At 66.5% G+C, this 54,909-nt stretch carries 53 protein-coding genes, 1 pseudogene and 2 riboswitches (1 of these 56 only partly in view); of the genes and pseudogenes, 21 read left to right on the forward strand and 33 right to left on the reverse strand.

Going from position 1 to position 54,909, the window contains the following annotated elements; translation table 11 throughout:
* Window positions 1-167: 167 nt before the first annotated feature.
* Genes U9J39_RS19810 through U9J39_RS19820 form a run of 3 tightly spaced genes read right to left on the reverse strand, consistent with a single transcriptional unit; the run spans window position 168 to window position 1,652 of the window.
* Complete coding sequence (locus U9J39_RS19810) at window positions 168-359, reverse strand: DUF1427 family protein (RefSeq protein ID WP_012355164.1); 192 nt, start codon at window positions 357-359, stop codon at window positions 168-170.
* Window positions 360-390: 31 nt separating this feature from the next.
* Complete coding sequence (locus U9J39_RS19815; RefSeq protein ID WP_115682324.1) at window positions 391-600, reverse strand: XapX domain-containing protein; 210 nt, start codon at window positions 598-600, stop codon at window positions 391-393.
* 26 nt (window positions 601-626) lie between these two features.
* Window positions 627-1,652 (reverse strand): acetamidase/formamidase family protein, encoded by a 1,026-nt coding sequence (locus U9J39_RS19820; protein ID WP_115712194.1) that lies wholly within the window; start codon window positions 1,650-1,652, stop codon window positions 627-629.
* A 411-nt stretch (window positions 1,653-2,063) separates the two neighbouring features.
* On the opposite strand from U9J39_RS19820, the gene U9J39_RS19825 reads away from it, so the two are divergent.
* Entirely contained in the window at window positions 2,064-3,278 is a 1,215-nt protein-coding gene (locus tag U9J39_RS19825) for a CaiB/BaiF CoA transferase family protein (RefSeq protein WP_115682326.1), read from the forward strand.
* A 39-nt stretch (window positions 3,279-3,317) separates the two neighbouring features.
* Here U9J39_RS19825 and U9J39_RS19830 read toward each other — a convergent pair whose 3' ends face one another.
* The 5 genes from U9J39_RS19830 to U9J39_RS19850 all read right to left on the reverse strand — a co-directional run bounded on the left by U9J39_RS19830 (window position 3,318) and on the right by U9J39_RS19850 (window position 9,649).
* Window positions 3,318-4,655 carry a sensor histidine kinase gene (locus U9J39_RS19830; protein ID WP_115682327.1) on the reverse strand — a complete coding sequence of 446 codons (1,338 nt, stop codon included), beginning with the start codon at window positions 4,653-4,655 and terminating at the stop codon, window positions 3,318-3,320.
* Window positions 4,656-4,706: 51 nt separating this feature from the next.
* Entirely contained in the window at window positions 4,707-5,957 is a 1,251-nt protein-coding gene (gene cqsA, locus U9J39_RS19835; protein ID WP_115712199.1) for an alpha-hydroxyketone-type quorum-sensing autoinducer synthase, read from the reverse strand.
* Window positions 5,958-6,431: 474 nt separating this feature from the next.
* Window positions 6,432-7,610 carry an acyl-CoA dehydrogenase family protein gene (locus tag U9J39_RS19840; protein WP_116380754.1) on the reverse strand — a complete coding sequence of 393 codons (1,179 nt, stop codon included), beginning with the start codon at window positions 7,608-7,610 and terminating at the stop codon, window positions 6,432-6,434.
* A 41-nt stretch (window positions 7,611-7,651) separates the two neighbouring features.
* Complete coding sequence (locus U9J39_RS19845; protein WP_326347838.1) at window positions 7,652-8,662, reverse strand: tripartite tricarboxylate transporter substrate binding protein; 1,011 nt, start codon at window positions 8,660-8,662, stop codon at window positions 7,652-7,654.
* A gap of 141 nt (window positions 8,663-8,803) precedes the next feature.
* The gene (locus U9J39_RS19850) at window positions 8,804-9,649 is read right to left on the reverse strand and encodes an IclR family transcriptional regulator (protein ID WP_373429547.1); all 846 of its coding nucleotides are present in this window, start codon (window positions 9,647-9,649) and stop codon (window positions 8,804-8,806) included.
* A gap of 124 nt (window positions 9,650-9,773) precedes the next feature.
* Here U9J39_RS19850 and U9J39_RS19855 point away from each other — a divergent pair, with 124 nt between their 5' ends.
* Complete coding sequence (locus U9J39_RS19855; protein WP_326347839.1) at window positions 9,774-11,009, forward strand: CaiB/BaiF CoA transferase family protein; 1,236 nt, start codon at window positions 9,774-9,776, stop codon at window positions 11,007-11,009.
* 439 nt (window positions 11,010-11,448) lie between these two features.
* Here the strand turns inward: U9J39_RS19855 and U9J39_RS19860 are convergent, their stop codons facing one another.
* A complete protein-coding gene (locus tag U9J39_RS19860; RefSeq protein WP_115712209.1) occupies window positions 11,449-12,954 on the reverse strand; it encodes a DASS family sodium-coupled anion symporter in 1,506 nt (501 codons plus the stop codon).
* A gap of 349 nt (window positions 12,955-13,303) precedes the next feature.
* Between U9J39_RS19860 and U9J39_RS19865 the strand changes: the two genes are divergently transcribed.
* From U9J39_RS19865 to U9J39_RS19875, 3 genes and pseudogenes are all read left to right on the forward strand, one after another.
* Entirely contained in the window at window positions 13,304-13,942 is a 639-nt protein-coding gene (locus U9J39_RS19865) for a 2Fe-2S iron-sulfur cluster-binding protein (protein WP_115700988.1), read from the forward strand.
* A 14-nt stretch (window positions 13,943-13,956) separates the two neighbouring features.
* Window positions 13,957-15,605, forward strand: a pseudogene (locus U9J39_RS19870) (FAD-binding protein).
* A 19-nt stretch (window positions 15,606-15,624) separates the two neighbouring features.
* A complete protein-coding gene (locus tag U9J39_RS19875) occupies window positions 15,625-16,869 on the forward strand; it encodes a complex I 51 kDa subunit family protein (RefSeq protein WP_326347840.1) in 1,245 nt (414 codons plus the stop codon).
* A gap of 149 nt (window positions 16,870-17,018) precedes the next feature.
* Here the strand turns inward: U9J39_RS19875 and U9J39_RS19880 are convergent, their stop codons facing one another.
* Complete coding sequence (locus U9J39_RS19880) at window positions 17,019-18,194, reverse strand: hypothetical protein (RefSeq protein WP_115712217.1); 1,176 nt, start codon at window positions 18,192-18,194, stop codon at window positions 17,019-17,021.
* On the opposite strand from U9J39_RS19880, the gene U9J39_RS19885 reads away from it, so the two are divergent.
* On the forward strand, window positions 18,193-18,321 hold the full coding sequence (locus U9J39_RS19885) for a hypothetical protein (RefSeq protein WP_256461645.1): 129 nt from the start codon (window positions 18,193-18,195) through the stop codon (window positions 18,319-18,321). The genes U9J39_RS19880 and U9J39_RS19885 overlap by 2 nt on opposite strands.
* 111 nt (window positions 18,322-18,432) lie before the next feature.
* On the opposite strand, the gene U9J39_RS19890 is transcribed toward U9J39_RS19885, so the two are convergent.
* The 3 genes from U9J39_RS19890 to U9J39_RS19900 are packed head-to-tail and all read right to left on the reverse strand — an operon-like array spanning window position 18,433 to window position 21,257.
* Window positions 18,433-19,164 carry an ABC transporter substrate-binding protein gene (locus tag U9J39_RS19890; RefSeq protein ID WP_326347841.1) on the reverse strand — a complete coding sequence of 244 codons (732 nt, stop codon included), beginning with the start codon at window positions 19,162-19,164 and terminating at the stop codon, window positions 18,433-18,435.
* Window positions 19,165-19,185: 21 nt separating this feature from the next.
* Window positions 19,186-20,229 (reverse strand): Ldh family oxidoreductase, encoded by a 1,044-nt coding sequence (locus U9J39_RS19895; protein WP_116313439.1) that lies wholly within the window; start codon window positions 20,227-20,229, stop codon window positions 19,186-19,188.
* 20 nt (window positions 20,230-20,249) lie between these two features.
* Window positions 20,250-21,257 (reverse strand): Bug family tripartite tricarboxylate transporter substrate binding protein, encoded by a 1,008-nt coding sequence (locus U9J39_RS19900; protein ID WP_116313440.1) that lies wholly within the window; start codon window positions 21,255-21,257, stop codon window positions 20,250-20,252.
* Window positions 21,258-21,370: 113 nt separating this feature from the next.
* Here U9J39_RS19900 and U9J39_RS19905 point away from each other — a divergent pair, with 113 nt between their 5' ends.
* The 3 genes from U9J39_RS19905 to U9J39_RS19915 are packed head-to-tail and all read left to right on the forward strand — an operon-like array spanning window position 21,371 to window position 23,041.
* Entirely contained in the window at window positions 21,371-22,267 is an 897-nt protein-coding gene (locus U9J39_RS19905) for a LysR family transcriptional regulator (RefSeq protein WP_326347842.1), read from the forward strand.
* Between the two features lie 37 nt (window positions 22,268-22,304).
* The gene (locus tag U9J39_RS19910; protein WP_240987729.1) at window positions 22,305-22,877 is read left to right on the forward strand and encodes an SDR family oxidoreductase; all 573 of its coding nucleotides are present in this window, start codon (window positions 22,305-22,307) and stop codon (window positions 22,875-22,877) included.
* Window positions 22,874-23,041 carry a hypothetical protein gene (locus U9J39_RS19915; protein ID WP_326347919.1) on the forward strand — a complete coding sequence of 56 codons (168 nt, stop codon included), beginning with the start codon at window positions 22,874-22,876 and terminating at the stop codon, window positions 23,039-23,041. The genes U9J39_RS19910 and U9J39_RS19915 overlap by 4 nt, the downstream gene beginning before the upstream one ends.
* Window positions 23,042-23,174: 133 nt before the next feature.
* Here the strand turns inward: U9J39_RS19915 and U9J39_RS19920 are convergent, their stop codons facing one another.
* The 4 genes from U9J39_RS19920 to U9J39_RS19935 all read right to left on the reverse strand — a co-directional run bounded on the left by U9J39_RS19920 (window position 23,175) and on the right by U9J39_RS19935 (window position 27,369).
* Window positions 23,175-24,554 (reverse strand): MFS transporter, encoded by a 1,380-nt coding sequence (locus tag U9J39_RS19920; protein ID WP_326347843.1) that lies wholly within the window; start codon window positions 24,552-24,554, stop codon window positions 23,175-23,177.
* A gap of 76 nt (window positions 24,555-24,630) precedes the next feature.
* Window positions 24,631-25,371: a carboxymuconolactone decarboxylase family protein gene (locus U9J39_RS19925; protein ID WP_326347844.1), complete on the reverse strand. Its 741-nt coding sequence runs from the start codon at window positions 25,369-25,371 to the stop codon at window positions 24,631-24,633.
* A gap of 10 nt (window positions 25,372-25,381) precedes the next feature.
* Complete coding sequence (locus tag U9J39_RS19930; RefSeq protein WP_326347845.1) at window positions 25,382-26,218, reverse strand: SDR family NAD(P)-dependent oxidoreductase; 837 nt, start codon at window positions 26,216-26,218, stop codon at window positions 25,382-25,384.
* A gap of 95 nt (window positions 26,219-26,313) precedes the next feature.
* Window positions 26,314-27,369, reverse strand: coding sequence for a 3-keto-5-aminohexanoate cleavage protein (locus tag U9J39_RS19935; protein ID WP_326347846.1), 1,056 nt, complete (start codon window positions 27,367-27,369; stop codon window positions 26,314-26,316).
* Window positions 27,370-27,499: 130 nt separating this feature from the next.
* Between U9J39_RS19935 and U9J39_RS19940 the strand changes: the two genes are divergently transcribed.
* Together U9J39_RS19940 and U9J39_RS19945 are read left to right on the forward strand one after the other, a co-directional pair.
* Window positions 27,500-28,534 carry an AraC family transcriptional regulator gene (locus U9J39_RS19940; RefSeq protein WP_198036059.1) on the forward strand — a complete coding sequence of 345 codons (1,035 nt, stop codon included), beginning with the start codon at window positions 27,500-27,502 and terminating at the stop codon, window positions 28,532-28,534.
* 175 nt (window positions 28,535-28,709) lie between these two features.
* Window positions 28,710-29,708, forward strand: coding sequence for a Bug family tripartite tricarboxylate transporter substrate binding protein (locus U9J39_RS19945; RefSeq protein WP_172581812.1), 999 nt, complete (start codon window positions 28,710-28,712; stop codon window positions 29,706-29,708).
* A gap of 53 nt (window positions 29,709-29,761) precedes the next feature.
* Here the strand turns inward: U9J39_RS19945 and U9J39_RS19950 are convergent, their stop codons facing one another.
* Complete coding sequence (locus U9J39_RS19950) at window positions 29,762-30,688, reverse strand: LysR substrate-binding domain-containing protein (RefSeq protein ID WP_198036060.1); 927 nt, start codon at window positions 30,686-30,688, stop codon at window positions 29,762-29,764.
* Window positions 30,689-30,870: 182 nt separating this feature from the next.
* Here U9J39_RS19950 and U9J39_RS19955 point away from each other — a divergent pair, with 182 nt between their 5' ends.
* The 3 genes from U9J39_RS19955 (at window position 30,871) to U9J39_RS19965 (ending at window position 33,863) form a co-directional block, all read left to right on the forward strand.
* A complete protein-coding gene (locus U9J39_RS19955) occupies window positions 30,871-31,944 on the forward strand; it encodes a TauD/TfdA family dioxygenase (RefSeq protein ID WP_326347847.1) in 1,074 nt (357 codons plus the stop codon).
* A gap of 44 nt (window positions 31,945-31,988) precedes the next feature.
* Window positions 31,989-32,762 (forward strand): SDR family oxidoreductase, encoded by a 774-nt coding sequence (locus tag U9J39_RS19960; RefSeq protein WP_115712242.1) that lies wholly within the window; start codon window positions 31,989-31,991, stop codon window positions 32,760-32,762.
* Between the two features lie 108 nt (window positions 32,763-32,870).
* Window positions 32,871-33,863, forward strand: coding sequence for a Bug family tripartite tricarboxylate transporter substrate binding protein (locus U9J39_RS19965; RefSeq protein ID WP_326347848.1), 993 nt, complete (start codon window positions 32,871-32,873; stop codon window positions 33,861-33,863).
* 19 nt (window positions 33,864-33,882) lie between these two features.
* Here the strand turns inward: U9J39_RS19965 and U9J39_RS19970 are convergent, their stop codons facing one another.
* The 10 genes from U9J39_RS19970 to U9J39_RS20015 all read right to left on the reverse strand — a co-directional run bounded on the left by U9J39_RS19970 (window position 33,883) and on the right by U9J39_RS20015 (window position 41,582).
* On the reverse strand, window positions 33,883-34,149 hold the full coding sequence (locus U9J39_RS19970) for a hypothetical protein (protein ID WP_442784910.1): 267 nt from the start codon (window positions 34,147-34,149) through the stop codon (window positions 33,883-33,885).
* 415 nt (window positions 34,150-34,564) lie between these two features.
* Window positions 34,565-35,740 carry an MFS transporter gene (locus tag U9J39_RS19975; RefSeq protein ID WP_326347849.1) on the reverse strand — a complete coding sequence of 392 codons (1,176 nt, stop codon included), beginning with the start codon at window positions 35,738-35,740 and terminating at the stop codon, window positions 34,565-34,567.
* Between the two features lie 18 nt (window positions 35,741-35,758).
* Window positions 35,759-36,523, reverse strand: coding sequence for an arsenical resistance protein ArsH (arsH, locus tag U9J39_RS19980; protein WP_116313449.1), 765 nt, complete (start codon window positions 36,521-36,523; stop codon window positions 35,759-35,761).
* Window positions 36,520-36,942 carry an arsenate reductase (glutaredoxin) gene (gene arsC, locus U9J39_RS19985; protein WP_116313450.1) on the reverse strand — a complete coding sequence of 141 codons (423 nt, stop codon included), beginning with the start codon at window positions 36,940-36,942 and terminating at the stop codon, window positions 36,520-36,522. Before arsC ends, arsH begins: the two co-directional genes overlap by 4 nt.
* 9 nt (window positions 36,943-36,951) lie before the next feature.
* Window positions 36,952-38,028, reverse strand: a complete 1,077-nt coding sequence (arsB, locus tag U9J39_RS19990; protein ID WP_115712251.1) for an ACR3 family arsenite efflux transporter — start codon at window positions 38,026-38,028, stop codon at window positions 36,952-36,954.
* A gap of 4 nt (window positions 38,029-38,032) precedes the next feature.
* Window positions 38,033-38,527 (reverse strand): arsenate reductase ArsC, encoded by a 495-nt coding sequence (locus U9J39_RS19995; protein WP_116313451.1) that lies wholly within the window; start codon window positions 38,525-38,527, stop codon window positions 38,033-38,035.
* Between the two features lie 54 nt (window positions 38,528-38,581).
* Window positions 38,582-39,064, reverse strand: a complete 483-nt coding sequence (locus U9J39_RS20000) for an ArsI/CadI family heavy metal resistance metalloenzyme (RefSeq protein ID WP_115712255.1) — start codon at window positions 39,062-39,064, stop codon at window positions 38,582-38,584.
* A complete protein-coding gene (locus U9J39_RS20005) occupies window positions 39,061-39,396 on the reverse strand; it encodes an ArsR/SmtB family transcription factor (RefSeq protein ID WP_115699652.1) in 336 nt (111 codons plus the stop codon). Before U9J39_RS20005 ends, U9J39_RS20000 begins: the two co-directional genes overlap by 4 nt.
* A 303-nt stretch (window positions 39,397-39,699) precedes the next feature.
* Entirely contained in the window at window positions 39,700-39,885 is a 186-nt protein-coding gene (locus U9J39_RS20010) for a DUF1484 family protein (RefSeq protein ID WP_116313453.1), read from the reverse strand.
* Window positions 39,886-40,271: 386 nt separating this feature from the next.
* Window positions 40,272-41,582, reverse strand: coding sequence for a D-amino acid dehydrogenase (locus U9J39_RS20015; RefSeq protein WP_326347850.1), 1,311 nt, complete (start codon window positions 41,580-41,582; stop codon window positions 40,272-40,274).
* A gap of 15 nt (window positions 41,583-41,597) precedes the next feature.
* Window positions 41,598-41,716, reverse strand: a riboswitch (glycine riboswitch).
* A riboswitch (glycine riboswitch) is annotated at window positions 41,717-41,815 on the reverse strand. It abuts the riboswitch before it with no gap.
* 226 nt (window positions 41,816-42,041) lie between these two features.
* Here U9J39_RS20015 and U9J39_RS20020 point away from each other — a divergent pair.
* Genes U9J39_RS20020 through U9J39_RS20030 form a run of 3 tightly spaced genes read left to right on the forward strand, consistent with a single transcriptional unit; the run spans window position 42,042 to window position 46,088 of the window.
* Entirely contained in the window at window positions 42,042-44,330 is a 2,289-nt protein-coding gene (locus U9J39_RS20020; RefSeq protein WP_414248364.1) for a TonB-dependent receptor, read from the forward strand.
* Between the two features lie 25 nt (window positions 44,331-44,355).
* Window positions 44,356-45,582: an exo-alpha-sialidase gene (locus U9J39_RS20025; protein WP_442784913.1), complete on the forward strand. Its 1,227-nt coding sequence runs from the start codon at window positions 44,356-44,358 to the stop codon at window positions 45,580-45,582.
* Entirely contained in the window at window positions 45,579-46,088 is a 510-nt protein-coding gene (locus U9J39_RS20030; protein WP_326347853.1) for a hypothetical protein, read from the forward strand. Before U9J39_RS20025 ends, U9J39_RS20030 begins: the two co-directional genes overlap by 4 nt.
* Before the next feature lie 43 nt (window positions 46,089-46,131).
* On the opposite strand, the gene U9J39_RS20035 is transcribed toward U9J39_RS20030, so the two are convergent.
* On the reverse strand, window positions 46,132-46,608 hold the full coding sequence (locus U9J39_RS20035) for a DUF3597 domain-containing protein (protein ID WP_115681846.1): 477 nt from the start codon (window positions 46,606-46,608) through the stop codon (window positions 46,132-46,134).
* A gap of 314 nt (window positions 46,609-46,922) precedes the next feature.
* Here U9J39_RS20035 and U9J39_RS20040 point away from each other — a divergent pair, with 314 nt between their 5' ends.
* Window positions 46,923-48,011 (forward strand): porin, encoded by a 1,089-nt coding sequence (locus U9J39_RS20040; RefSeq protein ID WP_326347854.1) that lies wholly within the window; start codon window positions 46,923-46,925, stop codon window positions 48,009-48,011.
* Window positions 48,012-48,043: 32 nt separating this feature from the next.
* Entirely contained in the window at window positions 48,044-49,090 is a 1,047-nt protein-coding gene (locus U9J39_RS20045) for an MBL fold metallo-hydrolase (protein WP_326347855.1), read from the forward strand.
* 24 nt (window positions 49,091-49,114) lie between these two features.
* On the opposite strand, the gene U9J39_RS20050 is transcribed toward U9J39_RS20045, so the two are convergent.
* Genes U9J39_RS20050 through U9J39_RS20060 form a run of 3 tightly spaced genes read right to left on the reverse strand, consistent with a single transcriptional unit; the run spans window position 49,115 to window position 51,928 of the window.
* A complete protein-coding gene (locus tag U9J39_RS20050; RefSeq protein ID WP_115681843.1) occupies window positions 49,115-50,104 on the reverse strand; it encodes a Bug family tripartite tricarboxylate transporter substrate binding protein in 990 nt (329 codons plus the stop codon).
* 58 nt (window positions 50,105-50,162) lie between these two features.
* The gene (locus U9J39_RS20055; protein ID WP_326347856.1) at window positions 50,163-51,143 is read right to left on the reverse strand and encodes a tripartite tricarboxylate transporter substrate binding protein; all 981 of its coding nucleotides are present in this window, start codon (window positions 51,141-51,143) and stop codon (window positions 50,163-50,165) included.
* 35 nt (window positions 51,144-51,178) lie between these two features.
* Window positions 51,179-51,928 carry a GntR family transcriptional regulator gene (locus tag U9J39_RS20060; protein ID WP_326347857.1) on the reverse strand — a complete coding sequence of 250 codons (750 nt, stop codon included), beginning with the start codon at window positions 51,926-51,928 and terminating at the stop codon, window positions 51,179-51,181.
* A 106-nt stretch (window positions 51,929-52,034) separates the two neighbouring features.
* Between U9J39_RS20060 and U9J39_RS20065 the strand changes: the two genes are divergently transcribed.
* Window positions 52,035-52,883, forward strand: a complete 849-nt coding sequence (locus tag U9J39_RS20065) for an amidohydrolase family protein (RefSeq protein ID WP_326347858.1) — start codon at window positions 52,035-52,037, stop codon at window positions 52,881-52,883.
* Between the two features lie 28 nt (window positions 52,884-52,911).
* Here U9J39_RS20065 and U9J39_RS20070 read toward each other — a convergent pair whose 3' ends face one another.
* Entirely contained in the window at window positions 52,912-53,832 is a 921-nt protein-coding gene (locus U9J39_RS20070; RefSeq protein WP_116313461.1) for a LysR family transcriptional regulator, read from the reverse strand.
* A gap of 93 nt (window positions 53,833-53,925) precedes the next feature.
* Between U9J39_RS20070 and U9J39_RS20075 the strand changes: the two genes are divergently transcribed.
* Window positions 53,926-54,909 carry the 5' portion of a zinc-dependent alcohol dehydrogenase family protein gene (locus tag U9J39_RS20075; protein WP_326347859.1) on the forward strand. Its footprint extends 30 nt past the window's final position, so the window shows 984 of its 1,014 coding nt (coding positions 1-984); it begins with the start codon at window positions 53,926-53,928; its stop codon lies beyond the right edge, outside the window.

The raw sequence follows: 54,909 nt of genomic DNA on the forward strand, positions 1-54,909 counted from the left end.
CCCCCCCCCCCCCCCCCCCCCCCCCCCCCCCCCCCCCCCCCCCCCCCCCCCCCCCCCACACACCCCCCCCCCCCCCCCCCCCCCCCCCCCCCCCCCCCCCCCCCCCCCCCCCCCCCCCCCCCCCCCCCCCCCCGCCGCAACGTTGCTGGCGAAGGCCTGGCGATGCCTTAGCCGATCAGCAGCTGCCCCCGCATCGCGGCTACCAGGACAAAGCCGGCGAAGGTGCCGAAGATGGCGAAGATGCCGCCCAGCACGTTCGGGGCCGGTATCGGCGCCCGTACCGCAGTGTAAAGAAGACCCGTCACGAGGCCAACGGCCGCGGCCTGCAGTTCGGTACTGCCCAATGCGATTTCCACCATGTCATTCCCCCAACGCATGAGTTGCGATGATTCAGTGGCTGGCCGGCGGCCGCCCGAAGGCGATGGTCCGGCGCCACGCGTGCACGATCAGGTAGCCGATGTAGGTGAACAGGATCGCGCAGATCCCGCCGGTGACATTCGGCGCGGGAATCGGCAGGTCGAGCCAGGAATACAGCGTGCCGGTCACCAGCCCGACCACCAGCGCCACCAGTTCGTTGCGGCCTATGTAGACGTATTGCATGCGCGTTCTCCGTCGATGGTGTCGGCTCAGCCCTTGCCCTTGGGCGGGAAGATGGTGCGCGGCATGGTGCAGTGGATGCCCTGGGTGCCATCGACCACCTGGGTCACGCCGAAGTCCGCCGACACGCTCATCAGCGAGTAGGCATCGTCGCGCGACAGCCCCTGTTGCTCGGTCAGCAGGTGGATCATGTCGCGCGCCGCGTTCTTGCCGGCTTCATCGAGGTCCTCGTGGAAGCCGTGCACCACCCAGCAGTCCGGTGTTTCCAGCAGCGGCGAGGGGAAATGGAAGTCCTTGCGCAGCACGATCTGGAACAGCACGTTCAGCGAGGCCTCGATCGCGGTGCCGCTGACTTCGCCGTCGCCCTGCGAGATATGCGGGTCGCCGATGGAGAACAGGGCACCGTCGACCTGCACCGGGTAGTACATGGTCGCGCCCGCGCCGATGCGCCAGTTGTCGATATTGCCGCCGTGCAGCCCGGGCTCGACGGTGGTGACGCGGCCGCGCGCGTCGGGCGCGACGCCGGCGGTGCCAAGGTGCGGCCGCACGGGAACGCGCACGCCGGCCAGAGCGGGCTGGCGGCAGCATTCGCGCTCGTCGACCACCTTGCCGGGGATGGTCAGCTTGCCGGGATAGTCATAGGCGTAGAGCGCATGCGCGGTGTTGGAGGCCTGGTCCAGCTCGTAGATGGTGACCCGTTCCTTCTCGAACTCCTTATACAGCTGTCCCCAGTTGGCAGCGACATTGGCGCCGAAGCGGAAGCGCGGAATCATCTGCAGGTAGCGCACCTCCAGCACATCGCCTGGCCTGGCGTCTTCGACATAGATCGGCCCGGTCATGATATGCACGCCCGGGTGGCGGTCGTCGTGCGGAATCTTGCGGTAGATCTCGCGGATGGCGTCGTCCATCATCAGGTCGGGGGCGTCGCCGGCATGGTGGGTCACCGCTTCGGCGCGGATCAGGTCGCCGCTCTTCACGGTCAGCGCGGGCGCCTGGGTGGCATCGAAGTAGCCCCAGTGGATGGTCTCGGGGCGGGCGGGCAGGTCGTGCAGCATGGTTGTCTCCTTGGTTCTTTTTTCCGCCGTATCCGCGACCGCATCCGCAGCCGTTCAGCGGGTGAGCGGCTGGCTTCGACGAGGTGGTCAGGGATGCTGGCGATGCGTGGCAGGCAGGTCTGGCCTGTTCCCGCTGGCGAGGCTTGCGTCGCCGCGGTGAGTCAATACTAGGGATGGGGCGGGCACGGGCAGTAGGGCGATTCCCCCCAAACTCTTGTGTTGCCGCGCACTAAGGTAAACCCGCTGTACACCGCCGCCATCTGGCTGGCGGCGGCGGAGTGTTAATTTTTGGTTGACACCGTGTCAATGATCCATGGAATTGTCGACCACGCCTTGACAGTGCAAAATCCGGGCGAAGCCCGGGCCGATCCATCGCAAGCCCGGGAGAGACACACACAAGGAGATCGCCGCATGGCTGACACCAATCAATCCCCGCGCCTGCCGCTGGCTGGCGTGCGCGTGCTGGACCTGTCCCGCGTGCTGGCCGGACCGATGTGCACGCAGGCGCTGGGCGACCTGGGCGCGGAGGTCATCAAGGTCGAACACCCTGGCCGCGGCGACGATACGCGCGACTGGGGCCTGCGCGTGGGCACGCGCAACACCGCCTACTTCAACAGCGCCAACCGCAACAAGCAGTCCATCGGCATCGACCTGCAGCAGCCCGAAGGCCAGCGCATCGTGCGCGAACTGGCGGCGAAGTGCGACGTGCTGGTGCAGAACTTCAAGTTCGGCGGCATCGACAAGATGGGGCTGGGCTACGAGGCGCTGAAGGCGATCAACCCGGGGCTGGTCTATTGCTCGATCACCGGCTACCGCAGCAACGGCCCGGAGGCGACCCGCCCCGGCTACGACCTGGTGGTGCAGGGCGAGGCCGGCCTGATGGCACTGAATGGCGAGGAAGGGCAGGGACCGCTGAAGTTTGGCACCGCGGTGGTCGACATGTTCACCGGCATGTATTCGGCGCAGGCCGTGCTGGCCGCGCTGTACGACCGCCAGCGCACCGGCCAGGGGCGCCACGTGGAAATGGCGCTGTACGACTGCGGCCTGATGATCACCGCCTACTACGGCCTGGAGGCGCTGCTGATGGGCGAGGACCCGCCCAAGTACGGCAATGCCCATCCGTCGATCGTGCCCTACGGCGTGTTCGACGCGGCCGATGGCCCGCTGGTGATCACGGTCGGCAACAACGCGCAGTTCCAGCGCTTCTGCACCGAGGTGATCGAGCGCCCGGACCTGGCCGCCGACGAGCGCTTCGCCACCAACACCGGCCGCTCGGCCAACCGCCAGGCGCTGCTGCCGGAACTGCGCGCCGAACTGGCACGCCGCCCGCGCGAGCTGCTGCTGGCACGCCTGAGCGCCGCCGGCATTCCGTGCGGCGAGGTGCTGGGGCTGCTCGAGGCGCTGCGCTCGCGGCGCTCGGCCGAAGCCGGCCTGCTGGCCGAACTGCCCAATCCGGAAACCGGCCGTGTGGAAGTGCTGGCGCCGCCGTACCGGCTCGACGGCGAACGCGTGCCGGTGCGCGCCGCGCCGCCGCTGCTGTCGCAGGACACGGAGCGCGTGCTGGGCGATTTGCTCGGCATGGATGCGGGGCAGGTGGCCGCGCTCAAGGCGGCCGGCGTGGTGTAAGGGCCGGCGCAAGCCGCGCCGGTGGCTGGCCGGCGCGGGCTACGACGCGTCAGGCTGCTGCGGCTCCGGCCACTTGCCCTTGCGCGGGAAGCGCATGTCGAACTCGGTAAACACGTGTTCCTCGGAGCGGCAGCTGATGCCGGCGCCCCAGCTGCCCAGCACCTTCTGGCAGAACGCGAGGCCGATGCCGGTGCCGCGGTGCGCGGGATAGGAGAAGAAGGGCTGGAACATCCGCGCCAGCACCTGCGGCGGCACACCGGTGGCGGTGTCGCGGAACACCACGTGGACCGCGTCGGGCTCGACCTCGCAGCGGATATGGATGGTGCCCTTGCCGGCGCGCCGGATTGCTTCCAGCGCGTTCTTCAGCAGGTTGGTCGTGACCAGGCCGAACAGCTGGGCGTTGCCCATCACGTAGGCGCGGCCGGGCAGGTCCACCGTGACCCGTTCCATGTCGCCCGGTTCGAACGGAAAGCGGCCGACGGCGTCGCGGATCACCTCGCCCACTTCGAACAGTGCCTGCGTGGCGTTTTCCGGGTTCTTGGAGTTGGCCACCAGCAGTTCGATGCTGTTGCTGATATGGGCCAGGTCTGACTCCATCCGGGCCACCGCCTGCATCAGGCCGTCGCGCTGCGGCGTGTCCTGGTCCAGCGCCGCCGGCAGCCGGGCCTTGAGGCCCCTGGCGGTCATGGCCAGGCTGGTCAGCGGCGTGCGCAGCTCGTGCGCGACGGTCGCCAGCGCGGCGGCCATGCCGCGCCGCTTCTGCTCGGCCAGCAGCTGGCGGTCCATCTTGATCACCACCAGCACCGCGATCACGAAGCCGATCACCGGCAACTGCAGCAGCACCGGCTCCCACGGGATGCCGCCCATGGAGTTGCCGGCCAGCACGAACAGCGCTATCGCGGCCGCCGCACCCGAGAACAGGGCAATGGTGGCGAAGGCGGTGTTGAAGTGATACAGGATCACCACGGCGATGATCACCGATTCGGCCCACACCATCGAGCCGCCGTTCTCCAGGTAGAAAAAGATAAAGGCGAACGGCAGGCCTATCGTGATGGCAAAGAGCGCATAGGGCGGCAGCCAGCGCCGGCCCGAGAACGCCGAGGCGAACAGCAGCGGCACGAACAGCGCGGTGCAGGCCAGCCGCAGCCACAGGTTTTCATAGGGCTGCGGGAACACATAGGACCAGATCACGTAGTAAAGCGGGTGCCCCACCACGCCCAGCGCGCCCACCATCTGGATCCGCCGCAGGCGGATGACGCTTTCCTCGTCCAGCAGCGTGGCCCGCGCGGCGGTCTCGAACACGGCCTGCCATGCCTGGCGCGCCAGCCCGGCAAGGTTGGGGCGGCCGTCCTCCGCTTGCGCTACCTTTGCATCCATCTCCAGGACTACTCCTCGCGGATGCCTGCGATCGGCCCGCTTGTGGGATTTTCAGGACTTGCGCCGTGCCCGGCGCGTCGAGGACCACTCTTCCAGCCGGACTTCGTCGCGGATGCTGGCGAGCACACCGACCAGGCGGTCGATTTCGGTGGCGCCAAGTTTCGCATGCAGCGTAAGTCGCATCAATGCCCGGTTCTTCGGGGTGGCCGGCGCACAGAATACCGCGCCGAAGATGCCGCGCCGCTGCAGCGCGTCGCGCAGCACCTTCACCTGCGGCTCGGTGCCCGCCTCGAGCCCGATGATCTGCTCGGAGCCCTCGCTGATGTTGTAGCCCAGTGCGGAGATCGCGGCACGGGTATCGCGGGTGAGGGCATGCAGCCGCTCCCGGCGCTCGTCCGCGGCGGCAATGAAGTCCGCCACCGCGTCGAACCACGCGATCTCGTGGCGCAGCAGCCCGGAGCTGAAGATCGCCGGCCGCGATTCCACCGCGTAGAAATCCTTGAAGGCAGTGGAGCAGGCCACATAGCCGGCGCGCCCGGCAAAGGCCTTGGCCAGCGACGCGGTGCGGAAATGCACGCGCTCGGACAGCCCCAGCGCCGGCACCAGCCCGCCGCCGCGCGGGCCATGCGTGCCCAGCGAGTGCGATTCGTCCACCACCAGCACGCAGCCGGACGCCTCGGCCAGTTCGACATAGTCCACCAGCGGCGCCACGCTGCCGGTGGTGCTGTAGACCGAATCCACCATGATCACGCCCGGGCCGAAGCGCTCCAGCTGGCGGCGTACATGATCGCAATCGTTATGGCGCACCGGCACCGCCTGCGCGCCCGCGGCGATGATGCCTTCCCACAGCGAGGCATGCCCGTTCATGTCGATATAGACCGGAATGCCGGGGCCGGCGATGCACTGCACCAGGCCAACGTTGGCGGCCCAGCCGGACTGGGCGATCAGCCCGTCCTCGGCCTGCATCAGGTCCGCGATCTTGCGTTCGACCCGCCTCTGAGGCGTATCGCCGTGCATGAACACGGACGACATCAGCAGCTCCGGCGCGTCATCGACAAAGGCGCGCGCCTGCGCCTGCACCAGCGAAGCTTCGCCCAGCAGGCACAGGTAGTCGTTGCTGCTCAGGTGCAGCGCGTCGGGTCCGGGCGTCAGCCCGTGCAGCAGGTGGTCCCCGCCCCAGAGCTTGCCCATGCGTTCCTCGAAATGCTGCGCCATGCGCGTGGTGATCCAGGGCGGCAGGGTCGGGGCCTTGCTGCGGCAGGCATGGTGGCGGGATTGCACAGGCGCGGCTTCGGAGAGCATCGGTCGTCCTTCAACAGATAAATATGAATCGGAGGGAAGCGGCAAGGCTTGCATGGCGTTTGCGCCAAAGCCAGCCGCCCATGCGTGGGGGGTGCCGGGCGCAATGTTCCCTGGTGGCGCGCCGGCTGCCGGCGTGCCATGGGACGCGTTTTCGTGTAGCGACCACTGTGCCAGTCTTAGCCAAGGATTGTGACGGGACTTCCACCAATCCAACGTCTGCATGCAGACTAGGTGGACGGGATAGAACGGTCACGCGGCAGCGCAAGGCGGGCCGGATTCAGCGGGGATTTTTCGCAACGAAATATGCTTGGTTAAGCACTTTTGCGGGCGCGATGCCGGGCGCTGGGCGGCCCGGGGCGCTGTTGTGGAGGGGATTGGCTTGCTGCTGCGCGGCCGTGGTGGCCGCGCGTCGGGCAGGGGGCGCGGCCGTGCACGCGCACAGGCCCGCCCCGCCGTAGTGCATAGATCCGGCAATCAGCCTGCGCCGGCACCCTCCAGCGCGGCGCCGCGCGCTTCCAGGGTGCGGCGGGCAATATTGAGCTGGTGGATCTGCGTGGTGCCTTCATACAGCCGGAACAGCCGCACATCGCGATAGAAGCGCTCGGCGACGGTGCGGGCCATATACCCGCTGCCGCCGAACACCTGCACCGCGCGGTCCGCCACGCGGCCGGCCATTTCGGAGGCGAACAGCTTGCACATCGACGCCTCCATGGTCACGTCCTCGCCGGCATCGCGCTTGCGCGCGGTCTCGAGCACCAGCGCGCGGGCGGCGTGCAGTTCCGTGTTGCTGTCGGCAATCATCTGCTGCACCAGCTGGTAGTCGGCAATCGGCTTGCCGAACTGGCGGCGCTGCGCCGCGTAGCGGACCATCTCGTCGACCAGCCGGATCGCCGGCCCCACGCACAGGCCGGCCAGGTTGATGCGCTGCTTGTTCAGGGCCTTCATCGCGGTCTTGAAGCCCGCATTGGGTTTGCCGCCGACGATGGCGCTGGCCGGCACGCGGCAATCCTTCAGGTAGACGTCGCCCACGGGCGAGCCGTGCTGGCCCATTTTGCGCTCCGGCTCGCCGGTGCTCAGGCCCGGCGTGCCGCGCTCGACCAGGAAGGCACTGATGCCGTGCGCGCCCGGCATCGCGGGGTCGGTGCGGGCGAACACGGTGAACAGGTCGGCGATCGGCGCATTGGTGATAAAGCACTTGCTGCCGTTCAGCACGTAGTGGTCGCCGTCCTGCCTGGCGGTGGTCTGCAGCGCGGTGGCATCCGAACCAGCCTCCGGTTCGGTCAGCGCGAAGCAGCCGGTGACCTTGCCCGACGCCAGCTGCGGCAGGTAGCGCTGGCGCTGCGCCTCGGTGCCGTCGGCCACCAGCGACTCCGAGGCAATGCCGGTGTTGCCGCCGAAACGGGCGCGGAACACCGTGGCCGCCTGCGACACTTCGATGTTCACCTGCGCCAGCTCTTCGGTGGTCAGGCCGGCGCCGCCGTAGGCTTCCGGAATGCTGTGGCCGAACAGGCCGAGGCGGCGCATCTGCTCGACCACGGGCTCGGGGATGACATCGGTCTGGTCGATCTGCGCCTCGAGCGGGATGCAGGTTTCCAGCACGAAGCGGCGGAGTTCGGCAAGCAGCGCTTGCTGGCGGGCGGAGTCGCGGATCATGGAGGGTTTCCGGTGGCGGGTTGAGGGTGGTGGGGGCGCGGCTACTGTGCCGTGATGCCGGCGGTCTTCAGCACGCCGGTCCATTTTTTGGTTTCGGCATCGAGGAAGCGGTCGAACGCGGCTGCGGGTTGGGGGGCCAGGTCCATGCCGAGTTCGGCCAGGCGGCGCGCGGTGGCCGGGTCGGCGGTGGCGCGCGCGGCGGCCTCGGCCAGCTTGCGCACCACCGCGTCCGGCGTGCCCTGCGGCGCCACCAGCCCGAACCATGCGCCCACTTCATAGCCCGGCAACTGCGCCGCCTCGGCCACGGTGGGCACGTCCGGCAGCACCGCCGTGCGTTTGGCCGAGGTCACCGCCAGCGCGCGCAGCTTGCCGCTTTGCACCTGCTGGCGCGCAATGGCGGAGGTCAGCGCCATCATCGACACGCGCGCACCCAGCAGGTCGCTCAGCGCCTCGGGCTGGCCCTTGTAGGGCACGTGGGTCAGCTTGACGTGCGTCATCTGCGCCAGCAATTCCGCCGACAGGTGGTTGGAGGTGCCGATGCCCGCGCTGGCGTAGGTCAGCGTGCCCGGCTGCTTGCGTGCCGCGTCGAGCAGTTGCGGCAGCGTGCGCAGCGGCGACGAGGCCGGCACCACGATCACGTTGGGCACCGCGCCGATGCCGGCCACGGCGCGGAAGTCCTTGCCGCCCTTGCCCTTGCCCTGGCCCTGGAAAGACGGATTGAGCAGCGGCCCGACCACGTAGCTGGGGCTGACCGCCAGCAGCGTATAGCCGTCGGCAGGTGCCCTGGCGACAAGGTCGGCGCCAATGGCGCCGCCGGCGCCGGTCTTGTTCTCGACGATCACCGGTTGGTGCAGCACCTTGGCCATGTTCTCGGCCGTGATGCGGGTGACCGAGTCGACCACGCCGCCCGCCGAGAACGGCACGATGATGCGCACCGGGCGGTCCGGGAAGCGCGCCGCGTCGTCGGCGGCGGCCAGCGTTGCCGCGGGTGTCAGCGCGGCGCAGGCCAGCATGCCGGCGGCGAGCCGGCGCCATGGGTAAAAGGCATCCATCTTGTCTCCTTGGTTGCCTGCGCCCGGGACGTTGCCGGGCGCGAGGTCGGTCTCATGCAGGCCTCTGGCGGGCCGCTGGTCCTGGTCCTGCCGGCGACATTGCCGGCAGGCTGCGCCGTCGCGCCACTGTCCCGTAACGGGTCAGCGCGCGCAGCTCAGTTCGATCTGCCGCACCGCTTCGCGCAACCTTGGCGCCACCTCGCGCTCCAGCAGGTTGTCGCGGTTGCGCGATGCCGCGATGGTGCAGTTCAGCGCGAACGGGTCCTGGTGCAGCGACTGGCGCAACGGCGCCGCGATCGCATGGATCTCGGGCCGCCACTCGCCGCGGCTCAGGCAATAGCCGTGCGCGCGGAAGTGCTGCTGGTCCTCCGTCCACATCTGGCGCTCCTGGCTGAAGCGCTGCGGGTCTTCGACCCGCAGCCGGTTCAGCAGCGCCGTGCGCTCGTCCGCGCTGCACGCCAGCAGCACCGCGCGGCCGATCGCGCTGGCCAGCAGCGGGCGCGTGCTGCCGATGTCCGGCTGGTAGAAGTTGCCGGGATCCAGCCGGCAACTGTCGACGTAGACCACCGACAGGCGCTCGCGCATGCCCAGGTTCACGGTGCAGCCGGTTTCACGCGCGATGGCCTCCATGTAGGGCCGGGCCACCTGGCGGATCGCCAGCCCGGCCAGCATCGGGTAGGCCAGCGCCAGCACCCCGGCGCCGAGCCGGTACTTCTGGTTGCCGGGCACGCGGCTGAGAAAGCCCAGCAGCCCCAGCGTGTACGTCAGCCGCGACACCGTCGCCTTGGGCAGCCCGGTGCGCGCCACGATGTCCTGGTTGCCCAGCACCGGGCTGGACGGCGTGAACGCGCGCAGCACCTGCAGCCCGCGCGCCAGGTTGGTGGCGAACTGGCGGTCGGTGGCGAGGGCATCCTCGCTGGCCAGGCCTGGCAGGGGCAGGGGTTCCGGGTGGCGGTCCATGCTGTGCGGTGGTTGCTTGGGTTCCATGCTGGGATCCGGAAAAGGGGGCGTCAACGTTGTAGCACGACCGTTCCGCAGAGCGAAACCGTACTTGCGCCCCGGCCGGCCGCCTGCCACCTTGCAGCGGACAACCCTGCCGCCGGAGACCCCCATGCCAGACCAGCACGCCCACCCTGTATCGCCCGAAGCAGCGGGCAACGGCCCGCTCGCCGGGTTGCGCATCCTCGACATGGCCACCGTGGTGGCGGCGCCGTTCTCCGCCACGCTGTGCGCCGACATGGGCGCCGAGGTGGTCAAGCTGGAACTGCCCGACGGCAGCGATCCGCTGCGCGGACTGGAGCCGGTCACCGAGGACCACGCGCTGTACTGGAAGGTGACCAACCGTGGCAAGCGCGGCATCTCGCTGGACGTGCGCACGCCGCGCGGCCGCGAGATCTTCCTGCGCCTGCTGCCGCGCTTCGATGTATTGGTGGAGAACTTCCGCACCGGCACGCTGGCGCGCTGGGGGCTTGATCTCGCCACGCTGCACGCGGCCAACCCCAGGCTGATCGTGCTGCGGCTGACCGGCTTCGGCCAGACCGGGCCCGATGCGACGCGACCGGGGTTTGCCCGCATCTTTGAAGCCAGGAGCGGCTTCACCAACCTGGCCGGCACGGCACAGAGCGGGCCGATGCATATGAACTACCCGACAGGCGACATGATCGCCGGCCTGTTCGGCGCCTTTGCCATCGCCACCGCGGTGGCGGAGCAGCGCGCCAATCCAGGCCAGCCCGGCCGCGAGATCGACCTGGCCGCCACCGAGGCGCTGTTCCGCCTGCTGGACCCGCTCGCCATCGAATACGAACGGCTCGGCCATGTGCGCCAGCGCGCCGGCAACCGCACCACCTACGCCGCGCCGTCGAACATGTACCGCACGGCGGACGATACCTGGGTCACCGTGGTGGCCTCGTCCGACGCCACCTTCCGCCGGCTGGCCGAGGCCATGGGCGCGCCGCATCTCGCCCAGTCACCGGAATACGCCACCAATGCCGGTCGCGTGCGCCATATCGAAGCCCTCGACGGCTGCATCGCCGAGTGGTTCGCCGCGCAGCCCTACGCCGCCGCCGCGGCGCGGCTGGAACAATGCCAGGTGCCGTTCAGCAAGGTGTTCAGCATCGCCGATATCGTCGAAGACCCGCAGATGGTGGCGCGCCAGGCCATCGTCAGGCTGCCCGATGCGGATTTGGGCACGGTGCCGGCCCCTTGCGTGGTGCCGCGGTTTTCGGGCTATGCGCCGCCATCACCGCGTACCGGGCCGGATGTGGGGGAACACAATGCGGAGGTTTACGGGGAGTTGGGTATTGGGGAGGAGGAGTTGGTGCGGCTGCGGGGGGAGGGGGTGGTTTGACGTTGGCCTAACTGCGGTGAGAAGTAGTGCGAATTAGCCGGACTGAAGCGCAGTGGCGCCTTGCGTTCGATGCTTGGCCCATTGCTATACCGAAACCGGGCACCCGCCTGCAGGGGGAAATTTCCCTCTGGTGAGCGGCCGTTGCCCCGTCTCTGCCACTGAGGGGGGTAGTTCCAGTGGCGGCTTTGCAGCCGATGGCCGACATGGGTTTCAATGAAAACGAGTCCCCCACTCGACCGTGCAAATCAGTGAAGTTTTCCCGAACCGTTGTCTAAAGGATGCCAAGTGGATGGCTTCGCGGTGGGCCTTGACACTGCAACGTCGTGCCTCCGGTAATCATGGCAGCGGAGCGCAGCTACTGGCTTATCCGGAACTCAACCCAGCCGAGCGCGAAAGCTTGCGGCGCAGTGCGCGCGTCGGGCGTCGTACGGTTGAGTGCTCACCAGAAGCCAAGCACCTTCCACCAGACGCTCCCGACCACGGCGAAGATCAGCAGCTCCACCACGCACATCACAAAACCGACGCGCCACCAGGTTCCCATCGTGACATATCCGCTTCCGAAGATGATCGGCGAGGTGCCCGTCGCATAGTGGGTCAGCGTCATCATGATCGCCGAGCCGGCCGCCATAAGCAGCATGAAGGGAACCACGTACCCTGGCGGTATCAGATTGACTCCGACTGACAGGAAGGCAAGCAGCATCGCACTGATGTGCGCCGTCGTGCTGGCGAACAGGTAGTGGGAGAAAACGAAGACCGCCACCAGGATCGCAGCCGTGCCGCCCCAGCCAATGCCGCTGGCCACGATCGCGTCGCTCATGCCCTTGGAGAACCACGTGATCACGCCTTGCTTGTTCAGTTGCTCGGCCAGCATGATCAGCGCACCAAACCATATCAGCGTGTCCCAGGCGCTCTTCTCGGACAGCACGTCGTCCCAGTCGATGGTGCCAGTGATGATCAGCACGAACAGGCCGACGAGGGCGACCACGGTTGGGTCCAGCGTGAGCGACGGACCGAACACCATCGCCGGAACGTTGGCCCACAGCAGCAGCAGTAGCGCGAAGGTAAATATCATGACCATTTCCTTCGGCGACACTGGGCCCATCTTCGCCATTTCGGCGTGCGCATATTCCACTGCGTTGGGCGTGGCCTTGAGCTGCGGCGGCGACAACACATAGATCACCAGCGGCATCACCAGCATGCATAGCAGACCGGGCAGCAACATGCACAGCGCCCAGCTCGTCCAGCTTAGATGCAGATTCTGGTTGGTTGCCTTGGCAATGTAGTCCACCACCAGGGGGTTCGGGGCGGTGGCGGTCACGAACATCGCCGAGGAGATAGGATTGGCGTGATAGTTGACCAAGGCCAGGTAGGTGCCAACCTTGCCCTCGGTGCCGTTGGCCGGGTCCGAGTCGAACGCGTTGGCAATCGACTTCATGATCGGATGTACGATGCCGCCACCGCGCGCGGTATTGCTCGGCGTGAACGGCGCCAGCACCAGTTCACAGGTGGCCAGACCATAGCCGATGCCTATCGTTCGTTTCCCCATCAGGGATATGAACAGCAGGCCAACGCGGGTGCCCAGGCCGGTCTTCTTCACGCCGCGGGAGATCAGGATGGCCACCACGATCAACCAGATGAGCGGACTGTCGAAGGCGGTCAGCGCGTCGGCGATCGCTCCCTTGGAGGAGGTCGAGGTGACCTGCGACAGCGAGAGGACCACGATGGCCATCATCGCCATCACCCCGATCGGCATGACCTTCAGGATGATCGCAACGATTGTGGTCAGAAAGATGGCAGCCAGGCCCCAGGCCTTGGAGGTGAGCCCCTCAGGCACGGGCAGCAGCAGCAGGGTGATCAGCACGACCGTGGTGATCAGCGCTGGGCCCAGTCGGAACGGGACCACACTATTGAAGTAGCGGAACGCTGCTTTTAGTTTTGTAAGCATTTTGCGATCCTTCTCAGAAGAGTTGGGTTCACACCGACGCCGGCAGTCAGTACGGTGAAGTTTGCGTCCAGCTGGCACTCATGATCACCGGCATAGAAGGACGTAATTCAAAAGTCACAGCGCTACCACGGTACGCGACCTGCATCACTGTTGAAGCCGCTTGCGCCCTATAGCCGAACTGGTCGCTTTGTCCCCGCTCCGGAGTGCTTGAAACAGCACACGCGGCTCCGCAGATTCGTCATGCGGCGTGCCTAGGCAAAAACCATCGGTGTGCTATGGTTTTTTATATGACCTTTTCGGCTAGGGGGCCAGTGTGCGTTGGCCGGCCCAGCTACCAAACGAGCGCGCAATGGTACGTCTGAGCGTCGAAGGACGGCAGCTCGAAGCACCGGCAAACTGCTCCATCCTGCAGGCCTTTTTGCAGGCGGGAGAAACGCTTGTCGAGGGCGTTGGCTGCATGGGCCAGGGTGTATGCGGCTCTTGCCGTGTCATGGTGCGGCGCAGCGGCGAGCAGGACGTGCGCACGGCGCTCGCCTGCGAGACGCTGGTCGAGGACGGTATGCAAGTCGCGTTTCTGGATTACTTCACGGCCTCGGAGCGGCACGTCTATCGCATCGACGAGATCGGCGATAGCTGGGAGGCCTTGCGGACCATCTCCGAAGTGTTCCCCGAAGCCGCGCATTGCCGTCACTGCAGTGGATGCGACCGCGCCTGCCCGAAGGGGCTCGACGTCCAGGACGGGGTGAAGTTCGCGGTCGAAGGCAAGCTGACAGCTTCGAGCCAGGTCTTCGACGAATGTGTGATGTGTAACCTCTGCACGCTGGCGTGCCCCGAGCATATCCGTCCCAACCATCTCGGCTTGTTCGTGCGGCGAATGATCGCGGCGCAAACGCTGCGCCCGGCCAATCTCATGCTGCGATTGCAGCAGATCGAGAACGGCGAGATGAAGATCGACTTCGACGCAGCAGGCGCGCACCCGCCGCGCTGAAGGGATGAACCATCATGCCGGCTGGCATCCCCTACGAAGACGCGCGCAAGCGCTACCGTCCCGGCACGGCGCCAACGATGCGCGGCGACGACATTCCCGCCGACGAACTGCTCAAGGGCTATCACCCCGACCACGGCCCCAATGCACGCGTGGTGCTGGGCGCAGGCGTCAATCGCGGCGAGCCTTGTCAGCCGGATCTCGCCCGATATCTGCAAGCCAACGCGCTGATCGACGACGTCGATATTGCTGGCGCGCAACTTGTCTCCACAGATGTGCTGATCGTCGGCGGGGGTGGTGGCGGTTGCGCAGCGGCGCTTAGCGCGGCCAAGCAGGGCGCGCAGGTGGTTCTCGCCACCAAGCTGCGCCTCGGTGACAGCAATACCGTGATGGCAGAAGGCGGGATCCAGGCAGCCATCGGCGAGGACGACAGCCCTCAATTGCACTTTGAGGACACCTTGCGCGCCGGACATTTCTGCGGCGAGCCCGAGTTGGTCGCCCAGATGGTGATGGACGGCCCGACGTGATTCGCTGGCTGATCCGGCTAGGTATGATGTTTGACCAGGAGGAGGACCGGCCCTTGGGCGGCAATCTGCTGCGCAAGAAGCCCGGCGGGGCGTCGGCCGCGCGCATCCTCTCCTACCGGGACTACACCGGATTGGAGATGATGCGCGTGTTGCGCGAGGCGGTGGACCTGGAACCCGCAATCGCGGTGTGGAACCGCTGCCCCGTGGTCGAATTGCTGTCCGACGAACGGGGGCGTTGCGCCGGCGCGGTGATCTACAACCTCGAATGGCGCACCTTCATGCTGGTACGCGCGCGCGCCGTGGTTCTTGCAACCGGAGGGGCGGGGCGCCTGCACCTGAATGCGTTCCCCACGTCCAATCACTACGGTGCTACCGCAGATGGCCTGGTGCTTGCCTATCGGATCGGCGCGCGGCTGCGCGAGCTGGATTCGTTTCAATACCATCCCACCGGCATTGCCTACCCGCCGCACCTGGCGGGCGGCCTGATATCGGAAGCTGCCCGTTCGGCCGGCGCAAAGCTGATCAATGGCGAGGGCGAGAGGTTTGTCGATGAACTCAAGCCGCGGGACATCGTGGCCTCGGCGATCCTGCGCGAATGCGCGCAGGGGCGCGGCATCGAGCGTGGCGGCAGGGTTGGAGTCTTCCTCGACACGCCGACGCTGGAAATGGAGAACCCCGGCATTCTTGCCAGTCGACTCGTGACGCTACGCCATCTTGCGCACAAGTGCGGACAGGATGCGGCACAGGAGCCTTTCCTGGTCTATCCGACCCTGCACTACCAGAATGGTGGCGTTGCCATCGACAAGAACGGCATGACGAACGTGCCGGGGCTGTACTGCGTGGGCGAGGTCACGGGCGGGATTCACGGGCGCAACCGGCTGATGGGCAACGCGCTGCTCGATATCCTGAGCATGGGCAGGCGCGCCGGTGCCAGCGCGGCGCAAGCCGGGCGCGGCGCCATGGGCGCGCGCGCGGGCATTGGCCACGTGCACGCGTGGCAGCGGGAGCTGACGCTGGCCGGGCTGCCGCTGCACGTCAAGGCCCCCCAGCTCTTCCCTGGCTACGCGAATTTCGATCTGCGCGTCGATGCAGGGTTGGACACGGGCGCGTCGGGTCGGGCTGTCGGCGGCACCATGTAGGCGGAGCATGGAGCGCGCCATGGAACAGCTAAACGAGGTTCTGATCAACGAGGACATCCGGGTCGGCGCCAACCTGGATGCCTGGCTGGCACGCGGCGGCGGAGAGGGGCTGGCGCAGGCCCTGCGAGAGCCGGACGCAATCATTGCCGAGATCAGGCGGGCGGACTTGCGCGGGATGGGTGGCGCCGGCTTCCCGACGCATAGAAAATGGGCAGCGGTCGCTGCGGTGGCTGCCGCTGAAAAATACATCATCTGCAATGGCAATGAAGACGAACCGGGCACGTTCAAGGACCGCTTCCTGCTGGAACATACGCCGCACCAGGTGGTCGAGGGCGCGCTGATCGCCGCGGTCGCTACCCGCGCCAACCATGTGGTGCTGTATGTCAACCCCCATCAGCCGCTGTCGCTGGCGACGATGCGCGAGGCGGTGCAGCAATGGCAGGCACACCCGCAATTCGCCGAGCTGGCAGGGGTGGTCGGCGGACCGGTATCGCTCCGCGTTGTACCCAGCTCAGGCTTGTATATCGGCGGCGAGGAAACCGCAGTCATCGCCAGCGTCGAAGGAGGATTCCCGTTTCCGCGCCGCAAGCCGCCGTTTCCCGCCGAGCACGGCGTGCATGGCGCACCGACGGTCGTCAACAACACCGAGACGCTGGCCCACGTCCCGGGCATCCTGCGCAACGGTGCCCAGTGGTATCGCAGCCTCGGCGTCGGCCATGCCGCGGGAACCAAGCTGTACTCGTTGTCGGGCGACGTCTTGCGGCCCGGCCTGTACGAGTTGCCGATGGGCACGAGCTTGGAGACGCTGGTATTCCGGCATGGTTGCGGGATGCTGCAGGGAAAGGAGTTCAAGGCGGTCTTCACGGGTGGCCCGTCCAATACGCTGCTGACCAAGCGCGATCTCGATGTGGCGCTGGACTTCGATTCCGTGCGGCAACGGGGCTCGCGGCTGGGCACCGGCGCGATGATCGTGGTATCGGAAGGGACCAGCATCGTGCGCAAGGTGGCGGAGTACGTCAGCTTCTTCGCCCAGGGCTCATGCGGCCAGTGCCCGCCGTGCAAGGGGGGGACTTTTCAACTGATGCGCCTGCTCAACCGGATCGATACGGGCCGCGGCGTTCGCGCGGACCTGGAAGCGTTGGAAAACCTTTGCCGCATCCTTCCCGGCAGCGGTCGCTGCGGGTTAATCGATGGCGCCGTGACGGTGGTAGACAGTTCCCTCAATCAGTTTCGGGAGGAATACGAGGCGCTCCTGATGGCATAGTTCCACCGTCGAACGTCCGAGATATGCGGGGCGTCGCGCTGTGTGAGCGCGCATGCCTTATGCAGGCATGTATCGCCTGGCGGCGCTACATCGGTCCCCTGGCGACACCGCAGCAATTCCGCAGCCATGAGTGGCCGGTTGCGGCATCATCATTCGATCAGCCCGCGGGCGGCCTGCCTGACGTCGGGCGAGGAGAAGCGGAAGACGGCGCGATCCAGCAAGTAGTGGATGAAGCCAGTCGCGAAGCCCAGTGCCAGCAGCGCCGGCACGTAAGGCGAGGAGCGCAGCCAGCGCGCCGCCTCGCCGAAGATGCGATCGGCGTAGGCGTATTCGTCGGTCACGGCCTCCACCTCCAGGACGGGTAGCAGCAAGGTGGAGATGACGGCGAGGACGAGCAGCACTGCCCAGCCGCGTCGATTGATGGGTGCGAGCAGTTGCTGCCAAGGTGTGCCGGGCGCCTGAGCCTTACCGGAAGCTGCGAGCGAAGTGAGTCCCATTGCCGCGCTCCAATGTTGTACGCTCCACAGCACGATGAACAGGAACGGGTCGCGCGCGAGGAAGGCGAAGAGCACCATGGACGAGACGCTGAGGACGTAGGCCACGCGCGGCAGCGATGCACGCTGCGAGCGCAGTTCGACGTATAGCATCAGGCCAGTCAGGATGATGACGAAGGCAATGCCGCCATCGTGCAGTATGCGCGCGAACAGGTCCGACCAGCCCACCCCCAGCAGCGGCTCGACCCAGCGATCCTGGAAGGCTATCGATCCAGCCAAGGCGTCTGCCAGTACGACCAGGCCACCGCCCACGACGAGCGCGAACCACCGGTCAAGCCGTCGCGTGACCGCGTCGGATGCTCGTCCTGCGCGAGAGCGGTAGAGGCTAAGTAGCCCAAAATGCTGCGCGGCGAAATGGTGACTCACCAGCAGGTAGTCCAGCACGGCCAGCCACACCACGCGCTCAGTCACCGGGATCGGCAGCACCCTCTCAGGCGCCAGAAGCAGGGCGAAGCATGCCACGGCGATGGTCAACGGGGCCACTACGAAACGTAGCCGCTGAGTCGTGAGCAGAGGACGGTAGGCCGGGGTTGCGTAGGCCAACCAGGCCGACGCGACGCGGTGGCCGAACCATAGGGGTACTGCAAAGGCAAAAAACAGTCCGTCCACCGGGCTGGCGCGCACGTCGTCATGACCCCAGGCCAGCAGAAGGACCAGAGGGGCTAACCACAGCGCATTCAGTACCCAAACGAGGTCCCAAGCCGGGTTCTTGATCCAGCGCATGGTGGGCTTCCTGGCTTCGCCGCTGCCGCGCAACTGGCGATTGGCCATGGTGGAACTCCTGGAAGTTGCTTGCGAGGTGGTGGTTTCAGCATATGCGCACAAGGATCGGGAGGACAAATACTTTCCTGTCTTCGGGCGACGCTCGCAGGCCGACTTCGAAATGGCGGCCCTGTAAAGTTCTCGTGCAGTCGTGCCAGCTCAGCAGCCCGCGCCGGATTTCGCCAAGCGCAAAGAAAGGCCGATGTTCAATCCCCCTTGGCGAGCGGCGGTAGCGCCTTTTGCAGTGCTATGATTTCGCGGCGGCGACGGACGCGCCCTCGATTCCGTGACGCCTGAGAGCGTCCGCAACGAAGCCGGAGGCCTTCATCTCCTCGACGAACCGCCGTAGCCATTCCACAGCTTCAGCGCTGCGGGCTTTGGGGAGGCCCATTGCCTGCTGTATGACCATAAACCTGCCCGGCAGCAACCTCAGGCCCGCAGTGCGCCTGGCATCTCCTTCCAATTGCTGTCGCACCCCTGCAGCGACGTCCGCATTTTCTTCCAGGAATGTTTGCACCGCGGATGGAGACGTTGGGGCGCGCACGATCTGTGCATGTTTCAGCGTACGAGTGAGATAAAGGTCGTAGGCGCTCCCTTTCCCTACGACGACGCGGCGTCCGGCAAGGTCGACTTCATCGTTGGTCTTGACGGGGGATTCATGCTTCACCAGGTATGCGCCCTCGATCAGCACGTAGGGTTCAGAGAAGGCGATGCCGGCCCCCCGGACTGGGTCGACGGCAAAGAACCCGAAGTCAGCCTGCTCGGCCGTGACGGCATCGACCGACTTTCCCGCGGAATCGAACACGACAAGCTCAAGCGGCAGGCCAAGGCGATGGGCAAACTCGCCGGCCAGGTCTACTGAAACGCCGAATGGATTTCCCTCGGCATCGAGGTTTGCGAGGATGGGATTGCCCACATTAATGGATGCGCGAAGGATTCCCGTCGGCGCAAGCTCGAGCCGTGCATGGTCATTTGTCATGGTGCTTCCGAGTGTGCAATCTCAGTTGGTCTTCGCGTTCGCATGTCGATCCAGTAGTGCTTTCACTGCCGGGTCCATGGCGATGCCCTCTTCGCGCTGACGCGCCAGCTTGTCCAGTTCGATCTCTCCGGGAACAATGACAGGCTTGCCAGGCTCGGCCGGTGCGCTACCGTGGAGGATGGCTGCAAAGTCTTTCATGCGGGCAGCCAGCCATTGCGCCGATCCCAGCCGCCTGGTATCGACCAGGATAAAGAAATGGCCAAGGTTCTGGGGTTCGTCAGGTGCATCGACCCAAGACTTGACGTGCGTCAGGTACGCCGCATCCGAGAGCAATCCAGCGAAGAGATCGACCATCAGTGCCAGCCCATAGCCCTTGTGCCCGCCAATCGGCAGCAGGAAGCCATCGAGGGCGGCTTTGGGATCGGTGGTTCTTCGTCCTTGCGCGTCGGTGGCCCACGAATCCGGAATGGATTGTCCTGCCTTGAGTGCATTGCGAATCTTGGCGCGCGCGGCCACGCTCATTGCCATGTCCAGCAGGAAGTGGCGGCCGTCATGCCCCGGTACGCCGAAGCCCAGTGGGCTGTTGCCCAGGCGAGCATCGCTTCCGCCCCATGGCGCGATGGTCGTCGTGGCATTGCTGCCAATCATGCTGGCGAACCCTGCTTGCGCCGCAATGTAGCTGTACGGCGAAACCGGCCCGAAATGATTGCTGCCCCGGACGAAGGCCATGCCGATGCCGAATTCTCCGGCGACTTCCATGGCGGCGCGCAGCGCCTTCATGCCAGCGAGCGGACCGACCGCGTTGCCGCCATCGACCTTTACCAGCGCCGGCGCGGCGCGTTCGACGGTAATGGTGGGGCGTGCCGAGATACCGCCGGACCGGAGTCGTTCGCCATAGGATTCAATGCGAGACAGTCCATGGGTGCTGAGCCCGAAGAGGTCTGCCAGTACGAGGATGTCAACGACATCGCTGGCGTCATGTTCGGCCAGGCCGAGGCCCTGGAACGCGCGTGTTCCTAGCTGACGGAGTTCGGCTTCGGATACCGTGATTCGATCTTGTTGCATGCTGGATATTCTCTGAAGATTTAGTTGGCCTGGATTCCCGCGCTGCGGACGACGGTGCCCCAGCGTTGTTGCTCGGTACGAATGAATGACGTGAATTCGGCGCTGCCCGCACCGACAGGCGTGCTTGCGTCCTCTGCAAGTCGCTGTCGCACCAGTGGGCTGGCCAGGGCCTTTACTGCCTCTGCATGCAGACGACTGACAACCGGCGTGGGCGTGCGCGCAGGCGCCATCAGCCCAAACCACTGAGAGCTTTCGAATCCGGGATAGCCTTCCTCGGCAATGGTGGGAACGTTGGGAATCGGCGTGAGGCGTTTTGACGATCCAACCGCGAGGATGCGCAGCTTGCCTGCCCTGGCGTGTTGCAGGATCCCTGCCAGGCCCGCCGATGCGGCGTCAATGTTTCCGGCCAGCAAGTCGGTAATCTGGGCGCCGGTGCCCTTGTAAGGCACGTGCACAAGATCGATATGCGCGGCCTGCTTGAGCATCTCGAAGGCGACGTTGCCAGCGCTCCCGTTGCCCGCCGATCCGTATGTCATGGCGCCAGGCTTCGCCTTGGCCTGGGCGATGAATGCCTTGATGGAATCGCTATGGACGGTAGGCCCGACCGCGAACACCATCGGCACTTTCGCGAGCAATGTCACCGGCGTGAAGTCCTTCAGAGGATCGTAGGGAAGCTTGCGCATCATGGCGGGATTGACGGCAAGCGTGCCAACGTGGCCAAGAACCAGTGTGTATCCGTCAGGCGCGGCGCGCGCGGTTTCCTGCATGGCGATGACGCCCTGGCCACCGCCCTTGTTGTCCACGACGATCTGTTGGCCCAGACCCTTCGACATCTCTGCCGCGATCGCGCGGGCAATGGCGTCCGAGCTTCCGCCTGGTCCATACGGGACGATCAGCCGGATCGGCCTGAGGGGTGTCCAGGTCTGCGCATGTGCGGGGATCAGTAAAGCGGCTAGCGGGATCGCGAGGGCGGCAAGGGCGGCACGGCGCGGCATGCGCCGTACCGGCTCTCGTACTTTGTTGGGCATTGTGTCTCCTGCTTGGTCATGACAGCGTTTTGTTCTGTCCGTGCCGCGAATGATCACGCTCGCCGGATTCCGGTGTAAAGTGCAAATATCACAAGTATTCTTGCGTTGAGCACATGAATTTCGATCTGGCGGACTTGCGGGCGTTTCTGGCCGTGGCCGATCTGGGCAGTTTCAAGGCAGCATCCGATGCGATGTTCTTGTCGCAGTCGGCACTGTCGCGTCGTGTCGATAAACTGGAAGAGGCGCTTGGCGTTGCGCTGTTCACGCGGACCACCCGGAAGGTCGAATTGACTACCCTGGGCCGCATGTTTGTGCACAAGGCGCGCAATGTCATCAACGAGCTTGAAGAGGCCATGCTCGGCATCCAGACCGTTGCCGAGCGGCTGTCGGGCGAGGTGACGCTTGCTTGCGTACCGTCTGCGGTAGGCCATTTCTTGCCCTCGGTCGTGGGGCCGTATCACGAGCGCTATCCGGGGATAAGACTCCGCATCATTGACGAGTCTTCGGGCGATGTCCTCCTCGCAGTCGCGCGCGGCGATGCGGATTTCGGTCTGACCTATATCGGGACGCAGGAGCCAGACATCGAATTCTGCCCTTTGATTGAAGAGGCGTTTGTTGTCGCCTGTCGCAAAGGGCATCCGCTAGCTACGCGAAAAAGCGTCAAATGGAAAGACCTTGGAGGTTTTGACTACATTACGCTCGCGCAAGGCAGCGGCAATCGCTTCCTGATTGACCAGGCCCTTGCGCGGCTGCAGGTAAGACCGCGCTGGTACTGCGAGGTAAATCACGTACCCGCCCTGGTAAGCCTGGTCCAGGCCGGCCTGGGAATCGGTGTTGTGCCTCGAATGGCTTTGCCGCCGAAGTCCGGCAGTGGCCTGCTTGCGATCCCGCTGACTGACCCAGCCATAACTCGAACGTTGGGATTGATCTCGCGTCGAGGACGCCCGTTGGCGCCGGCCGCGCAGATTCTCTTTGACATGCTGATCCGAAGAGGAACAGCAAAACTCTAGGCGCGTGGCATCGAAGTTACTGCAGTGCAAGTGACCGGTGTCGGAGCACCCAGGGTCGCTCGGTAAGTTTCCCACGGCCTCGCTCTACACGCTGACCAAGGGTGCGATCGCAGGCTTCAATCGCAGTCTGGTGCGTGATCTGGGGCCGAAAGGCATCACGGTCAACACCGTCCATCCTGGCCCGACCGACACCGATATGAATCCCGCCGGCGGCCCGGTCAGCGAGATCGTAGGGCCCGGCATTGCCTTGGGCCGATATGGGCAGCCACATGAGATTGCCGGCGTCGTGGCATTCCTCGCCGGCCCGGACGCAGCCTGCATCCAGGCGGTGGTCGCCAACAGCCGTGGGCCTGAAACGCTGCGCGATGCCGTGAAAGCAATCGGGCCTTCGATTCGCCCTGGCACGCGCGAGGAAGCCGCAGCGCAGGAGATCGTGCTGGTGGCCGTGAACTGGTCGAAGCTGCCGCAGGCGCTGGGCGGGTTGCCGGACTTTGGCGGTCGCATTGTCATCGATGCCAACAACCCGATCGAGGCCCCGCTGTTTCGCCCCGCGGACCTGCATGGGCGCTCCTCGAGCGAGTTGTTTGCAGACCTCGTGCCCGGCGCGTGATGTTCTTGTCCGGCGATGATGCCAATGCCAAGGTCGAGGTGGCCAGGTTGATCGATCGTCTTGGATTCTTCGGCATCGATCTCGGTTCGCTCGATGCGGGCGGAAGGCAGCACCAGTTTCCTGGAGGACCGCTGGCGGCGCTGAATCTGGTGAGGTTGGGTTGACTGGGAGAAAGCAACCGAACTAGCGGCGCACCGCGCTCGATCTCCCGTCGCCTCGTTGCTGCGATGCCTGGTACTGAGACTGACTGGCTCCCGCTGTTGCGCCGCGCAGAGTTTCCCACCTCCAATGACGGCACTATGCTCTTTGGGGCGACTTGACTTCGGCTTCGTGACACCCTTCGCGAGATCCGCTGCCGCGTTCCAGCAGCCGCGCCGGCAGCGCAAGCAATAGCGTGACCGCTCCCGTTGCGAGCAGGATAGCCAGCAGGTCGAATGCAAGATAGAGGTCGCCGGTGTGGGTCTTGATCGCGCCCACCGCGATCGGGCTGAGCAAGGCCGCCACGCCGCCCAGGCTGCTGACCAGTGCGATGCCGGCGGGCGCCTGCTGCGCGCCAAGGTACGCCGGCGGAATCGTCCAGAACACCGGCAGCGCGGCCAGGCACGCGGCGGCCCCGACCGTCATGCATGCCACCGCCGGCACCAGTTCGCCGCGCGCGAGGCCCATCAGCAGGAAGCTGGCGGCGGCAACCAGCAGGCAACCCGCCACGTGCCAGCGCCGTTCCAGGCGGCGGTCTGAGCTGCGCGCCAGCAGGTACATCGCTACCAGCCCGAGTACATAGGGCAGCGTGGAGATCCAGCCGATGCGCGACACGTGCGCCTCGCCGAAGCCCTGGATCAGCGTCGGCATCCAGTAGGCGATGGTGTTGGTGCAGGCATAGATCGACAGGAAGGCGAGGCCGATGACGTAGATGCGTGGATCCCGGAGCAGCGCCAGGATGCCGCCGTGCCGGCGCGCCTGGACTTCCTTGCCAAGGTCGCTGGCGAGCATGGCCTTTTCCGCGTGCGTGAGCCACTTTGCCTGGGCGGGGCTGTCGTCGAGGTAGCGCCAGGCCACCAGGCCGAGCAGCATCGCCGGAAGGCCTTCCACCACGAACAGCGCCTGCCAGTCGCGCAGGCCCAGCCATCCATCCAGGTGCAGCATGATCGCTGCCGCCAGCGGACCGCTGATCATCCCGGCGAAAGTGCCCGACATCAGGAACAGCGACGTGATCCGTCCGCGGCGCTGTGCGGGGAACCAGTAGGTCAGGTACAGAATGACTCCCGGGAAGAAGCCGGCTTCGGCCACACCCAGCAGGAAGCGCGCGAAATAGAGCGCCTCGGGCGAATTGACCTGGCTGGTGGCGACGGTCGCCAGGCCCCACAGCAGCAGGATGCGCGTAATGGTCAGGCGCGCCCCGGTCTTCTGCATATAAAGGTTGCTGGGCACCTCGAACAGGATGTACCCGGCGAAGAAGGCCGCCGCGCCGATGCCATAGGCCGCATCCGAGAGACCCAGGTCGCTGCCCATGCGCAGCTTGGCGAACGAGATGTTGATGCGGTCGATCGTGTTCAGCACATAGGCCGCGAACAGGAACGGGAGCAGCCGCCAGGTGATCTTGCGGTAGAGGGCGGCGAGCGAGACGGCATCGTGCGGCGGTGCCGAGGGCATGGCAGAGGCGGGGGCGAGTGGTTGCACTTGGTACTCCTGGGCATTGCAAGTGTTGTCTCCCCTCTCCCATTTATGGGAAAGGGGAGAGAAGCCGGCGGCGGGGTCAGGCCGCGGCTTCGCGCGTGGCGCGGTCCAGCATCGGCACCGCGAGTTCGCAGGCCTCGATGCCTTGCAGGCTGACGATCTTCAGCACCGCCAGGATCTGCGCGCGCGTGGCGCCCAGGCGCAACGCGGCTTCGATATGCCGCTGGGTGCCGTGGCCGTACATGTGGGTGATCGCGGCATCGCCGGCGATGCAGAGGAACTCGATCCACAGCGGCGGCAGGATGTTGTCTGTCCACAGGCCGAAGCCCATGGCCAGGAATTTCTCCAGGTACTGCGGATCCCAGCGGTACAGCGTTTCCCACAGCGGGTTGAACATGCCGTTGGCACGTACCGCGTCGCACACCGGCGTCGCGCCTGATGCGACTGGCTCATCCGGGATGCCGGCGCGGGCCAGTTCCTCGGCCAGTGCCGGCACGCCGACCGCACAGGCATGGATGCCGACCACGCTGGCAAGCTTGAAGACTTCCAGGATCTCGGCGCGCGTGGCGCCCAGCCGGATCGCCTCGCGCACGTGGCGCGATACGCCCGGCTTGTACAGGTGCGTGGCGGTGACGTCGAGGTTCAGGCGAATCAGCGCGACCAGCTTGGGATCGAGCACGCTTTCGGCCTGCGCATCGCGAGCCAGCGCGACCCAGCTGGCAATCCACCTGGGATCCCATTCGGTCAGCGGATCGAGCTCGCCGCCGAGCACGCCGGTATCGCGCAGCGCCTTGTAGTGGGCAAACAGATTGTGTTGCATGGCTGTCTGGTTATGGGGCGGGCTCAAATGACCGAACCGCCGTTGGGACTGATGACCTGGCCGACCAGGTAGTGCTCGTCGCTGGCGAGATGCAGCACGGTCGCGGCGTATTCCTCGACGGTGCCGAAGCGCCCCGCCGGCAGCTTTGCCAGAGGCGGTTGCGGCCGTCTTCGCCGATCTTTTCCAGGTACTGATTGAAGGCGGGCGTCGCGACACCGCCGGGTGCCATCGCGTTGACGTAGATGTTGGCGCCGGCCACTTCCAGCGCCACGGAACGGGTGAAGGCAACCACCGCGCCCTTGGTGGCGCTGTAGTGCGGGCTGTGCGCGCTGCGGGACGAGATCCCGGCGATCGACGCGATATTGACGATGCGGCCGTAGCGTTGCGGCTGCATCAGCCGCAACGCCTCGCGGGTGCAGTAGAAGGTGCCATGCACGTTCACGCCCCAGTAGCGCAGCCATTCCTCGTCGGTGATTTCGCTGGTAAAGCCGAGCGACGCGCGCGGCACCGGCGTCTGCAGGTAGGCGTACAGCTGGTTGCGGCGCTCGGTGTCCACCGGACGGTTCGGGGTCAGCGCGGCGTTGTTGACGAGGATATGCACCGTGCCGAAGGTCTCGCGCGCCTGCGCGAACATGTCGGCCACTTGCTGGCTCGACGATACGTCGCAGACGACGGAAAGGCAGCGCCGGCCTTCGGCCAGGACTGCCTCGCGCGCCGCGGCCAGCGAAGCGGGGTCGATGTCGCAGATCACCAGGTCGGCGCCGGCGCGCGCCAGCGCCACGGCGATGCCCTGGCCCAGGCCGGGGCCGACGCCGGTCACCACGGCGATCTTGTTGGTCAGTTTCATGATCGGTTGCTCGGTTGCTGCAAGGAGGGGCTGTGTTCGGATGCCGACGGCACGCGCGGCCAAGGCAACGCGCATGCCGTGGCGGATGGCTGCACTCAGGCGCAGCCCGGCACCGTGAAGCCGCGTTGCCCCGGCTTGCGGTTCGGCGCCATGCCGAGCCGGCGGATGGTCTCGTCGGCGCTGTCGTACCACTCGTCGATCTTGTAGATGCGGCGCGCTTCCTTGCCGTCGGCGACATCGCGGCCGAGCTCGCGTGCCAGGCGCACGGTCTGCTCGATCTGCTGCACCGAGGTCATGCGCTCGCCCTTGCGGCCCCACAGGTTGTCCTCGATGCCCACGCGCACATGCAGGCCCAGCGCGATCGCCATCGCGTTCATCGGCAGCACCGCGCGCATGGCGCTTTCGATGGTCAGCACCGCGCCGTCCGGCGTGCGACGCGCGAACTCGATCATGTCGGCCGGGTGCAGGCCCGCAGCGCCGCCGCCGATGGCGACGTAGTTCAGGATCAGCGGGCCGCGGTACTGGCCCTTGCGGATCAGGCGCTCGACCGTCTCCAGCTGCGCCACGTGGCCAAGCATGAAGTGCGGCTGGATGCCTGCCTTGCTCAGGCGCTCCAGGTGTTCGATGAAGAACGACGGCTTGGAGTCGACCACCATCTCGCTATACGCCTTCAGATACTCGGGCTTCTCGAGGATGGTGCCCTGCACGTCGTCGGCGGTCAGCATCTCGCAGATATTCATCTGGCTGGTGTTGATCGCGATCGTGACCTGGTCAGGCTTGGGATCGAGTTCCGCCAACATGTGGCGGGTGTCGTAGTCCAGCCACTCGGCGGCCTTGCCTTCGCCTTCGGGTGCGAACGAGATCGAGCCGCCGACCTGCAGCACCATGTCGGGTACGGCCTCACGCAGGCGCGCCAGCATCTCGTTGAACATCGACAGGCGTTTGGAACCCTTGCCGTCCGACTCGCGCACATGCACATGCAGCACCGTGGCGCCGGCGTTGTAGCAATCGACGGCCTTCTGGATCTGCGCGTCCATGCTCACCGGGATATCGTCCGAGTCGGAGGGCAGCCACTGCGGGCCATAGGGTGCGACCTGGATCACCAGTTTTTCCTGGTTTTCGGGAAGCAGGCTGTCGTCGAGAAAATGCATGGATAGTCTCCTGATGGTGAAGCCCTTTGCACGGGGGCGATGCAGGTATTCTGGACGCCGGGCGCATGCTGCGTTTATCCTGTTGTCACTATTTCCTATCCATTTGTCACATCTGGTGAAAACCCGAACCATGAAGCCCGAGCGCCGTTCGGTCCCGGTCGGCACGCTTGCACGGGTGGTCGAGGTGCTGCGGGCGCAGGGCGCCGACCCGTGGCCGCTGCTGGGCCGCCATGGCATCGGCGCGGTGGCCTTGGAAGAGCCCATGGCGCCGGTGGCGCTGACGCTTTGCGGCCGCATCCTGGCCGATGCGGCGCAGGCCTCCGGCCGGCCCACATTCGCGGTGCAGGTCGGCGCCCGCGCCAATATGGAAAACGCCGGGCCGCTGCGCCTGCTGCTGCTTTCTTCGCGCAATGTGCGCGACGCGGTGGACGGGCTGCTGCGCTACGGGCGTATCTGGTACCGCGGCATCGATACGGCGCTGACCGTGCGCGAAGGCTATGCGGTCTTCTCGATCGAAATCGACGGCGCCTTCGCGGGCCGCGACGAACTGCTGACCGCCTACCTCGCGGCCAACCTGCAGATGTTCCGGCTGATGCTCGGCAAGCACTGGTTGCCCGCGGCGGTCTCGCTGTCGCGCCCGCCGCCGCCGGAGCTGGCGCCGTTTGTCGCGCACTTCGGACCCGATGTGCGCTTCGGCCAGCCGCGCGACGAATTCGTGTTCCCGGCCGGCACGCTGGAGCAGCGCTGCGGCGTGGTAGACGAGGCGGTCGAATCCTCGGTGGTGCGCTACCTGAGCGAGCTGGAATCGCATGTCGCGCCGGATTTTCTCGGCCAGGCCCGGCAGGCGATCCGCGACCTGATGCTGTTGGGCGAATGCAGCGCGCCGCGGCTGGCATCGCTGTTCGCGGTGCATCGCTTTACACTGCATCGCCACCTGCAGGACCACGGCACCTCGTTCGCGCAATTGCTGGACGAAGAGCGGGAAGCGCTGGCGCGGCGGCTGCTGAGCCACACCGACATGCCGCTTGGCGATGTCGCGCGGGCTCTCGGCTTCAAGACGCAGGCGGGCTTCAACAAGGCCTTCCACCGCTGGCAGGGTGTCGCGCCCGGCACCGTGCGCGCGGGCGAGCGCCGCAGGCCGCGGCTTACGTTGCATCGCGATTGAGCCCGCGCACGGTGCACCGTGCCGGCATGACCAATCGCTTATGCTTCCGCAGTTTTATTTCATTGGTTTTCGCGGCCGGATCGTGCGCAAAATCCCGGTGCACACACGCCTCCGATGCCTTCTCGACCCAGGGGCATCGCCATTCACAGAAGCGGCGTGGGCTTATGGAGACAATATGAAATCAAGCCCGACATGCCGCGGCAAGCGCGCATGGCATTTCGCAGTACTGGCCGCCACCGCGCTGGCAGCCGCCCCCGTTCTCGCGCAGGGAAACTGGCCCTCGCGCCCCATCCGCATGGTCGTGCCGAGCCCCGGAGGCAGCGGCCCCGACGTGCTGGCCCGTGTGTTCGCCGAACAGATCTCGCAAGCGCTGAAGCAACCGGTGGTGGTCGACAACAAACCCGGCGCCAACGGGCAGCTGTCGGTCGATGCCGTCGTGCGCGCGCAGCCCGACGGCCATACCGTGCTGCTGGCGAGCGCCTCGGCCACCGTGATGAACCAGGCGATCCAGCCGAAGCTGCCGTTCAACATCGTCGAGGACCTGGTGCCGGTCGCGCAGATCGGCTCCGGCGGCGTGCTGCTGGTGGTCGCGCCGGACTTCCCGGCAAAGGACATGAAGTCCTTCGTGGCAACGGTCAAGGCGCGGCCCGGCAAGTATGACTACGGCAGCTGGGGGATCGGCTCGGGCGGCCACCTCGCCATGGCACAGCTGCATACGCTGGCCGGCATCGACCTGACCCATGTGCCTTACAAGGGCGTGCCGCCGATCCTGACCGATCTGCAGGGCGGCGTGCTGAAGATCGCCTTCGTCGACATCACCACCTCGGTGCCGCTGGTGAAGAGCGGCAAGATCCGGCCGCTGGGCATCACCGGCAAGCACCGCGCGCCCGCGTTCCCCGATGTCCCGACCATGGCCGAGCAGGGCTTCCCGATGACCAACGAAGGCTGGTACGGGCTATTCGTGCCCAAGGGCACGCCACGCGAGATCGTCGTGACGCTGAACCGCGAGATCAACAAGGCGCTGCGCTCGCCGGCGCTCGCCACACGCTTCCAGCAGCTCAACATGATGGCCGATCCGCCGCTGACCACGCCGGACGAGTTCGCGCGCACGGTGCGCAACGACTATGCCACATGGGCCAGCGTGGTGAAGGTCAACGGCATCAGGCCGGAATAGCGGCGCCGCCTTGCAGCTAATCGCAGCTGATTCGCGGCCAAAGCGCAGGCCGGTCAGCCGGCCGAGGCCTGTTCCGCACACTGCTGGAACAGCTCGACGGCCGGCGAGGGCGCCTTGCCGGCCAGCGTAAAGGTGGACACCGGCAGCAGCACGCCCGGTATCTCCAGCGGAAGGACATGGGCGAGGCCGAGCGCAGCATAGGCGCGCGCCAGGCGCCCCGTCATCATCGCCACCGCCTGCATCGCCTCCAGCAGGCCCAGCACCAGGCCGGCCGATACCGACTCGACGTGGTTGGCCGGCACCTCCACCTTCATGCGCCGCAGCGACGCGTCCAGGCTCTGGCGCAGCCGGGCGGTGCGCGGCGGCACAACCCACGGGTACGGTGCCAGGTCGGGCCAGTCCACCGTCGCTGACGCTGCCAGCGGATGCTCCGGGTGGACCGCCACCCGCAGCACTTCCTCATACAGGTGGCGCTGCTCGATATCCCCGGCCGTGGCGCGCTCCGACAGCGCCCCCAGCACGATATCAAGGCGGCCGGTGCGCAACTGGCCAATCAGCACGTCCATCGGCGCCTCGTACACCGCGATGTTCAGCGTCGGCATCCGCGCCTTGGCCAGCGCGATGATGCGCGGCGCGAGCGCCAGCGTTGAACCGGGCATGGCGCCGACCGCAATCGATGCGCAGGCGCCTTGCCCCAGCGCCAGCAGCTCGTCGCCGGCGCGGTCCAGCTCATCCAGGATCGACTGCGCATAGCTGACGAAGATCATGCCGTGCGGCGTGGGTTCGATGCCGCGGGGCCGCCGCACGAACAAGGGGTAGCCCAGGCCTTCCTCGACCTCGGCCAGCGCCTTCGATACCGCCGGCTGCGTGATGTTCATCGCGTTCGCGACCCGCGCGACCTGCCGGTGCTCTTCCAGTGCTATGACCAGACGGAGATGGCGTAGCTTCAGTCCGCTGCGCAGGAAGCCGATCGCGTCCATGGTGAAAACCCCTAGAAACAAGCTTGATTCATTGCGATGCGGCCGGTCATGTCACAGCACCGCAGCGTGGATATTACCTTTTGGTTTGGTCAGACGCATCAACTTTCATTAGTCATGCGCGCATTGCCTTCGCACAATGGCTGTACCGGCCCGGCAATGGCCGAGACAACAAGGAGACAGCAATGGAAGCAGCACAGGCGCAAGCAGCACTGAAGGCGGTGGAGACCCCGGCGGCGTGGGAAGCCAGCGACATTGCCGCGAAGGAGAGTGAGTGGGTGGTCTGGCTGAGCGCGGACGAGATCGTGCAGCTGGAGACGGCGCTGGCGCATTGCAAATCGCTGGGCCTTGCCGTGCCGGCCATCAGCAAGGAGACGTTTCCGCTCGGCAGCCTTGCCGCGAAGCTGGAAGACCTGCGCCATCGCCTGGAGCGGGGACTGGGCGTGGTGCTGCTGCGCGGGCTGCCGGTCGAGCGCTATACCAAGATGGATGCCGGCACGATCTACTGGGGCATCGGCATGCACCTGGGCCGCGCGGTCGCGCAGAACGCGTTCGGCGACGTGCTGGGCCATGTCTGGGATCTTGGCAAGGACCCGAAGTCAGACATGACGGCGCGCGGCTATCAGTCGCGCCATCGGCTGCCGTTCCATACCGATGGCGCCGACGTGGTCGGGCTGCTGTGCCTGCGAACCGCGCGCCGCGGCGGCATGAGCAGCATCGCCAGTTCCATGGCAATCCATAACGCCATGCTGCGCGAGCATCCGGAACTGCTGGCGCGGCTGTACCAGCCCTTTGCATTCGACCGCCGGCACGAGGAAGCGCCGGGCCAGGCGCCGTACACCATGACGCATGTGTTCAGCTGGCACAACGGCCGCCTGTTCAACCGCTATATCCGCAGCTTCATCAATACCGCGCAGCGATTCCCCGACGCGCCGCCGCTGGCGCCCGTGGACATCGCCGCGCTCGACAGATTCGACGAATACACGCAGGACCCGCGCTTCCGCATTGACATGGAGCTGGCGCCCGGCGACATGCAGTTCCTGAACAACTACGTGGTCCTGCATTCGCGCACCAGCTACGAGGACCATCCCGAGCTGGACCGCAAGCGCCACCTGCTGCGGCTGTGGCTGTTCACGCCGGGCCTGGCCGACGTGCCCGAGAGCTTCCGGCTGCGCTACCTGCTGACCGACGCGTGGGCCAAGAACCCGCGCCCGCCGATCTATGACGTGAACCAGATCATGGGCGTGACCACGCATTGAAGCGTCCCGCTTTTCCGCTATCCCAGACCAAGGAATCTCTCGCAATGAACGCCCCCATCCTTTCCCTTCACGGCAAGACCGCCTGGATCACCGGCGGCTCCAGCGGCATCGGCCGCGCCTGCGCGCTGTCGCTGTGGCAAGCCGGCGCGACCGTCGTGATTTCCGCGCGCAGCGAAGCGGCGGTTGCCGGTCTCGTCGCAGAATGCGGCAATGAGCGCGTGATCGCACTGCCGCTGGACGTCTCCGACCCTGAAGCTGTCGCTGCCGCCGGCCGCCAGCTGCAGGAGCGTGCCGGCGCCGTCGATATCCTGGTCAACGCCGCCGGCATCAACGTGGTCAACCGCAAGCTGTCCCGCCTGACGCCGGCTGACTGGGACCAGGTCATCGACATCAACCTCAACGGCGCGTTCTACTGCATGCATGCGGTGCTGCCCGGCATGCGCGACCAGGGCGAAGGCACCATCATCAATATCTCGTCGTGGGCCGGACGCTACGCCTCGGCATTGACCGGTGCCGCCTACGGCGCCAGCAAGCACGCCATGGCGGCGATGACCACGTCGGTAGCGATGGAAGAGTGCGCCAACGGCATCCGCGCCTGCGCCATCTATCCCGGCGAGACCGCCACGCCCATCCTGATCAACCGGCCCACCCCGCCCGCCGCAGAAGACCTGGCGCGCATGCTGCAGCCGGAGGACGTGGCCGCGGCGGTGGCCTTTGTGCTGTCCCTGCCGGCGCGCGCCACGGTCAACGAGCTTGTCATCAGTCCCACCTGGAATCGCGCCTTCGTTGGCTTCCAGCCGCCGCCCAGGCGCGGCTGAGCGGCTGAGCAGCCCCGGCGACCGAGACAGCTGCTGCCGTGGCGCAAGATCCAGCGCCAGGCAGCGGCGCGCGGTCAATGCATGGCAGGACAATCCCCGAGGAAGACAATGATGAACCGACGCAGGTGGTTACAGGACACACTTCCCGCCGCCATCGCGGCGTGTCTCGCGCCGAACGTGTTCGCGCAGGCCCCGACACCCTCTCCCTGGCCATCGCGCCCATTGCGGATGATCGTGCCGGGCGGTGCGGGTTCGGGCACCGACGTCGTCGCAAGGGTGTTCTCCGACCCGCTCTCGCGCGCGCTGCGGCAACCGGTCGTGGTCGAGAACCGGCCCGGCGCCAATGGCATTGTCGGCAACAACCTGGCGGCCAAGGCGGCGCCGGACGGCTATACCGTCTTGTTCAGCAACGCCTCCGCGATCGCGATCAACGCAGCGCTGCGTGACGACATGCCCTACGACACGAATCAGGACCTGGCACCGGTGATCCAGGTCAGCGCCGGCGGCGTGCTGCTGGTGGCAACCGCCGAGACGCCGGTGCGCGACCTTGCAAGCTTTGTCGACTACGTCCGCGCGCATCCCAACCTTGCGTACGGCACGTGGGGCGTCGGCTCGACCGGCCACCTGGCGATGGAAGCCATTGCCCGCCAGCGCGACCTGCGCATGCGGCATATTCCGTACAAGACCATGGGGCAACTGCTTACCGACCTGCAGGGCGGGGTCGTCAGCATTGCATTCGTCGACGCGCGTTCGCCGCTGTCACTGATCCAGGCCCGCAAGCTGGTGCCGGTTGCCATGACCGGTACGCGGCGCTCGCCCATGCTGCCGGAGGTGCGCACGCTGAAGGAGCAGGGCTTCGACCTGGATCTCGATGGCTGGTACGGCGTGTTTGTCCCGGCACATACGCCGGCCGGGATCGTGCTGAGGCTAAACGAGGAAATCGCCAGGGTGATGGTGGCGCCGGCATTGCAGGCCAGCTTCGCGCAGCAGGGTCTGCTGTGGGTGGAGAAGAATTCGCCGGAACAGTTTGCGCGTGTGATCCAGAGGGATATCCGGGCGTGGAAATCGCTGGCAGCAAGCGCAAAGATCAAGGTTGACTAAAGACCAGCTCGGAATGCTGTCAGGGGGCGCTACGGATGACCGCGCCTAGGTGGTTCCTGCGGGACAAGGTGTGACAGCGCAAAGTCACCGTCACACCCGCCAGCCGGCTACGCCCTCGCTCAACCATCAACCCATCAAGCTGCATCTTCACCATGCCAAGCAGGCACAGCGCACTGAAGCACCCCTCCGAGTTTTCGCTTTCGTGATCCAGGAGTACGAGAACTCCTTCAATACCAGCGCGAACCTGCTGCAGGCATTCATTGGTCATTTCATCGATCGTCGTCATTGATTCCTCACAAGTGAGTGCGCGCCACTCCTTTCCACGTGAGGGCGGCGGGCCAGTCGACGAGGGTGGAAAGACCGGTCTGACGAGGGGAACCGGCCAGCCTTGCGGCTGCCTCGCTTGGCCCGCCATGGAACCATGCGAGCGCACAGGCGTTGCTTGCTGCAAGCGCAACGCCTGTCCTTGTCAGACATCCGGGCTTTCCACACCCGATCATCGGTGGTCCGATGACGCCACCAGTATTTCCTGCCGGTACCGGGGAATCGATGAGAGATGTCGCATTTCCAGGGGCGGGCGAAGTTTGAATCCTGGCAACGGATTCAGAAATCGCTGACTCCTGAAAGTGGGCATACATCGAAATGCAGGTGAGCCAGCGTGGGTTGGGATTTCGGGCGTGGCAGGAGCCGATCCCCATGCCCTATCGGCCCGCTGGTTCACTGACCTGTCGGATGAACATGAGCATCATGATCGCAGCGACGCCAAGACTTGATGAAAGCCAAAGCGCCTTGGCGCCGAAAGCATCCAGGCAGATGCCGAAGAGCCATGGTGCAAGGGCCTGGGCCACCCGCGCGGGCACCATCAGAATGCCTTGCCGGTGACCATAGCCATGGGGACCGAAGATAACGAGCGGCAGAGTGCCCTTGGCGATGGTGAGGATGCCGTTGCCCGCGCCATGCAGCACCCCAAACAGCGCCGCGGCAGGCGCTCCGGCAACGCCGAACGCGATGGCACCGGCAGGGTGAAGGGCAGCGGCGATCCGGGCGGAAAGGAGTGGATGGATCTTGCGTAGGAGGCCGAACTCCAGTATCCGGGCACCCACTTGGGCGGGCCCGATCAGGGCACCGACCATCACAGCAGTGGCCAGTGTCGCGCCGCCTGCCTGTAGCAATCGCGGCAGGTGTGCCGCCATGGCGGTACTGATGAACCAGGTCGCGGCGAAGACAAAGGCGAGTGCAAACGAGGCAAGCCGCTGAGATGTCGCACGCTCGCCAGCAGCCGGCGACGATGCGGTTTTGGCCGGTGGCGGCTCAGTTGCCGTACCGCGGGGCATGCTGAGATTGAGCGCCAACCCGAGGGACAGATGAAGCGCGGCCCAGGCAAGACAGGCGCCGCGCCATCCGATGTGCGACTCCATGAAGGTCGACAGGGGCCAGCCTACCGTACTGGCAAAGCCAGCGATCAGGGTGATGCCGGTGATCGCGCCGCGAGAACGATTACCGAACAGCGCGACGAGCGTAGCAAAGGCAGCTTCGTACAGGCCCGCGCCCATTCCGATACCGAGGATCAGCCATGCTGCGAAGAGGCCAATGACGCCTTGTGCGAAGCCAAGGCCCGCCAGGCCGGAGGCAAATATGAGGCTCGTGGCAACCAACACCTGGCGCCCCCCAGTGCGGTCGATCATCCTGCCCGCAGCGGGGCCGATCAGCGCCGACACGATGAGCGCGGTGCTGAACGCCGCGAAGATCGTGGCCGGTGCTACGCCAAGGTCGCGGGCCATGGACGTAGCCAGCATGGCCGGAAGATAGTAGGTGGAGCCCCATGCCAGCGTCTGGGCAACCCCCAATCTGGCGATCACACTGGTCGTTGGCTCCATGGCCATCCCGTTGGCTTGTTATTCGACTTCGCCGCTATCCGTATCGCTGACCTGCGCGTCCCGCTCATGGCTCATGGCTGCCGCGGCGAGCGCGGTGACGTTCGCCGGCGCCGCTTCCTTGCGCTCGCTGTAGCGATCGGTCAGGTAGTCGCTGCGGTCGCGCACCAGCAGCGTGAACTTGTAAAGTTCTTCCATCACGTCGACCACGCGGTCATAGTAAGAGGACGGCTTCATGCGGCCGCTGGCATCGAACTCCTGGTACGCCTTGGCTACCGACGACTGGTTCGGAATCGTCACCATGCGCATCCAGCGCCCCAGCACGCGTAGCGCGTTGACCGCGTTGAACGACTGCGAGCCGCCGCAAACCTGCATCACGGCGAGCGTGCGACCCTGAGTCGGTCGGATGGCTCCGATTTCCAGAGGCAGCCAGTCGATCTGGTTCTTGAAAACCGCGGTCAGCGTGCCGTGCCGCTCGGGACTGCACCACACCTGACCTTCCGACCACTCCGAGAGCTTGCGCAGTTCAACCACTTTGGGATGATCCGCCGGAACACTGTCGCACACCGGCAGGTCACGCGGATCGAAGACGCGAGTCTGCGCGCCGAAATGTTGCAGGATGCGCTCGGCTTCCTGCACCAGCAGGCGGCTATAAGACGTTTCGCGCAGTGAGCCATAGAGCAGCAGGATGCGCGGCGGATGCGTGCTGAGGCGAGACGGTTGCAGCTTGGCCAGGTCCGGTGTATCGAGCACGGCCGGGACGACATTGGGCAGATCCATGGTCATTTGATCCTCCGTCCTTGCGCGTCGATGACGGCTTCGCCATCTTCCTTGGTAAAGGCACCTTGCTGGGGCGAGGGCAGGATGTCGAGCACGATTTCCGATGGCCGGCACAGCCGCACGCCAAGCTCAGTGACGACAAAGGGCCGGTTGATCAGGATCGGATGGGCCAGCATTGCATCGAGCAACTGCTCATCGGTCAGCGCCGGGTCGGACAGGCCCAGTTCGGCGTAGGGCGTACCCTTCTCCCGGATGGCCTCGCGAACCGTGAGGCCAGCATCGCGGATCATCTGCTGCAAGGTCTGCCGGTCAGGCGGCGTATTCAGATATTCGATGACATTCGGCTCGATACCCGTATTGCGGATCATGGCCAGCGTGTTGCGCGAGGTGCCGCACGCCGGGTTATGGTAGATCGTTACCGACATGCGTTTTCCTTAGTTGGCCTTGGCCTCGTACCACGACTGAGACCGGTTGACGATGCCAACGACAAGCAGCATGACCGGCACCTCGATGAGTACGCCCACCACCGTGGCCAGCGCCGCTCCCGACTGGAAACCAAACAAGCTGATTGCGGTGGCGACTGCAAGCTCAAAGAAGTTGCTGGCACCGATCAGGCTCGACGGGCCCGCTACGCAGTGGGCAACGCCGAGCTTGCGGTTCAGAAGGTAAGCGAGTCCTGAGTTGAAGAACACCTGGATCAGGATCGGCACCGCCAGCAACGCGATCACCAGCGGCTGATCGATGATCGCCTTGCCCTGGAACGCAAACAGCAGGATCAGGGTCAGGAGCAGCGCCGTAATCGAGTACGGCCCCAGGTGGTGTACGACGCGCTGGAAGTGGGCCACGCCGCGGCCGAGAAGCATCTTGCGCAGCAATTGCGAAATGATGACGGGCACAACGATGTAGAGCGCAACCGAGGTAAGCAAGGTATCCCACGGCACGGTGATGGAAGACAGGCCCAGCAACAGCGCCACCACCGGTGCAAAGGCGACCACCATGATGGCGTCGTTCAGGGCCACCTGAGACAGCGTGAAGTACGGGTCGCCCTTGCACAACTGGCTCCACACAAAGACCATGGCGGTGCATGGCGCGGCGGCCAGAAGGATGAGCCCGGCCACATAGCTGTCGAGTTGGTCGGCAGGCAGAAACGGCGCAAAGAGGTGGCGGACAAAGATCCATCCGAGCAGCGCCATCGAGAATGGCTTGACTGCCCAGTTGATGAACAAGGTCACGCCGATGCCACGCCAGTGCGATTTCACCTGTCCCAGTGCGCTGAAGTCGATCTTGATCAGCATCGGGATGATCATGACCCAGATCAGGATGCCGACGGGAAGGTTGACCTGGGCATACTCCATGCGGCCGATGGCGTGAAAGACCTCAGGCAACATCTGCCCCAGCGTGATGCCGGCGACAATGCACAGCGCAACCCACACCGTCAGATACCGCTCGAAGAATCCGATGGCCGGCTTGGAGGTGGTCACGCTCGAGGTGGCAACGTTCTGGCTGCTCATGGTTTCAGCTCCGGGCCAGACGCTGCAGCGTCTCTTGAAGTTCGGCATTGCTCATGTCTTCGATCGGAAGCAGCAGCAATTGCAGCATGCGGTAGCCGATGGCCTGACGTGTCAACTCGAATGCCTGCCGCTTCTTTTCGTCGCCGCCTTCCGTGTTCGACGGATCAGGGTAGCCCCAATGCACCTTGACCGGGCTGCCCGGCCAATACGGGCACTCCTCTTCGGCGGCACTGTCGCACACCGTGATGACCACCCGCATCTCAGGAGCATTCTCGCCGACAAATTCATCCCAGCTCTTGCTGCGGAAGTCGCCGACGTCGACGCCAGCATTGCCAAGCACCTCGAGGGCGAATGGATTGATGCGCCCGCTTGGCGAGCTCCCGGCGCTATAGGCGCGCACATCGCGGCCCGACTGCCGGGCCAGATGGTTCAACATGCCCTCGCTCAGCACACTGCGGGCAGAGTTGTGGGTGCACAGAATCAGTACGTTGGTGGTCATGGGGCGCTACGAGATTATTGAAGTGCGGATCGGATTGCGTGTGAGGACGCACCCTTAGCAGCAGGACGGCGTGGAGTTGACCGCGACGCCGATCGGCTTGCCCTTCGGAGTGCGGGGGGCGCAACAGGCCGATTCCTGGCCCGCAGCATCGATTTTTCGGGATTCGCCGTACACCGGCACATTACCCAGGGTATGAAAGTGCTCCCACGCGATGCCTTGCGGATCCGTGACCCAATACTTCTCGCTCTTCGCGTAGCAGCAGGTGGTCTCGCCTTCGTCGAGCAACGCCATGTCGGCCGCTTCGGCCCGCTGCTTCAGTTCGGCCAGCTCGGCCGCGTCGTCTGTCTGAAACCCGAGGTGGTCGACGCCGGTCTCCGCGCCGCGGGCCGAAATGGCGAAGTTCACGCGCGGATCCTCCAGCATCCACTTCGCATAGTCCTCTTTTACGACCGTGGGCTCGGCCGCGAAGAGGGCTGAGTAGTAGCGAATGCTCGCAGACAGGTCGGTGACGCTGACGTGCACGTGGAAGCGCTTCATGATTTGGGCTCCGAGGCGACGAAACATTGGGACACAGGGGAGCACGGATTGCCGCTGCAGCAGTTCTCCGTGAGGTAGCCGAGCAGTGCGTTCATGGTCTCGAAATGGGCCATGTAGATGATCGAGCGTCCGTCCTGCCTGCTGGATAACAAGCCGGCACGGTGCAACTCCTTCAGGTGGAAGGAGAGGGATGACGCCGGCATTTCCATCAGCTCGGCTATCCGGCCCGCGGGAAGGCCGCCAGGCCCGGCCTGCACGAGCAGCCGGAACACGGACAAACGTATCGAATGGGCGAGCGCGGCAAGCGCGTCAAGGGCGTGATCGGTTTCCATTTTTCGACGATAGTCGAATAATGGAAGTGTGTGAAGTGAAACTTTTGTGACGAAGGCACAGTGAGTGTGTGGCTTCGCCGCCCCATTTCAGCTGTAGCTGCGTGTGGCCGGTCTTTGGCCACCGAACATACGACTGCGCTATCGTCAGAATCAGTAACCGAACTGACGCTTAACGACTAAAGAGAGCCTGTCAAAGCGTGATCGTTCAGGATCAATGAGGGCCGGTTTGCAGGCGGTGTTTCAAGGTGCTTCCCGCAGAACAAGGGTGTGACATCCCAAACTCACTGTCACACCCGTCAGCCACTATTGCAACCGCTCTCGCTCAACCATCAGCCCATCCAGCTGCATCTTCACCATGCCAAGCAGACACAGCGCACTGAAGCAGCCGTCCGAACTTTCGCTTTCGTGATCCAGCAGTACGAGAACCCCTTCAATTCCTGCGCGAACCTGCTGAAGACAGTCGTTTGTGATTTCATCGATCGTTGCCATAAGTTCCCCACTAGTAAAGGCGCGCCACTCATTTCCACATGAGGGCGGCGGGCCAGACGGCGAGGGTGGAAAGACCGGTCAAAGGTGGGGAACCGGCCAGCCTTGCGGCTGCCTCGCCCGGCCCGCCAGGGAGCCGGCTTGGTTCGTGCGAACACACAGGCGTTGCCCGCTACAAGCGCAACGCCTGTCCACCTTATACATCCGGGCTTTCCACACCCGATCATCGGTGGTCCGATGACGCCACCAGTATTTCCTGTCGGTACCGGGGAATCGATGAGAGATGTCGCATTTCCAGGGGCGCGCGAAGTTTGAATCCGGGCAACGGATTCAGAAATCGCTGACTCTTGAAAATGCGCTTGCGTGCTAAGCCCTTTGCCTCCGCCGCCTCACGCCCGCACCGGCGCCAAAACCGCGCCAGGCACCATCGCCGGCGCACTCCCCATTGCCTGGTCCACAACCCCCGCCACCATGTCCGCCGTCACCGCCGACAAGGTCCACCCCAAATGCCCATGGCCGGTGTTGTAGAAGATGCAGGCGGAGCGGCCGCGGCCCACGCGCGGCAGCATGTCGGGCAGCATCGGCCGCAGCCCGGCCCATGGCACCACGCTGCGCGTGCTGACGCCGGGGAAGCACTGCTGCACCCAGTCCACCAGCGGGCGGATGCGGTCGGCGCGGATATCGCGGTTGGTGCCGTTGAACTCGGCGGTGCCGGCGACGCGGAAGCGGTCGTCGCCGAGGCGGCTGGTGACCAGCTTGGTTTCGTCGTCGAGCAGGCTGACCGTCGGCGCAGCGGCGCGGCTGGCTTCGTCGGTCAGGTTGACCGTGATCGAATAGCCCTTGACCGGATAGATGTTGACGCGGTCGCCCAGCCCTGCCGCCAGGGCGCGGCTGGCGGTGCCTGCGCAGATCACGGCACCGTCGAAGGTAGAGCTGGCGCTGTCCGCGCCGTCCTGCACGGTGACGGTGGCATGCCTTCCGTCCGTCTTCACCGCGCGCACGTCCTGGCCGTACCGGCAGCGCACGCCCAGGCGGGCAGCGGCGGCGGCCAGGCCGCTGGTGAACTTGTGGATGTCGCCGGTCGAATCGCTTTCGGTGAAGTAGCCGCCGTAGTAGGAACCCGCCAGCATCGGCTCGATCGCGCGCATCTCCTGCGGGGTCACCGCGCGCCGCTCGAGCCCGCCTTGCGCCAGCAGCGCGGAGACGCGGCCGGCATGCTCGAAGCCGGCTTTGTCACGGTAGATATGGAGAATGCCTTCCTTCTTCAGGTCGAAATCGATGCCTTCCTGCGCCGCCCAGGCAAACAGGTGCTCGCGCGCGGCGATGGCCAGGCGCGCGGTCTCGATGGTGTTGCGGCGGTAGTGGGGAATCGACGCGATGAACTCGGCGAACCACGACAGCTTGTGCCAGCTGGGCCGGGGATTGACCAGCAGCGGCGCATCCTTGCGCAGCATCCACTTCATCCCCTTGACGATGGTGGACCAGTGGGTCCAGACCTCGGCGTTGGATGCGGAGAGCTGCCCGCCGTTGGCGAACGAGGTTTCCATGGCGGCATAGCGATGCCGTTCGAACAGCGTGACGGAGAATCCGCGCCGCGCCAGCGCGTAGGCGGTGGTGACACCGGTGATGCCACCGCCGATGACAGCGATTGTCTTCATGATCTGCAGGATCCAGGAACGTCGAAGGGTGGGAGTCCGCACGCGACATGCGTGTAGGACGCCCCCTCTGTTCTGGACCTGAGAGATTCACGACGCCTTGCCGCGGGGGCGGGCGCGCTTGCTCCTTCGGTATGCCGGGCGGACGATGGCGTCCGGCATTCTTCAGAGTGCACTGACGGGTGATGCCGGTCCTTTTGCCTGAGAGTTTCCGGGGCGGTTGCTCCTTCGGCGCCATGCGCGGCGGGCGCCGCGACAGTCTCTCCCTGCATCACGCTGGCTTGACGCCAGTCGGGGCAATGTAGTGACAAGGCCCCGTATTGGATATGCGGGTTAACACGGATGCATGCGGATATGGCGCGCTAGCCGCGTCGCTATGTCGCATCGGCCGATGGCTTCCGGCCCCATAAAATGTCAGCGCTCGCTATCGAGGACGTCCGGGAGGAGCGCCTGATGCTGCGCAGGCGTCGCGGCGAGCCCACAACGACGACAACAAGGCATTCAGTGAAGAAACACCGCATTGCACTGGCCGTTTCGGCAGTGCTGATGGGCCCCGCCGTGGCCGCCGCCCAAGGGGTGGAGGCAGGCGTGGAGGCGCCCGCGCCGCTGCAGGAGGTGGTGGTATCGGCCCGCCCCGAACGCGGCGAGACGCCGGCGATCCCGCCCAACACGCCGGCGCCGGCGTATGGCATCAGCAGCACGCGCATGGCCGACTTCAACGTGGTCAATACCGAGGACGCGCTCAAGTACGCGCCCAACCTCGCCGTGCGCAAGCGCTTTATCGGCGATATGAATTCGATCATCTCGGTGCGCAGCACCAGTTCGCGCCAGTCGGCACGCGGGCTGGTCTATGCGGACGGGCTGCTGCTGTCCAACCTGCTGGGCTCGGACTTCAGCTTCCCGCCGCGCTGGTCGCTGGTCAATGCCGCCGAGATCGAGCGCATGGACGTGCTGTACGGCCCGTATTCGGCGCTGTATCCCGGCAATTCGCTGGGCGCGACGGTGCTGATCACCACGCGCACGCCGGAGAAGTTCGAGGGCGATGCCAGCGTGCAGCTGTTCACGCAGCGCTTCGGCCTGTACGGCACCCACGATAACTTCAACGGCGTGCATGCCAACGCCTATGTGGGCGACCGCGTCGGCGCGCTCTCGTGGCTGGTCAGCGTGGACCGGCAGGACAGCAAGAGCCAGCCGCTGAGCTTCTACACCGCGTCGCGCTCGACGCGGCCCGCGGGCGCGGCGGACACGCCGGTTTCCGGGGCCTTTTTCGACCAGGACCAGAGCGGGCGCGACCGCGTGGTGATGGGCGTGAACAGCGAGGGCGTTACGCACACGGTGCAGGACCAGCTCAAGCTCAAGCTCGGCTACGACATCACCAGCACGCTGCAGGCGCAGTTCACCGCTGCCTACTGGCAGCAGGACCGCTCCAACGCCACCGGCAGCTACTTGCGCGACGCCAGCGGCAACGTGGTGTCCAGCGGCCCGGTGAATATCGGCGGCTCCCAGTACGTGATTCCGGCCAATGCCTTTGCGCCCGGCAATGGCGAGGACGCGCGCTGGCTCTACGGGCTGTCGCTGCGCACGCGCAACCAGACGGGGTGGAATTTTTCCGGGGTGGCGTCGCTGTTCGACGTCAGCAAGGACGTGAGCCGCAGCGCCAACGCCGTCGGCAACGGACCGGGCACGGTGACTTATGGCGACGGCACCGGCTGGCGCACGCTCGACCTGAAGGCCGACTACCGCCCCGAGCGCCTGCAGGGCGGGCACTGGGTCACGTTCGGCTACCACTATGACAACTACCGGCTGAGCAACACCACCTACAACACCTCGGACTGGCGCGCGGCCACCATCACCGCGTTCAACAATGCCTTTACCGGCAAGACCGAGACCCAGGCGCTCTACGCGCAGGACGCCTGGTACTTTGCCGAGGACTGGAAGCTGATTCCCGGCGTGCGCTACGAGCACTGGCGCGCCTATGACGGCAGCCGCAGCCAGCCTGGCGTGGATATCGGCTATCCGGTGCGCAGCGAATCCAACTGGTCGCCCAAGCTGGCGCTGGAGAAGGCGTTCGGGCAGGACTGGCTGGGCCGGCTGTCGCTGGGCCAGGCCTATCGCTACCCGACCGTCAGCGAGCTGTTCCAGGGCCGCATCACCGGCACCGCGCTGATCAACAACGATCCCAACCTGCGGCCGGAACGATCGTTCTCGAAGGACCTGACCTTCGAGCGCACGGTGGAGGCGTCGAATTTCCGGGTCTCGCTGTACGAGGACGATATCCGCGAGGCGCTGGTCAGCCAGACCAACACCACGGTGTTCCCCACCGTCACCAGCTTTCAGAATGTCGACCGGGTGCGCACGCGCGGCATCGAGCTGGCCTACGACGGGCGCGACGTGCTGGTGAGCGGCTTCGACCTCTCGGCCAGCGGCGCCTACAACCATTCGAAGACGCTGGAGAACGCCAACAACCCGGCCTCGGTGGGCAAGTACTTCTATCGCATCCCGAAGTGGCGCGCCAACCTGGTGGGCACCTATCGCTTCACGCCGGCGTGGGCCGGCACGCTGGCGATGACCTATTCGGGCCGGCAGTACAATACGCTCGACAATTCGGACCACAACCCCGACACCTTCGGCGGCACCAGCAGCTTCCTGACCTTCGACGTCAAGGTGACGTACAAGCCCGCGCGCAATGTGCGGCTCGGGCTTGGCATCGACAACCTCACCGACCAGCGCTATTACGTCTACCACCCGTATCCGGGCCGGACGTTCTACGCCGAGGCGAAACTTTCCTTCTGAGCACGTGAACACGCTGACCTCCACCATGCCAGGCGCCCGCCGCGCTTTCCGCCTGATCGCTGCGGGACTGGTGGCCTGCGCCACGCTGGCGTCGGCCACCGCGGCCGCGCAGGCGCACGGCGGCCACGCCGGCCACGGCGGCCAGGCCAGGGCGAAAATGAGCGAACTCGGCACCGGCGCGGCCTTCGACCGCGACGGCAGGCTGTGGATTGCCTACAAGGATGGCCAGCATGTCGCCGTGCGGTCGTCGACGGACTATGGTCGCAGCTTCAGCGCGGCGCGGCATGTCAACGCCACGCCGGAGCCGGTCGCCGCCGATCATGAAAGCCGCCCCAAGGTGGCCACGGGGCCCGACGGCCAGGTCTACATCACCTGGACCCAGCCGCTGCCCAGGCCGTGGACCGGCTTTATCCGCTTTGCGCGCTCCACCGACGGCGGCAAGACCTTTGCCGAGCCGCTGACGGTGCATGCCAACCGCGACCAGATCGCGCACCGCTTCGACGCCCTTGCGGTGGACCCCGCCGGGCGCGTCTTCGTCAGCTGGATCGACAAGCGCGACGTGGCCGCCGCCGAGGCGCGCAAGCAGCCGTATGCCGGTGCCGCGATCTACTACGCGGTGTCGGCCGATCACGGCAAGACCTTCCAGGGCGACTACAAGATCGCCGACCAGTCGTGCGAATGCTGCCGCATCGCGCTGACGCCCACGCCCGACGGCAGGATGCTGGCGCTGTGGCGCCACGTGTTCCCGCCCAATGCGCGCGACCACGCGCTGGCGCTGCTGGGCGCCGACGGCAAGGCCACGCCGATGCAGCGCGCCAGCTTCGACGACTGGCGCATCGACGCGTGCCCGCACCACGGCCCCGGCGCTTCGGTGGCGCCGGACGGCACGGTGCACATGGTCTGGTTCAGCATGCGCGACGGCAAGCCGACGGTGTCGGTGGGGCGCTGGCGCGACGGCAAGCTGCAGGCGCAACGCGCGCTCGATGACCCGCGCGCACAGCATGCCGATATCGTCGCGCTGAACGACCACGACATCGCGGTGGTGTGGAAGTCGTTCGACGGCCAGCAGACGCGGCTGTCCGCCATGCTGTCGCACGATGGCGGCAAGACCTGGCAGACGCGCAAGCTGGCCGGCACCGAGCGCGATTCCGACCAGCCGCACCTGCTGCAGCACGCCGGCCGCGCCTACGTGCTATGGCGCACCGAGGCCGAGGGCTTCCAGGTCTTCGCGCTCGGGCAGGAGGGCGCATGATGCGATCGCGCCGCCAACTGCTCACTGCCGCCGCTGCTGCCGCGGTTACCGCGTGCGCGCTGATGCTCGGCACCGCCAATGCCGCCGACCGGGTCGCCGTGTTCGAATCCGCCAATGCCGCGCGCATCGCCGCCAGCCAGCAGGGCAAGCCCTTCGTGCTGGTGGTGTGGTCGCTGGATTGCGTCTATTGCAAGCGCAACTTCGACGCCCTCGGCAAGCTGCGTGCGCAGCATCCCGGACTGCGCGTGGTTACGCTGGCCACGGACAGTGCCGAGGCCTCGCCGCAGGTGCAAAAGACGCTCGAACGCGTCCGGCTCGCGCGCAATGCGTGGGTGTTCGGGCACGAGCCGCAGGAGCGGCTGCGCTATGCGGTCGATCCGGACTGGATGGGCGAAATGCCGCGCACCTACTTCTATCGCGCCGATGGCCAGCGGCAGGGCGTGTCCGGCGTGATCAGCGAAGCCGACTGGGCGCGGCACCTGCGCTGGGCCGGCATCGCGGGCTGAGCCTGCCGCGGCGCCAGCACGGCGCCGCCTTTCACGTCATCGCTCAGGACAGTTCCTTCGGCAGCTTGCCGCCGTTGGCGGCCAGCTCCTGCATCAGGCGCTTGTGCAGCCACACGTTCATCGCCGCGGAATCGTTCATGTCGCCGGTGTAGTGCAGCTCGCGCGCCAGTTCCTTGCGGTGTTCCAGGCTGCTGTCGATCCCGAGCGCCTTCATCGTATCGACGATGGAGGTGCGCCAGTTCAGCGTCTGCCCGCTCTGCTGCGCCATCCGGTCCATGATGGCCTCGACATCGACGCCCGACAGCGGCGTGGCCTGGGCCCCGGCCGGCGCACCGGTGGTGCCCTGGACGTTGCCCGCGGGCGCTGCGCCAGTGCCGGCGGCTGGCGCAGTGCCGGCCGGCGCGCCTGCTGAAGTCGGCGTTCCGGCCGCGGGTGGAGTGCTGGCGGTGGTCGCCGTGGTGGTGGCCGCGGGCTTGTCCTTGCCCAGCAGCTTGTTGAGGATGTCCTTGAAGATGCTCATGGCGGGCTCCTGAAGGGTGAATCGGGGCAGCAAGCCCTTGCAGGTTCCGGGCCATCGTCGCGGCGCGTTGCCGTAACCCGTGCAAGGGGCACGGTTTGTAAATGGTGCGTGTAGCGGGACCGGCGTGCGCGCCACCGATCCGCCTTCAGCCACATACCGCGTTTCCCCCGGTTGGTAGTTTCCCCACTCCGCCTGCGCTGCAGACAGCGATATGATTCGCGCCTGTTGGTTCAATAAAGAAACAGATGTTCAAATATGAACATGCACAGGTCGGGCAAATCCGCGGCAACTCGGCCCGGCCAGGAGGAGGCAACATGAAAATACGCATCGCGGCCGCACTGATCGCCGCCATGCCAATGGCGGCGGCGGCGCAGTCAGTGGCCCTCTACGGCGTCATCGATACGGGCGTGGAAATGCTGAACCACGTTGGCGCGGCGGGCAGTACCCTGGTGCGCCAGCCGTCGTTGGCGGCGACCGTGCCGTCGCGTTGGGGACTGCGCGGCACTGAGGACCTTGGCAACGGGCTGAAGAGCGTGTTCGTGCTCGAATCGGGGTTTGCGCCCGACTCCGGGGTGTCGAACCAGGGCGCGCGCCTGTTCGGGCGGCAGGCCTTCGTCGGGCTGAGCGGCCCGTGGGGACAGCTCGGGTTTGGGCGCCAGTACACCATGCTGTTCTGGGCCAGGCTCGATACCGACATCCTGACCTCCAATGTCTATGGCGTGGGCTCGATCGACAGCTATATCCCCAACACGCGCGCCGACAACGCGGTGTCGTACAAGGGCAAGTTCGGCGGCGTCACGGTCGGCGCGACGTACAGCCTGGGTCGCGATGCCGTCAATGCCGGCCCCGGACCGGCCGGCACCAACTGCGCGGGCGAGAATCCCGCGGATGCACGCGCCTGCCGCGAATGGTCGGCCATGCTGATGTACGAGACCGACTGGTGGGGCGTGAGCGCCGCCTACGATTCGCTGCGCGGCGGCCCCGGCGCCTTTGGCGGCCTGACCCGCAGCAGCCTGAAAGACGATCGCTTCTCGCTGGGCGGCTACCTGCTGCTGCAGCGGACCAAGCTGGGCCTGGGGCTGCTGTCGCGCAACAACCAGGCGAGCGCCACGCCGCGCAGCGATCTGTGGTTCGCGGGGGTGTCCCGTGACCTCACGCCCGCGTTCAACCTTGCCGGCGAAATCTATTACCTGAGCTACCGCCACAGCGCGAACGGAGCCTGGCTTGGCGCGATCCGCGGCACCTATGCGTTCTCGAAACGCACCTCCATCTATGCCACCGCAGGCTATATCGACAATCGCGGCCAGTCGGCGCTGTCGGTCAGCGGCGGCAGCCCCGGCGGCAATCCCGTACCCGGCGGCAACCAGGCCGGCGTCATGCTTGGCATCAAGCAGATCTTCTGAGCCGTTGCGGCATTCCTTCAAGAGGTAGAACGATGAAACCATCCCGCTTGCTGTCGGTGCTGACCGGCATCGTCATGACCTGCGCTGCGGCGCTCGCCGCCGCCGCGCCCGCCACGGCACCGGTGGCTACCGGTGCCGCAGCCGCTGCGACGGCCGCCCCCCACGCTGGCGGCGCCGAGGGCGCCGACCACTTCCGTGTGACGCTGCTGGGCACGGGCACGCCGGTGCCGTCGCCAGCTCGCGCCGGCTACAGCACGCTGGTGGAGGCCGGTGGCCAGAAACTGGTCTTCGATTTCGGCCGTAACGTATCGGTGCGCCTGTGGCAGCTGCGGATTCCGCTGGGCAGCGTCGATGCGCATTTCCTCACGCATTTCCATTCCGACCACCTGGTGGGCCTGCCCGACCTGTGGCTGACCGGCTGGCTGCGCCCGCCCTACGGCCGCCGCGACCGGCCCATGGCGCTGTACGGCCCGGCGGGCACGCGCGCGCTGGCGGACGGCCTGCGCCAGGCCTTTGCCGCCGATATTGCGATCCGCCACAAGGATGAAGGCAGCGCGCTGACCGGCATCACCATCGACGCGCACGACGTCGCCCCCGGCGTTGTCTACGAGAAGGACGGCGTGCGCGTGACCGCCTTCGAGAACGACCACGGCGACCACATCCGCCCGTCGTACGGCTACCGCATCGACTATCGCGGCCGTTCGGTGGTGCTGTCGGGCGATACCCGCTTCAGCCCCGCCGTGGTGGCGCAGGCCAGGAACGCGGACGTGCTGGTGCATTGCGTCACGCTGATCCCGGATGCGCTGCTCGCTTCCAACCCTGCGTACCGCGCCATCTACGACCACCTGTCCTCGCCCGAGGACGCCGCGCGCGTGTTCCAGGCCGCGGCGCCGAAACTGGCCGTGTTCAGCCACATCGGCCTGAACGGCGATGCCACCGTCGGGCAGATCGTCGAGCGGGTCCGCAAGACCTATGCCGGTGGATTGCTGGTTGGCGAAGACCTGACCCGCATGGAGATCGGCCTGGATGGCCGCACCGGGACCTCGGGCGGCATCGCGGTGTGGCAGGAAAAGCCATGAGCCGCCGGACGGCGTTGGCCGATATCAGTCCGGCTTGATTCCAGCCCGCGCAATGATAGGCCGCCAGCGCTGCTGCTCCTGCGCGATGAAGCGCGAGAATTCCGCCGGCGTGCCGCCCACCACAATGGCCGCGTCAGCGCTCAGGCGTTCCACCGAACTCTGGCTCTTCACGGCTTTCATGGTGGCGTCGGCCAGCTTGTCGGCGGCGGCCTGCGGCAGCGATGCCGGCGCCAGCAGGCCGTACCACTGCGTCATCTCGAAGCCGGGATAGCCTTGCTCGGCGACCGTGGGCACGTCGGGCAACTGTGCGATGCGCTGGGTCGTGCCGGTGGCGATGCAGCGCACCTTGCCGGCCTTGATGAACTGGAGAATAGCGGGCGCACCCACCGCGGCGGCGTCCAGCCGGCCGGACAGCAGGTCGGTGATCTGCGGGCCGCTGCCGCGGTATGGCACGTGGGTGATGAAGGTGCCGGTGGCAGCCTTCAGGTATTCGAAGGCCAGGTGGCCGGCGCTGCCGTTGCCGGCCGATCCATAGTTGAGCTTGCCGGGCTTGCTTTTGGCGAGCGCCACGAATTCCTTCAGGTTCTTCGCGGGTACGTCGGGATGGACCACGTACAGGCTTGGCACCTTGGACAGCAGCGAGATCGCGCGGAAGTCCTTGACCGGGTCATACGGCAGCTTCGGGAAGATAAAGGGATTGACCGCCAGCGTGCCGATATGGCCGAGGATCAGCGTGTGGTTGTCGTCGGCACGCGCGACTTCGCCCATCGCGATATTGCCGGCGGCGCCCGGCTTGTTCTCGACGAACACGGACACGCCGAGCAGTTTGGTCAGCTCCGCCGCGGTCGAACGCGCGACGATCTCGGAGCTGCCGCCCGGCGCGAACGGCACCACCAGCCGGACGGGCTTGGCCGGCCACGCCTGGGCGCGGGCGAGTGAGGGCGCCAGCGCGCACGCGCCCAGCGCGGCGCTGGCCTTGAGCAGTTGGCGGCGAATGGGATTGGCTGCGGTCATGCATGTCTCCTGGGATTGCGGTAGCCGGGCCGTTGCATGGCCGGGGCGATACGGGTGGTTATTCGGGTTTGATGTTGCCGTCGCGGATGACTTTGGCCCATTGCCGCGCCTGCGCGTCGATGAACTGGCGCGCTTGCGCCGGGGATGCTGCCACCACCTCGCCACCCAGCTCGGCCACGCGTTGCCGGATCTCGGCGCTGGTCATCACCTTCTGCAGTGCGTCGGCAAGTTTCGCGGCGATCGGCTCCGGGGTCGCGGCGGGGAGGAAGGCCGCGTTCCATTCATACACCTCGTAGCTGGCCACGCCGGCTTCCTGCATGGTCGGCACCGCGGGCAGCGCGGGGCTGCGCGACCGGCTGGTCACCGCCAGCGGCTTGAGCTTGCCGGCCTGGATGTGCTGCAGGCTCGAAGCCACGTTGGCAAAGAACAGCGGCACCTGTCCGGCAATGACGTCGGTCATGGCCGGGCCGCCGCCCTTGTAGGGCACGTGCAGCAAGTCGACGCCGGCGCGCTGCTCGAACAAGACCCCGGCCAGATGCTGTGCCGAGCCGTTGCCCGACGACACAAAGGCCACCGAGCCCGGCTTCTGCCTGGCCATGGCCACCACCTCGCTGACCTTGCCCGCCGGGAAGCCTGCCGTGGCGACCAGCACATTGGGATAGCGCGCCAGCACGCCGACCGGCCGGAACGCCTTGTCCGGATCGTAGGGCAGGCGCGGATAGAGGCTGGGATTCACGGCATAGGACGAGGCATCGACCATCAGCGTGTAGCCGTCGGGCGCGGCCTTGGCGACATAGGCCGCGCCGATCTGCCCGCCGGCACCCGGCCGGTTCTCGACCACCACGGTCTGCCCCAGCTCGCGCCCCAGGCCGGGCGCGATCAGCCGTGCCATCAGGTCGGCGCCGCCACCCGGCGGATAGGTCACCACGATGGTGATGGCGCGTGCCGGCCAGGCCGCGGCGTTGTCGGCGGCCTGCGCCGGCGTGCCGATGGCGATCAAGGCGGTGGCGGCGGCGGCGATCGCGTGGCGTGCATGCATGGGTCGGTCTCCTTGGCGACGGTCCATCACGGACCTCAGCGGACTTCGGCGGTATAGCGAAAGGCAAAGGCGTCGCCGCGTGTCAGCCGGTATTCGATGCAGTGGCCGGCCAGGTCAAAGGCGTGGCGCGTGACGACCGCGCAGGGATGCGCATCGGGCAGCGTCAGCAACGCGGCCTCGTCCGCCGCCAGCGTGCGGAAGGTCACCTCGTCCACGGCGCGATGGACCGTGACGCCGCAGGCGCTGCCCAGCAGCGGGTAGAGCAGGTCGCCCCACTGCGCTGGCGGCAGCTGCTGCAGGGCTTCGCAGCGCGGCAGCGGCAGCCAGATCGATTCCAGCAGCCGCGGCGTCTGTTCCAGCCAGCGGCGGCGCGAGATCGCCAGCCCGCGCGCGCCGCTGTCCAGCCCGAAACGCCCCGCCATGGCCTTGTCCAGCCGGACGGCGCGGCACGACAGGATTTCGGAGCGCGGCACCACGGGCGCGCCATCGGCGCCGCCGAAGCGAAAGAAGCGCATCAGGCTGGCGCCGCTCAGCCCCTTGCGCACGAAGGTGCCCTTGCCCTGCACGCGCTCGAGCAGGCCTTGCTGGACCAGCACGGCGATGGCCTGGCGGATGGTGCCCAGCGCGATGCCGAACTCCGTGGCCAGCGCCCCTTCGGCCGGAATGGCACTGCCCGGCGTCCAGGCGCCGGAAACGATCCTGTCCCGCAGTGCCGCCGCGATCTGGCCGTAACGGCTGAGCCCCGCGGTGGCGGTGGTGGTCTGGAGCGGTGCGTTGTCTGGCATGCCGGAGCCGTGCTAAATTGATTGAATGCTTATGTCCTCTAGAGGACTAGAATACTGACGCGGGTCTGGACGCCATATCCGGATATACCCGCCCCACGGAGGCTTGATGATGAGCAGGCGCGCTTTGCCGCTGGTGGATACCCATTTCCACGTCTTCGATACCGGCGTGGCCACGGCAGCGGCGCGTTACCGGCCGGCCTATGCCGCCGGGCTGCACGCCTGGCAGGCGGCGCTCGGCGGCCTGGGTGGCCAGGGCGACCTGTATGGGGTGGTGGTGCAGACCAGCTTTCTCGGCACCGACAACACCGCGCTGCTGGCCGCGCTGCAGGCGCTGCCCGGGCGCCTGCGCGGCGTGGCGGTGATCGACCCGACGATCACGGACGCGCAACTGGCGGCGTTCCAGGCCGCTGGCGTGCGCGGCATCCGCCTGAACCTGTACGGCGATCCGGATTGGCAACGCATTGCCACTGCGCCATGGCGCGCGCTGTTCCACAGGATCGCCGCGCTGGGCTGGCACGTCGAGCTCCATACCGGCAACGGGCAGGGCGCAGTGGTGCTGGCGCAGCTGGATGCGGCGCTTGGCGATGCGGGCGCGCCGGTCGTGCTTGACCACTTCGGCCGGCCCGGCACGGCAGGAGTCGCGGATCCCGTCTTCGACGCCGCCATGTCAGTGCGCGCGCGCCGCCAGCTGTGGGTGAAGATCAGCGCGCCCTACCGGCTGGCATCGCCGCACGACTGGCCCCGGCTTGCTCAGCGCTGGCGCGACATCGTCGGCGATGACCGCCTGCTGTGGGGCAGCGACTGGCCCTGGACCAATCACGAGGGGCCGCCGCGGCTGGACGAGTGCCGCACGCTTGCCGCGTGGCAAGGGCAGGGCGGTGACGGCGCGGCGTTGTCCGCGGCGCTGCGCTGGCGCAACGCCGCGGCGCTTTACGGGTTTGCCGTGGCGGCGTAGCGGTATCGCGGCGCCGCACGGCGGGCCTTCAATCCGGCGCCAGCACTGCCGGCAGCGCCGCCATCAGCAGGTCAATCGTCACCCGCAGCTTGTGCGGCAGGAAGCGGGTGCGCGGCCATACCAGGTGCAACGGCGTGCGGCTGACCGAGGCCTGCGGCAGCACGCGCGCCAGCGTGCCCTGCTGCAGCGGCGCGCGCACCAGCCACAGCGGCAGGCTGGCCACGCCGGCGCCGCGGATCGCGGCCATGGCCAGGGTATCGATGTCGTCGAAGGCGAGCCGATGTGACAGTTCCGGGCGCACCGGATTGCCGTCGGTATCGGCCAGCGACCAGGGTACGGGCTGGGTGCCGCGCAGGTAGACCAGGCACTGGTGCGACAGCAGTCCGGCAGTGGTGGCCGGCGTGCCATGGCGGCGCAGGTAGTCGGGCGCTGCGCACAGCACCATGGCCTGCGTGCCGAGCGGCCGTGCCACCAGCGTGTCGCTGTCCGGCAGGCGGCCGCTGCGGATCGCCAGGTCGATGCCGTCGTCGGCAAAGTCCACCAGCCGGTCGGTGAAATTGCCTTCCAGCCGCAGTTGCGGATGTCGCTCCGCCAGTTCCAGCAGCAGCGGCGCCACATGATGTCGGCCGAACACCACCGGCGCGCTCACGCGCACGCGGCCCGCGACGGCGCCGCGCCCGGCCTCCAGCATGTGCTGGGCGGCATCCAGCTCTTCCAGCGCCTGGGCGCAGCGCTCGTAGAACGCCTGGCCGTCATCGGTCAGCGCCAGGCTGCGCGTGGTGCGCACGAACAGCCGTGCACCGACGCGTGCCTCCAGCCTCGCGACGGCCTTGCCGATGGCCGAGCGCGTCAGGCCCAGGCGTGCCGCCGCCTGGGCAAAACTGCCGGCTTCCGCCGCGACCACGAAGGCCGTGATGCCGGCCAGCCGGTCATGGGTGATTGGTTCCATGGTGGCTACACAGGAAGGACTTCGATTGCCCAATGGATCTGATGGGGAATCAGTATAGTGGGCTCACCGTTTTTCACCCACAGGACCGCACCCATGACTTCCTCCATGCAACGCTGGCAACTTTCGGCATTCGGCCGCAACCACCTGCATCGCGTCGATGCGCCAATACCCACGCCGGGACATGGCGAAGTGCTGGTGCGGGTGCATGCGGTGGCCCTGAACTACCGCGACCTGCTGATCCTCCACGACGGCATGGGGATGCCGGTGCAGCCGCCGCTGGTGCCGGGGTCGGACATGCGCGGCGAAGTCGTGGCCATTGGCGATGGGGTTGCCGGCTTTGCCCCGGGCGATGCGGTGATCAGCACCTTCTTCACCGGCTGGCGCGATGGCGTGCAGCCGCGCCACAGCAAGCCGCTGGGCGTGCCGGGCCCCGGCATGCTGTCCGAATACGTGGTGCTGGCCGAGGACGCGCTGGTGGCGGCGCCGCGCACGCTCGACGCCGCGCAGGCCAGCACGCTGACCTGCGCCGGACTGACCGCATGGCAGGCGCTGGCCGAGGCCACGGTGACGCGGCCCGGCGATACCGTGGTGGTGATCGGCACCGGCGGCGTCGCCTTGTTCGCGGTGCAGATCGCCCGCGCCCAGGGCGCGCGCGTGATCGTGGTGTCGGGCAGCGACGACAAGCTGGCGCGCGCCCAGGCGCTGGGCGCGGCGCACGGCATCCATCGCGGCCGCACGCCCGACTGGCCCGCCGCGGTGCGCGAGCTGACCGGCGGCCAGGGCGCCGACCATGTGCTGGAACTGGCCGGCGGCGACAACTTCGGCCGCTCGCTGGCCGCGCTGGCGCAGGGCGGCCGGATCTCGGTGATCGGCAACCTGCAGGGCGACGAGCTGCGTGCCAACGTCTATCCGGTGCTGCATGGCCGCGTGACCGTGCAGGGGATCGGCGTGTCGCACCGGCGCGCATTGCAGGACCTGGTGCGCGCCGTCGACTGGCTGCAGCTGCGCCCCGTGGTCGAGCGCGCGTATGGCTTCGGCGAGCTGCCGGCGGCGCTCGATCACCTCGAGCGCGGCGCC

Origin of the sequence: Cupriavidus sp. SS-3 (assembly GCF_035818815.1) — a bacterium.
Lineage (GTDB): Bacteria > Pseudomonadota > Gammaproteobacteria > Burkholderiales > Burkholderiaceae > Cupriavidus > Cupriavidus taiwanensis_C.

Bases quoted from the DNA above. Each gene is read 5' to 3' on its own strand.
- U9J39_RS20010 (WP_116313453.1), bottom strand. From the start codon at position 39,885: ATGGCAACGATCGATGAAATCACAAACGACTGTCTTCAGCAGGTTCGC.
- U9J39_RS19900 (WP_116313440.1), bottom strand. From the start codon at position 21,257: ATGCCCAACAAAGTACGAGAGCCGGTACGGCGCATGCCGCGCCGTGCC.
- U9J39_RS19810 (WP_012355164.1), bottom strand. From the start codon at position 359: ATGGTGGAAATCGCATTGGGCAGTACCGAACTGCAGGCCGCGGCCGTT.
- U9J39_RS19830 (WP_115682327.1), bottom strand. From the start codon at position 4,655: ATGGATGCAAAGGTAGCGCAAGCGGAGGACGGCCGCCCCAACCTTGCC.
- U9J39_RS19840 (WP_116380754.1), bottom strand. From the start codon at position 7,610: ATGATCCGCGACTCCGCCCGCCAGCAAGCGCTGCTTGCCGAACTCCGC.
- U9J39_RS19885 (WP_256461645.1), top strand. From the start codon at position 18,193: ATGGTGGAACTCCTGGAAGTTGCTTGCGAGGTGGTGGTTTCAGCATAT.
- U9J39_RS19965 (WP_326347848.1), top strand. From the start codon at position 32,871: ATGATGAACCGACGCAGGTGGTTACAGGACACACTTCCCGCCGCCATC.
- U9J39_RS19960 (WP_115712242.1), top strand. From the start codon at position 31,989: ATGAACGCCCCCATCCTTTCCCTTCACGGCAAGACCGCCTGGATCACC.
- U9J39_RS20030 (WP_326347853.1), top strand. From the start codon at position 45,579: ATGATGCGATCGCGCCGCCAACTGCTCACTGCCGCCGCTGCTGCCGCG.
- U9J39_RS20065 (WP_326347858.1), top strand. From the start codon at position 52,035: ATGATGAGCAGGCGCGCTTTGCCGCTGGTGGATACCCATTTCCACGTC.
- U9J39_RS20070 (WP_116313461.1), bottom strand. From the start codon at position 53,832: ATGGAACCAATCACCCATGACCGGCTGGCCGGCATCACGGCCTTCGTG.
- arsH (WP_116313449.1), bottom strand. From the start codon at position 36,523: ATGACCATGGATCTGCCCAATGTCGTCCCGGCCGTGCTCGATACACCG.
- U9J39_RS19845 (WP_326347838.1), bottom strand. From the start codon at position 8,662: ATGGATGCCTTTTACCCATGGCGCCGGCTCGCCGCCGGCATGCTGGCC.
- U9J39_RS19860 (WP_115712209.1), bottom strand. From the start codon at position 12,954: ATGCTTACAAAACTAAAAGCAGCGTTCCGCTACTTCAATAGTGTGGTC.
- U9J39_RS19925 (WP_326347844.1), bottom strand. From the start codon at position 25,371: ATGCAACACAATCTGTTTGCCCACTACAAGGCGCTGCGCGATACCGGC.
- U9J39_RS20055 (WP_326347856.1), bottom strand. From the start codon at position 51,143: ATGCATGCACGCCACGCGATCGCCGCCGCCGCCACCGCCTTGATCGCC.
- U9J39_RS19940 (WP_198036059.1), top strand. From the start codon at position 27,500: ATGAAGCCCGAGCGCCGTTCGGTCCCGGTCGGCACGCTTGCACGGGTG.
- U9J39_RS20025 (WP_442784913.1), top strand. From the start codon at position 44,356: ATGCCAGGCGCCCGCCGCGCTTTCCGCCTGATCGCTGCGGGACTGGTG.
- cqsA (WP_115712199.1), bottom strand. From the start codon at position 5,957: ATGCTCTCCGAAGCCGCGCCTGTGCAATCCCGCCACCATGCCTGCCGC.
- U9J39_RS19820 (WP_115712194.1), bottom strand. From the start codon at position 1,652: ATGCTGCACGACCTGCCCGCCCGCCCCGAGACCATCCACTGGGGCTAC.
- U9J39_RS20005 (WP_115699652.1), bottom strand. From the start codon at position 39,396: ATGGAAACCGATCACGCCCTTGACGCGCTTGCCGCGCTCGCCCATTCG.
- U9J39_RS19995 (WP_116313451.1), bottom strand. From the start codon at position 38,527: ATGACCACCAACGTACTGATTCTGTGCACCCACAACTCTGCCCGCAGT.
- U9J39_RS20035 (WP_115681846.1), bottom strand. From the start codon at position 46,608: ATGAGCATCTTCAAGGACATCCTCAACAAGCTGCTGGGCAAGGACAAG.
- U9J39_RS19890 (WP_326347841.1), bottom strand. From the start codon at position 19,164: ATGACAAATGACCATGCACGGCTCGAGCTTGCGCCGACGGGAATCCTT.
- U9J39_RS19815 (WP_115682324.1), bottom strand. From the start codon at position 600: ATGCAATACGTCTACATAGGCCGCAACGAACTGGTGGCGCTGGTGGTC.
- U9J39_RS19975 (WP_326347849.1), bottom strand. From the start codon at position 35,740: ATGGAGCCAACGACCAGTGTGATCGCCAGATTGGGGGTTGCCCAGACG.
- U9J39_RS19930 (WP_326347845.1), bottom strand. From the start codon at position 26,218: ATGAAACTGACCAACAAGATCGCCGTGGTGACCGGCGTCGGCCCCGGC.
- U9J39_RS20040 (WP_326347854.1), top strand. From the start codon at position 46,923: ATGAAAATACGCATCGCGGCCGCACTGATCGCCGCCATGCCAATGGCG.
- U9J39_RS19855 (WP_326347839.1), top strand. From the start codon at position 9,774: ATGCCAGACCAGCACGCCCACCCTGTATCGCCCGAAGCAGCGGGCAAC.
- U9J39_RS20045 (WP_326347855.1), top strand. From the start codon at position 48,044: ATGAAACCATCCCGCTTGCTGTCGGTGCTGACCGGCATCGTCATGACC.
- U9J39_RS19850 (WP_373429547.1), bottom strand. From the start codon at position 9,649: ATGGAACCCAAGCAACCACCGCACAGCATGGACCGCCACCCGGAACCC.
- U9J39_RS19935 (WP_326347846.1), bottom strand. From the start codon at position 27,369: ATGCATTTTCTCGACGACAGCCTGCTTCCCGAAAACCAGGAAAAACTG.
- U9J39_RS19865 (WP_115700988.1), top strand. From the start codon at position 13,304: ATGGTACGTCTGAGCGTCGAAGGACGGCAGCTCGAAGCACCGGCAAAC.
- U9J39_RS19970 (WP_442784910.1), bottom strand. From the start codon at position 34,149: ATGACGACGATCGATGAAATGACCAATGAATGCCTGCAGCAGGTTCGC.
- U9J39_RS19905 (WP_326347842.1), top strand. From the start codon at position 21,371: ATGAATTTCGATCTGGCGGACTTGCGGGCGTTTCTGGCCGTGGCCGAT.
- arsC (WP_116313450.1), bottom strand. From the start codon at position 36,942: ATGTCGGTAACGATCTACCATAACCCGGCGTGCGGCACCTCGCGCAAC.
- U9J39_RS19880 (WP_115712217.1), bottom strand. From the start codon at position 18,194: ATGGCCAATCGCCAGTTGCGCGGCAGCGGCGAAGCCAGGAAGCCCACC.
- arsB (WP_115712251.1), bottom strand. From the start codon at position 38,028: ATGAGCAGCCAGAACGTTGCCACCTCGAGCGTGACCACCTCCAAGCCG.
- U9J39_RS20060 (WP_326347857.1), bottom strand. From the start codon at position 51,928: ATGCCAGACAACGCACCGCTCCAGACCACCACCGCCACCGCGGGGCTC.
- U9J39_RS20000 (WP_115712255.1), bottom strand. From the start codon at position 39,064: ATGAAGCGCTTCCACGTGCACGTCAGCGTCACCGACCTGTCTGCGAGC.
- U9J39_RS19945 (WP_172581812.1), top strand. From the start codon at position 28,710: ATGAAATCAAGCCCGACATGCCGCGGCAAGCGCGCATGGCATTTCGCA.
- U9J39_RS19875 (WP_326347840.1), top strand. From the start codon at position 15,625: ATGGAACAGCTAAACGAGGTTCTGATCAACGAGGACATCCGGGTCGGC.
- U9J39_RS19895 (WP_116313439.1), bottom strand. From the start codon at position 20,229: ATGCAACAAGATCGAATCACGGTATCCGAAGCCGAACTCCGTCAGCTA.
- U9J39_RS19955 (WP_326347847.1), top strand. From the start codon at position 30,871: ATGGAAGCAGCACAGGCGCAAGCAGCACTGAAGGCGGTGGAGACCCCG.
- U9J39_RS20050 (WP_115681843.1), bottom strand. From the start codon at position 50,104: ATGACCGCAGCCAATCCCATTCGCCGCCAACTGCTCAAGGCCAGCGCC.
- U9J39_RS19825 (WP_115682326.1), top strand. From the start codon at position 2,064: ATGGCTGACACCAATCAATCCCCGCGCCTGCCGCTGGCTGGCGTGCGC.
- U9J39_RS19950 (WP_198036060.1), bottom strand. From the start codon at position 30,688: ATGGACGCGATCGGCTTCCTGCGCAGCGGACTGAAGCTACGCCATCTC.